The sequence below is a fragment of the Corynebacterium yonathiae genome (assembly GCF_027570195.1).
In the GTDB taxonomy this organism is placed as follows: Bacteria; Actinomycetota; Actinomycetes; order Mycobacteriales; family Mycobacteriaceae; genus Corynebacterium; species Corynebacterium yonathiae.
Genome location: NZ_JAKMUZ010000007.1, coordinates 56,373 through 112,449 on the forward strand (window position 1 = coordinate 56,373; position 56,077 = coordinate 112,449).

Sequence of the window (56,077 nt, forward strand, 5' to 3'; positions counted from 1 at the left end):
CAAAGGCTCTTCCACTGTAGAGGTCGCCTGCGGAGATATTGCTATTCTGGCAACACCAGAGCACGCGCCTGTTCGGCCCGAACAAAAAGTGGCGGTGACATTCGATCCGCATGCGGCGACAATCGGCACTGCGCCGGAAGCCTGCAACCAGTGGTCCGTGCGAGTCCTAGCCGTCGAGGCCACCAGCCTCTCAGCAGCACAGCTGCGCTTGGGCCTGGGCGGCCACGAGGTCACCGTACCGGTAGACCGCGAATCAGCTTTAGGTATTGCGGTAGGTAGCACCGTATCCTTAGCAGTATCTCAAGCAAACGTTTTTGTCCACCCCAAATAAAATCTCTGTTATGCAGACTCCAAGGCGGATTTCTACCATGCCTGATTCACTACCCCGGCCCACTACCGAACTCTTCCCGGAGGCCCTCAACCTCTCGCCTAAGCAGCGCGAGGTACTCGCTGCTTTGCAACGCCATTCCGCTGGCGCCAAGGCCAGCACCGTCGCCGAAGAGCTTGGCATGCACGTCAACACTGCCCGCGGGCACATCGATGAGTTGGTCAGCGCCGGAGCCGTGAACGTACTATCCGCGCCGACTAAAGGGCGGGGACGCCCCTCCCTGATTTTTCAAGCCCGCGTACCGGATAATAAAGCGGTGGCAGAGGAATACATCACCCTCGTCGAAGTACTGACCACCATGCTAGCGGGCAAGGAAGATCTAGATGACGCCGCGTCTGCCAAGGCCATCGAAATCGGGCGCCGCTGGGCACGCGCCGCAGGCGCGGAGGACTCCGATCGCGCGCTCGATACGCTCTTTTCCACCCTGCGTGATATGGGCTTTGACCCCGCCACGCGGCCGGACTCCACCGACATTGAGCTCCAGGCCTGCCCGTTTGTCTCTTCGGGGCTTAAGCCTTCACCGTTCCTTTGCGCGGTACACGCTGGCTTCCTGCAAGAATCCAGCGATGAAGACACCATCATTAACTTGGTTCCGCGCCAGCCTCACAATGTATGCAGGCTGGAAATTAAGCCTGCGTAAGCTCCACGCTGACGGGGCCGGCGACGGTGAGATCGAGGACGCGGAGGTTTTGCTCGCGGGCGTCGGCAAGAATACTCTCATCGATGTCCTCGGTGTGCAGCACCATCACGGTGGGGCCGGCGCCGGAAAGGTAGGCCGCATAACCGCGGTTGCGCAGGCGGTTAACCCACTCGGCGGTCACCGGAAGCACATCTGCCCGGTACGGCTGGTGCAGGCGATCGCGGGTGCCTTCCCATAAAAGGTCCGGATAGTTTTGCAATGCAGCCACTTGCACCGCGGTGCGCGAGACGTTAAATGCCGCATCCGAATGCGTCACGTGCGACGGCAATACGCGACGCACCGCTTGGGTCGAGGCATGAAAATCCGGCACGAGCGCGGTGGCGCGAATATCTTTGTGCACCTTGATGGAAGCGGCGCGGTAGTCCGGCAGGGAGTGGCCATCGACGGGGACATGGGTCCACGACACCACGGCATCCCCCAGCACGGAGGCGGCCGCATTATCGGGGTGGCCTTCAAAAGCGGAAGAAAGCTGCACCACCTGGTCTTGGGTCAGGGGGCTTCCCGCCAGCGCATTGCCAGCGGCGACGCCCGCGACAGCGGCGGAGGCGGAAGAGCCTAGGCCACGCGACTGCGGAATATTATTATGCGAAACCACCCGCAGGCCCGGCGCGGTAGCATCGGCTGCCGAGAGCGCGGAGCGAATCGCCTTAACCACTAGGTGGGAGCCATCGCGCGGCAGGTCTTCTGCGCCCTCACCAAAAATCTCTACCTCCAGCCCAGAGGGGGTGACCTCTACCTCGACGGTGTCATAAAGGCTTAGCGCCATGCCCAAGGTGTCGTAACCGGGGCCCAGATTCGCCGTAGAAGCGGGAACGGTCACGATTGCTTTGGTGCCGACTTCAACTTCGATACTCATAATTGTCCAGTCTATTGCGCCGGGCTAGCTGCCGAGGCGGATTACGGAATGGACGGCCTTGACCTCATCTAGCTCGCCCAAAGCCGCCACGATCTTGTCCAAGGTGGCTTCCTTGGCAGCATGGGTGACCACGATAAGGCGGGCGGTATCTTCGCCATCCTCCTGGCGCACCGTGCGCAGGGATACGCCATTATTGGCAAAGGCCGCAGAGATGGCCGCGAGCACACCGGTGCGGTCTTGGACCTCCATATCGATGTGATAGCGCGTTTCCACCTCACCAAAGTCGGCAATGGGAAGATTAGCGTAGGTATTTTCACCCGGTGCGCGGCCGCCGTGGACGATATTGCGGGCTGCACCGACGACGTCGCCAAGCACGGCAGAAGCCGTAGGATTGCCACCTGCGCCATTGCCGTAGAACATCAGGGAGCCTGCGGCCTCGGCCTCGACGAAGATGGCATTATAGGACTCGCTGACAGAGGCCAGCGGGTGCTCCTTGGGCACCAAAGTGGGGTGTACGCGGGCGTTGACAGCCTCGGAGCCGTCCTCTCGCTGGAGGCGCTCGCAGATGGCCAGCAGTTTGATGGAATAGCCGGCATCATTGGCCGCCGCGATATCCGCAGCCGTGACCTTGGTAATGCCCTCGCAGTGCACGTCTTCAAACTTCACGCGGGTGTGAAAACCCAAAGATGCCATAATGGCGGCCTTGGAGGCGGCGTCGTGGCCCTCAACATCCGCGGTGGGATCAGCCTCGGCGTAGCCCAGGCGGGTAGCCTCGGCCAGTGCCTCATCATAAGAGGCACCCGTGGACTCCATCGCATCCAAGATGAAGTTGGTCGTGCCGTTGACGATGCCGGAGATGCGCTCTACCTGATCGCCGGCCAAGGAGCGGCGCAGCATGCCCACTACCGGGATGGCGGCGGCCACTGCAGCCTCAAAATAAAGGTCTACTCCGGCGCGGTCAGCGGCCTCTGCCAACTCGTCTGCGTGCGCAGCTACCAGCGCCTTATTAGCGGTAACTACAGATTTTCCGGAATTTAGCGCGGCGAGGACCAACTCGCGTGGGAAATCAATACCGCCAATGACCTCCACGACGAGATCGATATCATCGCGGGCGACAAGTGCCTTGGCATCATCGGTCAAAAGCTCCTGGGGCACGCCCGGGCGAAGCTTATTCTTATTTTGGATAGCAATGCCGCGAATCTCGGCGGGGCCGCCAATGCGGTGAGCAAAGGCATCAGCATTCTCTCCCAGCAAGCGAAAGACCTCAGCACCAACGGTGCCAAAACCCAGTAGAGCGATGCCAACGGTCTCGCCCTCGCCCTTGCCGGAATGCTTTTGTGCCTGAAGCTCACTAGTCAATGCAGCCATAGTCCGTCTCCATATTGAAGTTGGGGTTAACGTGTTATTCCCGCTCGGTGCGGATACAGGACACTATACAGAACAAGCTGTCTACTTTCGCCCTAAATAGACCCACAGATAGAAAAGTCCCCGTCACAAGGCCTGAATTAAATTAGACCTTGTGGCGGGAGACAGCGGGCGCGGGCTAGTCTACTTCGAGAGAAAGAAGATCCTCGATGGTCTCGCGGCGCAACATCGGCTTGGTCTGGCCGACGCGCGTAGCGACAACCGCAGGCCGCACCGCACCGTTATAGCGCGAAGACATCATGTACTGGTAGCCACCAGTGGCAGCAAAGGCAATCAAGTCTCCCGACTGGATATCATTAGGAAGCTCGCCGTCCTCAAGGAGGATATCGCCGGACTCACAGTGGAAACCTACCACGCGGGAGGGCACCTCTTCCCCATCGCTGAAGCGGTTGACCACGCGTACGTCATACGCTGAACCGTAGAGCGCCGGGCGAATATTGTCTGACATTCCGCCGTCGACGGAGATATAGCGCCGCAGCGGCAGATCGGACTTGCCGGTTTCTACATCCTTGACGGTACCCACGCGGTAGACGGTCACCGCCGAGCCAGCGACCAGGGAGCGACCAGGCTCAACCAGGAGGAAGGGCGCCTCGATGTCCAACTCCTCCGCGGTGCGTTTGACCGCACCGAGCATATCGCTGGCCACGCGCTCGATATCCAGCGCCTCCTCATAGGGCATATAGGGAATACCGAAGCCGCCACCTAAGTCGAGCTCTGCCAAAGTCACGCCCAGCTCGGTATAAATCTGGCGGTACAGGCCCATTACGCGCTCGGCGGCAAGCTTGAAGCCCTCCGCATTAAAGACCTGGGAGCCAACGTGGCAGTGCAGGCCGCTCAAGTGCAGATTCTCTGCTTCCAAGCAGCGCTTAGCTGCGGCAAAAGCCGCACCAGTGGCAAGCGAAATTCCGAATTTCTGATCCTCATGCGCTGTGGCAATGAACTCATGCGTATGCGCATCAACGCCCGGCTTTACGCGAATCATCACCGGCTGAATCTTGCCCGCCTCACCTGCGATGCGATTAAGATCTTCGAGCTCGTGCTCATTATCGATGACGACGTGGCCTACACCGGCATCCACACACAGCCGCAGGTATTCTTCGTCCTTATTATTGCCATGCGTGGTGATGCGCTCGGCTGGGAATTCTGCCGCTAGTGCAATCTTGAGTTCGTTGAGGGAGGCTGCGTCCAAGCACAGGCCTTCCTCATTGACCCAATTCACGATCTTCTTAGAGATGAACGCCTTGGAAGCATAGTGCACATGCTCCGGGCCACCGAAGGCGCGGGCCATGTCTTGGCAGCGGGACCGGAAGTCATCTTCGTCGAAAACGTAGAGCGGGGTGTGGAATTCCTCCGCCAAGTCCGGCAGCGGAACGCCAGCGATGGTAACCACACCATCTTCCTCGCGCTGCGCATTGCGCGGCCAGACATGGGCGGGCAACTCATTAAAATCCGCCATTTACATCTTCTCCGGGGTGCTCACGCCCACCATGGTCAAGGCATTGGCCAAGACCACCCGAGATGCCTGCGCCAGCGCTAGGCGCGCGCCGTGGATAGGAGCTTCTTCCTCGCCGGCCTTGGGCAGTACCTGGCAAGAGTCATAGAAACGGTGGAATACCGCAGCGAGGTCCTCGGCGTAGCGGGCAATGCGGTGCGGCTCGCGCAGCTGAGCTGCTTCTTCCACCACTGCTGGGAATTCACCCAGCGTACGGATGAGGTCTCCCTCTCGTTCGTGCGTGAGCAGGGAAAGGTCCGCATCCTCGGCATCGACACCCAGCTCGGCTGCCTTGCGGCCGATGGAGCACAGGCGGGCGTGGCCGTACTGCACGTAGTAGACGGGGTTATCCGAGGACTGGGATTCCCACAGGCCGAGGTCGATATCGATGCTCTGGTCCACTGAGGAACGCACCAGGGAGTAACGGGAGGCGTCCACGCCGATGGCGGCCACGAGGTCTTCCATGGTGATGACCGTGCCTGCGCGCTTAGACATGCGCACCGGCTTGCCATCGCGCAAAAGGTTGACCAGCTGGCCAATCAGCACTTCAACAGCATCGGCATCGTAGCCCAAGGCAGCTGCTGCCGCCTTCAAGCGCGGCACATAGCCGTGGTGGTCCGCGCCCAACATGTAGATATTCAAATCATGGCCACGGTCGAATTTATCAGCTACGTAGGCAATATCGCCTGCAATATAGGCTGCATTGCCATCGGATTTAACCACCACGCGGTCCTTGGAATCGCCGTAGTCGGTGGATTTGAGCCACCACGCATTCTCAGCCTCATACATATGGCCTTCAGCCTTGAGCTTGTCCAGTGCAGCGTCGACCGCGCCGGATTCAAAGAGGGAGTTCTCGTGGAAGTAGACATCAAAGTCCACGCCAAATTCATGCAGGGACTGCTTAATCTGCGCAAACATCATCTCTACACCGTCTGCGCGGAAGGCTTCCTGCACTTCTTCCTCGCTGCCCTCGAGCGCGGATGGATTCTTCTTCACTACGGCCGAAGCGATGTCTTGGATATAGGCTCCGCCGTAGCCATCCTCCGGAGTTGGCTCGCCCTTCGCGGCCGCCACGAGAGAACGGGAGAAGCGGTCAATCTGGCCGCCATGGTCATTGAAGTAATACTCCCGGGTAACCTCCGCGCCAGATGCTTCCAGCACGCGGCCCAAGGAATCTCCCACGGCGGCCCAGCGGGTGCCACCGAGGTGGATTGGGCCGGTCGGGTTGGCGGAGACAAACTCTAGATTGACCTTCTTGCCTGCAAAGGAATCATTAGAGCCATACTCCTTGCCGGCACGGAGAATCTGCGCGACGATCTCACCTTGGGCATCGGCCGCGAGACGAATATTAATAAAACCAGGTCCGGCAATATCGGCTTCCGCAATAGCGTCATGATCCGCCAGGGCCTCTGCCAACCAGCCGCCCAGTTCGCGCGGATTAGCGCCAGCTTTCTTGGCCACCTGCAATGCCACATTGGTGGCATAATCGCCGTGCTCAGGATTGCGAGGGCGTTCTACGTTTACCGTTTCTGGCAAGACGGAGGAGTCAAGCTCATGGCTTTCCATGACCTTAGTGGCAGTTTCTTTAATCAGTGTGGCCAAATCAGCTGGTGTCATGTCGCACGATTCTAGTGGACTGAAAAGTCAAGTGTGAAAAGGGCCGTCCCCTAAAACTTCCCTTTGCTGCGCAAATGGCCGATAAACACTTTCTGCAACACTAATATTGCAAAATAATCGCTGGTCAACGCAGAGACGCATTACGCACGTACTGCTTAAAAGGAGTATGGTTGTGCCTACCCCCATGTCAAAAATCAACGAGGAGCACCGTATGCGCATTGCGCTATTTTCCACTTGCATTGGTGACGCCCTTTTCCCGGACGTACAAAAGGCAACGGCACTGGTTCTCTCCCGCTTGGGCCACGAGGTGGTCTTCCCGGAAGAGCAGACCTGCTGCGGCCAGATGCACATCAATACCGGCTACCAAAAGGAAACGTTGGGCATGATCCGCTCCTATGCGGATGCCTTCGCGGATCCCTCTATTGACTACGTAGTTGCAGCCTCCGGCTCCTGCGTGGGTGCCGTTCGTGAGCAGCACGAGCGCATCGCCGACCGCTTCGGCAACGCCGCCGACGTCGACGGCGCTCGCAAGACCACCCAGAAGACCCTGGATCTACCGGAATTCTTGGTAGACGTCGCCGGCGTGACTAATGTGGGCGCATTCTTCCCCCACCGCGTGACCTACCACCCCTCCTGCCATGGCTTGCGCTTCCTGAAGCTGGGCGACCGCCCCCTACAGCTGCTCCAGGAGGTTGAGGGCATCGACCTGGTCACCCTTCCTAATAAGGAAGAATGCTGCGGCTTCGGCGGTACCTTCGCAATTAAGAATGCGGAAGTATCCCGCGCAATGGTCACCGATAAGACCCGCCATGTAAAGGAGACCGAGGCTGAATACGTCACCGGCGGTGACTCCTCCTGCCTGATGAACATCGGTGGTGCCCTGAGCCGCCAGCGTTCCGGTATCCGCGCCGTTCACATGGCTGAAATCTTGGCTTCTACCAAGGAGCACCCATGGACTCCTACCTCCGCCGCCTACTCCAAGGAGACGATGCTCTAATGACCTCTTTCCTCGATACCACCCCACCGCGTGCACCGGAAGGCTACGGTAACCTGCGCGGCAGCAAGGCCTTTGTTCCCCTCGCACACGTTGGCCTAAATAACGCCACCCAGCGCCACAACCTGCAGCATGCCACTACCTCCATTCGTGAGAAGCGCTCTGGCGCTGTAGAAGAGCTTGATGATTGGCAGGAGCTGCGCGCTGCAGGCTCCGCCATCAAGGAAGATGTAGCCGCTCGTATGCCCGAACTGCTTGAGCAGTTCGAAGAGGCTGTTAAGGCGCGCGGTGGCACTGTCCACTGGGCACGCGATGCCAAGGAAGCTAATCAGATCATCGAAGGTCTGATTCGTGCCACTGGCGAGACCGATGTGGTCAAGGTTAAGTCCATGGCCACTCAGGAGATCGGCATGAACGAGCACCTGGAGGCAGCGGGCATCAACGCTCGCGAGACCGACTTGGCAGAGCTCATCGTGCAGCTAGGCGAGGATAAACCATCCCACATTCTGGTTCCGGCTATCCACCGCAACCGCGCGGAGATTCGCGATATCTTCGTCAATAAGATGCCGAATACCGATGACTCCCTGCAGGCAGAGCCTGCCGAGTTGGCAGAGGCATCCCGCCAGTTCCTGCGCGAGCAGTTCATGAAGGCAAAGGTGGCAATCTCTGGCGCCAACTTCGGCGTGGCAGAAACCGGCACCATCAACATCGTGGAGTCCGAGGGCAATGGCCGCATGTGCCTGACCCTGCCGGAGACCCTAATTACCGTGATGGGCATTGAAAAGCTGGTTCCTACCTTCCAGGACTTGGAGGTCTTCCTCCAGCTGCTGCCGCGTTCTTCCACTGCAGAGCGTATGAACCCATACACCTCCATGTGGTCCGGTGTTACTGAGGGCGATGGTCCACAGAACTTCCACCTAGTACTGCTGGATAACGGCCGTACCGCCGCCCTGTCCTCCCCAATCGGCCACCAGGCCCTCAAGTGCATCCGTTGCTCGGCTTGCTTGAATGTTTGCCCAGTCTACGAGCGCGCTGGCGGCCACGCCTACGGTTCGGTTTACCCTGGCCCGATTGGCATTTCCCTGACTCCGCAGCTCACCGGCATGAAGGACCATAACGATCCTTCCGCAAGCCTGCCTTATGCCTGCTCGCTGTGTGGCCGCTGCGACGAGGTTTGCCCGGTTAAGATTCCGCTTTCTGACGTCATTTTGGAAAACCGTCACCAGAAAGTCACCCACGCTACCCCGCCGATCGAGCCGAAGCTCTTCAAGACCATCCAGCTGCTGTGGAGCAATCCGAAGCTGTGGAACAAGGCAACCCATATGGTCGCCCTAGGCCGAATTTTGGGTGGCACCAACAAGACCATCGAATCCCTGCCACTGTTTATGTCCGGTTGGTCTGAAGGCCGCGATACCGCGGTTCCACCAAAGAAGTCCTTCCGCCAGTGGTTCGAGTCCGAAGAAGGCAAGGAACTTCTTGCCGAGGCCCGTGAGGAGTCCAAAAAGTGAACGCAAAGCAGGAAATTCTAAACCGCATCCGCTCCGCCCAAAAGCAGGCTGGTCTTCCCGACCACGTTGATGCCCCGCGCGACTACCAGCACGAAGGCACCCTGAACGCGGACGAACTGCGCGATATGCTCATTGACCGACTCGAGGACTACAAGGCCGAGGTGCACGTCACCGAGGAAGGCGAGCTGAAGCAAGCCATCGCCAAGATCCTTAAGGATCGCGAGTGCAACGACATCCGCTATGCCGAGGGCATGGATGCCAGCCTATTCGAAGGCTTCGACGCGAAGCCGGACGATAACAGTGTCGATCCGCGCACCCTCAATGAGACCGACGCAGTGGTCACTTATTCCCATGTCACCTCCGCCCAGACCGGCACCATCGTGCTCGAGTCTGATGAACGTTGCGGTCGTCGCGCGCTCACCCTAGTTCCGGATCGCCACCTGTGCATCGTCCACCAGGATGAGATCGTCTACGGCATCCCCGAGGTCATCTCCCGCATGGATCCAGAGAAGCCTGCAACCTGGATTTCCGGCCCTTCCGCCACCTCTGATATCGAGCTCACTCGTGTCGAGGGCGTACACGGCCCACGTGACCTCATCGTCCTCATCGTCAAGTAGGTTACATAGCCCTCGCCCCCGGCCGGTGAGGGCACCCACCTGCTGTGAAGATGATGCTAAAAGCATCAAAGAAGCATAGGCTAGGTCTACCAGTTGTTTTTATTCTGGAGACCTAATCTATGCTTTCTTTTTCTTCTAAGCTTGCGGCCACGCTCGGTGCTGCTGCGGTCACCATTGGTGTTACTGCACCGATTGCTACGGCCGCAACTGCATCCGCACCGCTGGAAACCAAGCCCGCTATTTCCTGGGAGGACTGCCCCGAGCAGGTAGATATCGACTCGGCCGAATGCGGACGCATCGAAGTCCCTACCTATTATGACAACCCGAAGGCCGGCACCATTAGCGTCGGCTTCGTGCGGGTGCCCGCCGCCAACCCTGGCGCCCGCCGTGGTGCGTTGTTTACCAACCCTGGTGGCCCAAGTGGCGATGCTTATGGATGGGCCGGCAATAGCGCTGTTCCGTGGCCACAGGCCGTGCGGGATGAGTGGGACACCATCGGTGTACAGCCACGCGGTCTTCCAGGCTCCACCCCAGTCAAGTGCGATGCCACGGCCACCAGCGACCCGCTCCAGGGAAGCCTCCAGGTGGGAAAGCTCACCCGCGATGCCTGCGAAAAGCACACCCCGGGCTACACCAACTCACTGACCACCGCGAATACCCTGCAGGATTGGGAGATGGTGCGCCGCGCCTTGGGCGAGGACAAGATTGATATCGCCGGTACTTCTTATGGCACCTACCTCGGTTCCGCTTACGCCACCAAATATCCAGAGCACACCGGCAAAGTCTTGTTGGATTCCGGAATGAGCCCCAAGCTGGCGTGGAATGGCATCTTTGCTTCGCAACAACGCGGCTATGAAAAGGGACTGCACGATCTCTTTGGGTTCATCGCCAAAAATGATGCCAAGTACCACCTCGGCACCACCCCGCTGCAGGTCTATGAAAAATGGTCTCAAAAGGTAGCTCGTGAGGCAGGTGTACGCCCTACCGTCTTGCCACCGAACGCCAAGATTGGTGACCTACCTCCAGGACTCGAATTTGCCGGCCAGCCCGGTGCGGACATCATGTCCGCCACCGGCCCACTTCGCGTGCAGGCGGAGTTCCTCAGCCAGAAGATTCAAAACCCCAATGCTGTGCAGGTTTCCTCCCCGTTGTTGGGCATGACGCGCCTCCTCGTTCCGGTTCCTTCGCAGTGGGATGCCTTTGCTAAGCACTTGAATGGCAGCGAGCCTATGGATGCCGCGCAGTCCGCCCCAGAGGCAACGCGCAAAGAGCAAGAGTCCCTAGCCCAGGCAATGAATATGCAAAACCTCATTGTCTGCAATGAAAACACTGTGCCTGGAAATCCGCTGCTGTACCCGAGCTACCTGTGGGCCAATTTCGTCAGCGTTGATCCCTTCACCCTCATCAACTCTCTCTACGGCTCCGGCGCGGGCTGCGGTGGACGTGCGCCGGTCACCGGCCAGGCGCCTCTCGACGGCTCCAAGCTCGCCACCAAGCCCCTCCAGATTCAAGCAACGGGCGACCCACAAACGCCGTACCAATACCACACGAGCCTCTCCAAGCCGATGCAGTCGCGTGTGGTCACCGTCCACGGCCCTGGCCATGGGCACTTTGCCTCCGAGAATAAGGTTGTCGATGACATTGGCGTGCACTATTTGCGCACCGGCGAAGTAACTACTGCCGACGCCCCTGGCCTGATTTAGTCCCCCACTACCCCATGCGCTAAAATCACATCGTTGGGAATTTTCCCAGCGATGTCTCCGTAGCTCAGCGGATTAGAGCATCGGTTTCCGGTACCGAAGGTCGCAGGTTCGATCCCTGTCGGGGACACGGTCACCGCTGGACACCAGGATTTCTTGGTGGCCAGCGGCTTATTTATTATCTATCGGCCCGTTCAGCCTCCCCTAGCGATTCCCGCTACCCCTATGCCCACTCCGGGTTTGCGGTATCCACCCCTTGCTCCTTTGCCGCATATTCAATCGCATCCGCCAACCACTGGGCAAGCCCCTCCTGCTGTGCCTCATAGTGGTCGCGGAAGCGCTCATCGGCAACATACCCGCGTGAAATCAGGAAATGCTTCGCCGGAGTAACCGGGAAGAAGGAACTGAGTGCTGCGCGGTGCTTCTCGACGAGCCCCTGCGCCACCTCCGAATCCACTGCTACGCCGTCGGCCACAGCTTGGGCTAATTCTTTTTCTACCTCAACTACACCTGCTTGGGCGTTACTCCAATTCTCCTTCGACCAGCCCGCGGTGCGCTGTTGATACATGGCCCAATCCTTACTCGATCCGTAGGCCTCTTCAGCCTCTTGCTGATGCGCGGCGAAGTTGGCATCGCCGACAATTTGTCCTATTTCTTCAGTGGTGAGCTTTCGGTTATTCATTGCGTCCTCCATCAAGGTGTCAATCGCTGCCAGCATTTTGGTGAGGTTGTCCCGCTGAGCAAGCAAGCTTTCCCTCTGCCTCTGCAAATGTTCTACGTCAGAGGCATCGCCATCTAGCAGCTGTTTAATATCGGTCAATTTCATACCGGTGGCGCGGTAGATCAGAATCTTTTGCACCCGTGCGCAGTCCGCCTCGGTGTAGAGCCGGTAGTTGGACCAGCTGCGCCACGTAGGAGACAGCAAACCTTGCGCCTCCCAGTGATGCAGAGTGCGCACCGTAATGCGGAAGAGCGCTGCTACCTCGCCAACGGTATAAAGAACTTCATCGATGTCGTCCATGACTTCATTGTCGCGCCTCACGCTGCGTCAGGGTCAACCCAGACAACATCTCCAGAAACACTTGCCAGAGTGTTGGGTTTATGCAACACTTGGGTGCATGACAGCAAACGAAGCCCCTGTTTCAACAACGATCCGCGCCGAGCGGTTCCGCCGCCCCGGCCCCACCCGTGGATTAATCGCGTCAATGTATGGCTGCGTAGCCGTATCCGCGATCTTCCTGCTCATCGCCCTGGCTCTTTCCTCCTACTGGGCCCTCTTCGCTATGTCTATAGCAATCGTGCTCTCGTGCGTCCCGTGGACCATTCTGCGAATTTCCATCGACTCCAAGGACACGAAGCCTCTGACCTCTCTCGATGAATATGAAGCGCAGACCCTCGATCAATGGCGCCGCAGGGCCTTCAAGCTGTCTACTTCCCTACTATTTGTCGGCGGGTTTGCCACGCTCCTCACGGGAAATTGGTTCCTCGGAGGAGGAATTACTGGAACTATTGCAACCAAATACCTCCTAGGAGCTGGCTACTTCCTGCTCTTTAGCTACTTCATCTCTGCCACCCTGCCCGCTGTCGGCTACGCACTGACCTTCAACCAGAACTCGGAGAATTAAACATGCCCACCTTGACCATTGACCACCTCAATAAGTCCTTCGGGGAGACGCAAGCCCTGCGGGATATGACCTTTAGCGTTGGCAAGGGCGAAATCTACGGGTTCGTCGGCTCCAACGGCGCCGGAAAGTCCACCACCATGCGCATTGCGCTTGGTGTGCTGGCGAAAGACTCCGGCGAAGTCTATTTCGATAATGCCCCAATTAATGACGATAATCGCCGCCGCATCGGTTATATGCCAGAAGAGCGCGGACTCTATGGCAAGGAACCGCTGCTTAGCCAGCTGGTCTTCCTTGGCACGCTGCACGGTATGGATATAGCCGCCGCCAAGCGGGCCGGCGCGGAGCTCCTTGAACAGCTGGGCCTGGGCGAGCGCATGGACGATAAGCTCGATGACCTCTCTTTGGGCAATCAGCAGCGAGTACAGCTCGCAGCCTCCCTTATCCACGACCCAGACATGCTGATTCTGGACGAGCCTTTTTCCGGGCTGGACCCAGTAGCAGTCAACGTCATGTCAGACATGCTGCGCGAGCGCGCCAACCGTGGCGTGCCCGTCATTTTCTCCTCGCACCAGTTGGACTTGGTGCAGCGCTTGTGTGACCGCGTGGGCATTGTGACGAAGGGGCACATGGTGGCCGAAGGGGGCGTCGATAAGCTGCGCAGCCAAGGCCCTCCTCGCTTCGAGGTCGCTACCCCAGCACGCGGCTGGTATCCGGAAGGAACCGAGTTGGTGGCAGAGACTGCCGACGCCGTGGTACTCCAAGCAGATCCCAGCGTCGATGACCAGACAATCCTACAAGCCGCATTGGCTGCAGGCCCGGTCCATTCCTTCGGCCGCAAGATCCCAGACCTGACCGAGCTATTCCAGGACGTTGTCACCAGCAACCAGAATGAGGAGGCCTAAGCCATGCAGTATTCCGCAATGAAGACCATCGGAGTTGTAGCCAAGCGTGAAATGGCAGTCGCGCTGAAGTCGAAGATGGTAGTGGGCACTATGCTGCTCCTCATCCTTGGCGCCATTATCGCCCCAATTGCTATCAGCTTCTTCAGCGGCGATGATGAACCTGATTCCGTAGCCGTCGTGGGGCTGGAAGCGACTGCCTTTGCTGATTCCGGCATCGATGCCACCGCGGCGAAAGACCGCGCGGAAGCCCAGCAATTGGTAGAAGATGACGAGGCCGATGCCGCGCTCGTTCCGGCAGAGAGCGAAGGCTGGGATCTTTTGAGCAAGGGTGATACGCCTGCCACGGTAACGACCACCGTCAACCAAATCGTTTCTTCTCAAGCACAAGCAACGGCGCTGGATAAGCTCAATATTGACCCGCAAGAGCTAGAGAAGGCTACCCCTTCGACCGCCGTAAATCAGGTGAACCTAGAAGAAGAGGATGGCACTGAACAGAAGATGGCCGGCGTTGCCACCGTCTTGATCGGAGCCATGGTGGTGGTCTTTTCCATCATGACTTTCGCTGGCCTGATTGGCGGCCGCGTCACGGAAGAAAAATCCTCCCGCGTGGTGGAAATCATCTTGTCTTCCGTGCGCCCAGTGGACTTCCTGGCCGGCAAGATTTTGGGCAATACCATCATCGGTTTCTTGGCCACCCTTCTCATTCTAGGCGGTGGCGCAATCTCGCTTGCAGCGTCAGGCCTGGCTAGTGACCTCGAGCTAGATTATGGCTTGGTAGCCGTCCTCCTTGTGGGCGAGATTCTAGGCCTGCTTTTCTTTGGCAGCCTCTACGCTGCAGCCGGCTCGATGGTGCAGCGCACCGAGGATCTCCAGTCCACGCAGGCACCGATTCTGTTTCTTGTCTTTGCCACCATGTATGTACCAATGTTCGGCTGGATGCACCTGGATGCCACATGGATGCAGGTTATGACTTGGTTGCCGCCGGTTTCCATGCTGGTCGCTCCGATGCAGGTGGCCGGGGGCAACCTCAGCTGGTTGGGCTTGCTGGCTAGCTACGTGCTCATGGCTGTAGTGACTGCACTGATTATCGTGCTAGTCGGTCGCATCTACCGCCGCGCGATTTTGAATAATGGACGCAAGATGACCTGGCGCCAAGCCCTGGGCAAATAAAAACAATCCGGCTCCCCGCCGTGTGCGGGGAGCCGGATTCTTCTATGTGCCGAAGCTACTGAGTAATGAACTCGTTGGTGATCGGCTGGGTGATGTCCAAGGTGCCGTGCTCGATGTAGTACATACCGAAGAACATGGCAGCCACCATCACCAGGGCCAGCAGCATGGAAGGAATCCACTGAAGGAATACGGGAACCCAGCCATTGCCCTTATCGCGGGCTGCTGCTTCGCGCTGTTCCTGAGCCTCACGCTCGTTCATAATGATAAAACCTTTCGATCCACCGAGGATTAACTACGGATATCTTAACAGTTAAGTCCGCCGAAGGCCGCATTCCTCGCACTTTTGATTGACGCCGAAACTTCGCCCTTAAATTCCAGGGTCTTCGTTATTGAGCAGCGCTTCTACGAAAGACTCGCGGTCCGCGAGCATGCGCTCAATGTCCTCTTCCGCGCCAACAATCCATAGCTCGGTGTCTTGGTCATAGGTCAGCGCAGAGTCTGGGTAGGCCTCTAATGCCTCTTCCATGGCGGTGACTTGTTCCTCGCTAGCCGTATCCTCCAAGTGCGCCTCGGGGTCACCGATGCGCGGGCTAAGCTCCTCCAGCGCAGTGATGCCATAGGTTTGATATTGCTTCTTTGGGTGCTCAAAGAGCTCTTGGCCCATCATGGAGCTCAATCCTTTCCGTGTAGTAGTGAATCCGGCACGTACCCTTCGTAGCCTGGCAGGTTAGTTACCTGCACAACTCCGGTGAAAAAGCGCTTAAGGGCCGGGATATCCTCGGGCTCAAGGTGATCAAAGACCATGCGTCGCACCGATTCCACGTGTTCGGGGGCGGCGCGCCGTAGGTGTTCTAGGCCGGCGTGGGTTACGCACACATTGATTCCGCGGGCGTCTTCCTCGTCGGGTTCTTTAAACAATAGCCCGCGCTTTTCCATGCGGGTTACCTGGTGCGAGGCCCTAGAGCGGTCCCACTCCAGCTGCGTACACAACTCACGCAGGCGCAGGCGCTCCTCGGGTGCCTCTGAAAGAGCGACTAGCACGGCGAACTCGGAGGCAGAAACTTCTCCGCCGGCTTTCAGCGTTTCATCCATTCCCCTATCAATTTTGCGCACAGCGGCAAGCAACAGACGCCATAGCTCCTGCTCTTCATCGTCTAACCAGCGAGTTTGATAAGGCATGGAAACTAGATTACCCCCTTGAGGGAAGCTATGCCGCGCTCATCGCGCCCCGGCACCCGCGAGTAGCGCTCTGGCATGCAGGTAAAGACCAATACCTGATTGTCCCGGCCGACATGGGAAAAAAGCGTGGCCATAAGTTGCAGACGATGCGCGTCGGTAGAGCCCAGCGCATCGTCGACGATGACGGGCACCGATTCCGTTCCCACCAGCTGCGCAATGGCAAAGCGGGTAAGAATGGCCAGTTGCTCGCGGGCGCCACCAGAAAGGCTAGCCAGACTTACCGTCTCATTGCCTTGGGTACGGGCGGTCACACGGAGGTCCTCGTCCAGCTCGAAGGTGATTTCGCCACCGTAAACGGTGCGCGCCAACTGTGAGAGTGCGGCCACAAAGGGCGCGGCGTAGCGCTGGCGGGCGGCATCGCGGTGCTTGAGCAATACTTCGCGCAGGTAACGTGCTGCTTGGGCGCGCTTGTCGACGCTCTCGTGAACTGCCCGGGCCATCTCTACCGCCGCGGTGGCCTGCTGTGCGCGTTCGGCGGCGCCGGAGTGGAAATTCACCTCGCTAGAGAGCCGACCGAGGTCTACCTCGCAGCGCTGGATGCGCTCGGTGAGGTAGTCCAGATGAGACTGCGCTCCTTCTAGCAGCGAATTGGCAGTCTCAAGATCTACTGCTTCCATGTGCTCCAGCTGCCCGCGCAGGTCCGCGACGGTGGCTTGCAAGCGGGTGACCTCGGCGTGGAGAGTCTCATCGGTGGCGCGCTCGCGCGCAGAGGCGAGCTCGCGGGTCACTCGCTGCGCATTTTCGCGTGCGGCGTCTAGTTCGGCATCTAAACGCACTACCTCGTGAGCAAGGCGGCTTTCGCGAAACGGCACGAGCTCGCGGTCAATGGCATCCACCTTCTCGCTAGCTGCTTCCTCCGCGGCTTCGACGGCAGGAAGGTCTACTTCGGCGGCGTCTTCCAGATCCGCGACCTTCTCGGCCAGTGCGGAATGTTGGGAACGCAAGTCGGCCAAATCATCTGGACCCAGCTCTGCGCTGAGTGCGCGGCTGGCGGCATCGAGGGCGTCGTTTTGTGCACGGTGCGCCTCATGGGCTTCCTCGGCCGCGGCCACTGATTCCACCCCGAGGGTATCGAGCAGATCCCGCAACCGCACGCGCGCCTGTTCCACATCGCGCTGGGTGTCCTCAGCCGAGTAGGATCCAACGGAAAAGCGGGCGGTGATATCACCGATGGTGATAACGCGAGAATCGACGAGCTCGATGGCTGTGTCCTCCCCCACCTCGACATCGTCGCCATCGACGCGAATGGTAGACCCCGCCGGCCCAGAGAAGTGCACCTTGGCGGCCGCAGCCTCGTGCAGGCGCTCTGCTACCGAAAGGGCCGAGTCGGCCTTATGCAGACCGGTGATATCCGCCGCGGTCACCTCGCGGCCGCGCTGCGCAACGATGGAACGGGCTTGGTCCACCTCGGTGGCAAGGGCGCCAAGCGATTCTAGCCGGGAACTGAGCTGCTCAAACTTCTGCTTATCCTGCAGCCGTCGCGCCTGCTTAAGAGTGCTGCGGGCTGCGGCATAGTCCTCTTTCGCCTCTGCTAGGCGCTTTTCCAATCTTTCCTTTTCCGCGGCCTCCTGCTTAGCCTTGTCTTGGGCGGCAGTGAGCTTTTGCTGGGCAGCCTCGGCAGCCTTGGCGGATTTATCGGCCGCGGTGACGAGCTCGGCGCGCTCGGCGACTGCGGTTTGCGCGCGAGCAAGGTCGTCCGTGGCATGCTCAAGCGTGGCTTTATGGGAGTCCAGCTTGGCCTGCGCGGTCGCTGCCTCTTTAGAATCGGCCTGTTTTTGTGCGAGATCCGCGCGCGCAGCGGGAAGTTCTGCTTGGGCAGCATCTTGCTCGCGCTCGAGTTGCTCATAGCGCTCCACCACGGAATCAAGCTCGCGCAGTACGCGGGTGGCCTCTGCGTATTCTTCTTCGGCGCGGGAGAGGGCTTCGGCGGATTCCTTGTACTCGCCTGCCGGATTCCCCTTCGCGGCGGTGAAGTAGCGCTGGTATTCCTTATCCACGCGGGCAAGGAGCGCGGAATCGTCGCCGGAGACCTCTTCCTCGGCCAGGCCGGATTCGCGCTCTAGCGCCCGGGTGAGGCTAGGAATACCGACGGCCGAGATGGCCTCGCCGGTGTCGTCTTGGCGCATAAAGAGGGCGTCGACAAGCGAGCGATCCAAGTGCTCAGAGAGGATCCGTTCCAGCTCATCATCGGCCTGGCTGCCGGTAAATTGCGCCGGCCGTGGAGAAGAAATATTCAGCTCGCAGGATTTCTTGGACAGCCAGCGCTTGGCAATGCGGAAGCGGTAGTCGCCTACGCTTAGCTCAGCCATAGCCTCTGGGGCGACGTCCTTTCCCACCGGTTGCAGGGCGCGAATGCGCTTGGAGCGGCCGCTGTGCTTTTCAGTGAGCACCACGTCGAGCGCCTCCACGATGGTGGACTTGCCGGCCTCGTTCTCGCCGTGAATGACCACGACGCCGGTTTCTGGCAACTCATCCAGGACCAGGTGCTCAATGCCGCGGACGTTGGTGAGTTCTAGGCGGTGGATGCGCATTAGGACTGTCCCTCCAGGCGGAATAGCAGGTTGGCAGCGTCGCGAGCGACGGGATCCTCGCGGTTATCCAGTAGTTCTTGCAAGGCCTCGGCCGCGTAGCCAGAAATATCGAGGCTGGCCAGTTCTTCCTCGTTGGGCTCAAGGTAGAGATCCATGGTGCGCTCGCGGGGGCGCAGGGAGGCAAATACGGCTTCATACTCCTCCAGGCCGCGTTGCAGGCGGGCGTGGGCCTCGACCCCGAGAGTGCCGCGCAGGCTATATTTCACGGCCGTGCGCACCTTATCCGGGTACTCGCCAAGACGCGCGAGGAAGCGGTCCACATCCGCAGCGGAATCCACGGCGGCATCAACGGCCTCAAAGGTCCAGCATCCGATGCGGCGCTTCTCGATGTCCACCTCATCTCCCACACGCACCACCAGCGCATTGCCGGAATCCGATTCGCCGCCACCGGTGCTCGTTTCCTTATAGTCCGTGGTCTCCGGACTGCCGGAGAACCACACTCGGCCGGTGGTGCCGAGGCTTGCGGTGGAGTGGGTATCACCGAGCGCTAGGTAGTCGATGACCCCGCGGTCCAGGCAGTCCTCGACGAAGGCAAGGTCGATGGTATCGGCGTCATCCTCGCCGGAGCGGGAATCCACCTGGCCGTGGCCGACGGCGATGCGGATGCCCGCGGCCGGCTCCAACGGTTCGAGCGCTTGGCGGACCAAGTCGTGGTTTGCGCGCTTGGACAGGTACGGCGCGCCAACCAGTTCCACGCCGGGGGCCGCCTCGATGGGCTCCGAGTCTGCTATGACGTGGATATTGTCCGCGCTGGTCTTATAAAAGACCGAATCCGCCACCAGAGGGTCGTGGTTGCCGGGCAGGACATAGACCGGCACCGGCAGGCGCTTGAACATCTCCGTGGCGCGGGCGAGGATTTCGCGCGAGAGGGCATTGTGTTCAAAAACGTCACCGGCGACGACGATGAACTCCGCGCCGGTGTCCTCAGCCAGCTCGCCCAGTCGCATGATGGCGGCCTCGCGGTCATCATTAAAACGGCCTTGGGCCTCTCCCTTAAGAAACCACCGGGTCATGCCCAGCTGAAAATCGGAGGTATGGATAAACGTGGTAGCAGTCATTAGTGCGTGAGGTGGTAGTAGAGGTCTTCAATATCGGATACCGCGCGGAGAAGATCCAGGTTGGTATGCGAGACCGAGCGCATGGCCTTGCGCAATAGGTCCGGATCGGAGTCATCGATAGCCGGGGCTACCTTGGGCTGCGGCAGCTTGGGCAGCTCACGGCCGTTCCAGAAGATGTCATTCTTTTCTTCCTCTGACAGATCGCTTGGGGTAAAGCTTTCGCGGCTAACGGTCTTAGCTTGCTCTAAGACCATGCGCTCCAGGCGGGCGAAGTCCAGACCGCGCATATTAAAAATGACGGCTGGGTCCGCATCTGCGCGGGTAGCGAGCTTATCTCCTACCGCCACGATGTGCTTGCACACGTACTCGCCGTCCGGGCAGTCGCAGGTCAAGCGCAGGTCTTCGGCCTCGGGGGCGAAGAGGGTGTCTAGGGCGGCGTCGGCAAGCAGGCCTTTGCGTGCATTAGCAACGGAGTTGGGGGTGCGGGCGAATTCGGTGGCCAGCTGGGCAATATCGTCATTATTGCGGTATGGCAGCTGGATGAGCACCGCGAAGGGTTCATTCTGGGAGCCGGCCACGCGGCCGTGGATGGCGCCGTTGCGCACCTCCAGTCCTACGACGTGGCCGCCCTCGGCATACTGGCGGCCGCGGGTAATCCGGCCCCGATCCGCACCGTGGGAGGTAAAGGCCGCGATACGCGAGGCCGTCGTGGACAGAATGCGTCCGCTGCGATCAACGTGATTGACCTCGTCCGGGGTACTTACCCGCTTGCGGGTACCAAAATTGGCATAGATGACGTTGTCATCGCCTTTGACAGCCATGGCTTACTCCCTCCCCCGGTAGCTCATGAGTGCGGCCAGCTGATCTGGGTCTAGCTCGGTGAGCCAGCCCTCGCCCTCGCCCACGACGGCGCCGGCCAGCTGCGTCTTACCGTCCAAAATGTCCTGGATAGATTCTTCCAGCGTACCCGCGGTGATCATCTTATATACCTGCACATTGCGGCGCTGGCCGATGCGGAAGGCGCGGTCCGTCGCCTGGTTTTCCACCGCCGGGTTCCACCAGCGGTCCATGTGGACGACGATGGAGGCGGCCGTCAGGTTCAGGCCAGTACCGCCGGCCTTGAGCGAAAGGATCATCGCCGGCGGACCGTCCTCGGACTGGAAGTCTTCCACCATCTGGTCGCGCTTATTTTTGCTCACCCCGCCGTGGAGGAAGGGGATCTCGCGGCCGAGCTGATCGCTTAGGTAAGGCTGCAGGATATCGCCAAAGGCCTTGTACTGGGTAAAGACCAAGAGACGCTCGCCGGATTCGGTAGCCTCGTCCACGATGCGCATGAGTTCTTTGACCTTGCCGGAGCGATGCTTGCCCTTGAGCGTCACCGGGGAGCTATCGCCCAAATAATGCGCAGGGTGATTGCAAATCTGCTTAATACGGGTGAGCGAGGACAGCACCAGCCCGCGCTTATTCATTCCCGTAGCTTCCTGCAGGTCTTTTTTCACCTGGTTGACCAGTGCCTTATACAGGGCAGCTTGCTCGGTGGTCATGGACACGGTAAGGATTTGCTCGGATTTTTCTGGCAGATCATCGATAATATTTGGATCCGTCTTCACGCGGCGAAGGATAAATGGCGCGGTGAGCTGACGCAGGCGTTCAGACATCTCTTCGTCATCATTGCGCTCGATGGCCTTGGCAAAGTGATTGCGGAAGAACGAAGCGGAGCCCAATACTCCAGGATTACAAAAGTCCAAGATGGAGCGCATCTCTGAGAGGCGATTTTCCACTGGGGTACCGGTCAGCGCCACGCGGTGTTCCGAAGGCAGCGAGCGCACGGCCTTAGACGAGCGCGTCGCGGAGTTCTTGATGGCCTGGGCCTCGTCCAGCACAACGCGCTGCCAGCCTACCTCGCCCATGTCCTTAAAATCGCGGCCCACGGTGCCATATGTGGTGATAACCAAGTCGCATCCGGCGGATGCTTGGGCAAACTGCTCGCCCCGCGGGCGGCTTGGACCATGCTGCACCATGACCTTGAAGTCCGGGACGAAGCGCTGCGCCTCGCGCGCCCAGTTCCCTACCACGGAGGTTGGCGCCACGACGAGCGTGGGGCCGGTCTGCTCACCGCGCTCCTTTTCTACCGCGAGAAGGGACAGTAGTTGGAGGGTTTTGCCGAGCCCCATGTCGTCGGCAAGCACGGCGCCTATGCCATTGCGGGACATCCAATACAGCCAGTCGACGCCGCGGCGCTGGTACTCGCGCAGCTCCGCATGGACAGTTTTGGGAATGTCCACGCGCTCTGGTGCGACCTTGTCCACCCCGCCGAGCAGGGCCGTATGCCAGGTGCTACCGGTAAACTCAATCGGCTCTTGGGTCATTGACTCGAGCGCGAGTTCGCGCAGTTCGGCCACGGTAACCTGCTCGTGTTCTTCGCCGCCCGCGTTGAACTCTTGGCGGCGCCGCTCCACGTCCGCCAGCAAGGCTTCCCACCCGGGCTCGCCAAGTTGCTTGGCCATCTCCGCGGTGGCGGCTAGCTGCTCTAGCTCCTTCTTTTTGCGCGCTAGCGACTTCTCCCGCAGCGCATCCATGTAGCCGGAGACCTGGGAGACAACCTGCTTATCGGCCATGACCCACTTGCCGCGCAATTGGATAAGACCGGACTTGGAATTGACCAAGTCCTCCATCTCTTCTTCGGTCAACTCCACATCGCCCACAGACATGCGCCAGTTATAGTCCACCAACTTATTCATGCCGATGTGCTTTTTAGTGGCGGCTTCGGCCGGATCGCGGGCCTCGCGGGTTTCTAGCTTGGCCTTGGTCTCCATCTGCGCCCAGGCCTTGGGCAGCATGACGGTCACGCCACTGGCCTTGAGCTTGTCCACCTCGTGCGTAACAAAATGGGTAAGTTGGTGGGTTTCTAGGTAGACATCCCAGTCGCCGTCGCCAGGCTGCGGCAGCTGTGCGGTTTCCCCCAGCGTGGGCGCGATGCGCACGGCCTTGCGGTGGGCTTCCCGCAGCTTTTCGACGCTCGCCCTATCCAGACTCTGCGCTGACACCGGCCGCGGAGCATCCGTGCCCGAGCGAACCCGCACGCGCACCGGCCACTTGGCCGCATCCGGGTCATCTTCTGCCGGTTCTTCCACGATGTAGACCAATTGGAGTTCCACCTCGTAGAGGGAATTCTTCCACTCATTAAGCCCGCGCAAAAGCTGCGCGCGTCCACGCCGGATCGGCCGCGTATCGAGCAGGGCGCGCGCAAACTCGTGCCAGGGCATCGGCCGCGGTGCTTCCGCCACGGGCCGCAGCTCACGAAACGCGATCCAGTGCGTGAGTTCATCGGCCATGTCATCCGACAGCGCCCGATTATTAACGTGCAAGATGCCGGGCGCGGCCGCCATCATCTCTGCAAGCCACCCGCGCTCTCCCAAGCCGGAGGCCAGCTGCCACATGGGGAACCACTCATTAGCTTGGTAGGCCAACCGGAACGTCACGCGCCCGGCGCGCACGAATTTACACAGGCCACTGTAGGCATGCAGTAGCCACTGGAGGTCAGGGGCGATGGTAGCCGGCGGCTTATGATTCAGGTGTTCCATCTGGGCGAGCGCCGCGACGGCCTCTTCTGGGCCGAACATCGCCATCGGCACCATCAAAGAGACGTCCTTGCCCTTCGGCGTACGCAGCGATACTCGCGCCCGGTTGCGGAAAGATTTCTTCCCCAGAATGGACTCGACTGCTGGCGGGAAGGTGCCTTCGGGAACGGCATTGGGCATGACAATCTTGTGCCCTTCTACCTGTTCAATCCATAGACCAAGCCCCGTAACGGGGAGCCACAGTCCATGCACGAGGTAAGAAGCCATAACCGCCAGCATAGCAGCCCTGCCAATTTTGTTACACGCTCGTTATGTTCGCCCCTTTTCCCAGTTGAACGATAGAAAATCCAAACAGAGATCTGCGCCACACCTGTAATTTCGCTTGGGTTAACCTTGTGACCCCGTTAACGTGGATATGTCCTACATATCACTACAAGGAGTAAAACGTGCAAGATTCAACTTGGTACGTCATTGCGATGATCGTGTATCTCCTCGCAATGGCAGCCATTGGCTACTGGAGCTACAAACAAACCGACCAATATGACGATTATGTTTTAGGCGGCCGTGGCCTGCACCCATTCGTAGCGGCTCTTTCCGCTGGCGCATCCGATATGTCCGGCTGGCTGCTCATGGGCCTGCCCGGCGCCCTATTCCTCTCCGGCATGTCCGAGCTGTGGATGGCCATCGGCCTGATCGTCGGCGCCTGGGCTAACTGGAAGTGGGTCGCACCGCGCCTGCGTTCTTACTCGGAAATCGCGGCCAATTCCATTACCGTGCCGTCCTTCTTTGAAAACCGCTTGCACGATAAGTCCCGCTTGCTGCGCATCATCTCCGCAGCCATCATCATCTTCTTCTTTACCTTCTACGTCTCCTCCGGCATGGTTTCCGGTGGCCGCTACTTCGAGTCCACCTTCGGTGGCGACTACCTCACCGGTATGCTCGTCATCGCTGCGGTGACCATTTTCTACACCTTCGTCGGCGGCTTTTTGGCGGTGTCTTATACGGACGTCGTCCAGGGCGTGCTCATGTTCGTCGCCCTCATGATCGTGCCAATCATGGCTATTGTTTCTCTCAGCGATCCATCTTCGATCTTCTCGTTTGCCGCCAATAATCCTTATGGAACCGATGGTGTAGTGGAAAATGACAGCTACTTCTCCATGTTCGCAGGCGTATCCGCCGGCGTTATCATCGGCAACCTGGCCTGGGGCTTGGGCTATTTTGGCCAGCCGCACATTGTGGTCCGCTTCATGGCGCTGCGTAAGCCTTCCGACGCCCGCCAAGGCCGCTTCTATGGCGTCACCTGGATGGGCCTATCCGTCATCGGCGCTATCTTCGTCGCACTCTCTGGCACCGTTTACTTCACCCAGACCGGCCACAGCATCACCGACCAAGAAAACTTCGAAACCATCTTCCTGGACATGGCTCAGGCCATGATGCATCCCCTGCCCGCTGGCTTCGTCCTGACCGCGGTTCTAGCCGCCATCATGTCCACCATGTCTTCCCAGATGCTCGTCGTCTCTACTTCCCTCATCGAGGACCTCTTCCTCATCTTTGCTAAGAAGAAGCCAAGCGAGCAGGTCCTCATCAACCTCTCGCGCACCGCAATCGTCGCCATCGCGGTCATTGCTGCCCTCTTGGCGATCAACCCATCTGACTCCATCCTTGGCCTTGTCGGCTTTGCGTGGGCAGGCTTCGGTTCCGCCTTCGGCCCCATCATCTTGCTGTCCCTGTACTGGAAGCGCTTCAACGCCACCGGCGCGATTGCCGGCATGCTCACCGGTGCCATCGTGGCCATCGGCTGGGGCATGTCTCCGCTTTCCGACACCCTCTACGAGATGGTTCCTGGCTTCTTCCTGGCCCTCATCGTGGCCGTCATCGTAACCAAACTCACCAAGCAGCCAGCACCAGAAGTTGTTTCCGAGTTTGAAGAGGCCACCAAGCTGGCCAAACTCGTAGAAAAGGGCTCCAGCCTCGACTTCGAGGAGGCCGCGGAAAAGGTCACCGATAAATAATCGGAACCATCACGGGCTCCGCGCAGTCCAATAGGACATGAAGTCCTATTACCTGGCCGCGCTATCATGCGTCACCGTCCTTATCGGTGCATGGTATGCGTGGCCTTTTCCGCGTTTTGACCTCGCCATGCTCCCCTCCCGGCCCGAAGCCGCCGGCTACAACCGCGATGATTTCGGCATTTGGCAACCTCATGGGGCCTGTACCACCCGCGAGGTCATTCTGGAAAGCCAGTCAAGCGATCCCCTTCAGGGGTGCCACCCCCACAGTGGGACAATCTATGACCCTTATAGTGGCACCACCATTCCTGCCACCTCACCCATTGAGATCGACCACATCTTTCCCCTCTCCGCGGCCTATGACATGGGGGCTTCCGAGTGGGACCGCGAAACTAAAGTGCGCTTTGGCAACGATCCCCTCAATCTTGTAGCCACCAGCCGCAAGCTCAATCAAGAAAAGTCGGATGCCCTTCCTGCCGAATGGCTTCCACCGGCCAATCGCTGCGAATATTCTCGCCGCCTCGCAGACATCGCCCGCAAGTACTCGCTTCCGCTCCCCTCCGCGGATGTGCGAGCCATGCAAAGGCAATGTCGGATAGCCCTACTCACCGGAAATTGATTAGGGTAATTGTGGCAACTTTCCGCGATTGAAGGGTTCTTTCAATGACTACTTTCCTTGTATTCCTCCACGTGGCCGCAGCTGTTCTCTTAATCGGTCCAGTCTGCGTATCTACCTCCAGCTTCCAGACTCAGATGGCAAAGGTAGCACAAGGTGAGCACGCAGCACTAGGCTCCGCCCGCGTTCTGCATAACATCACCAATACCTACGGCTACATCTCCGCTATCGTGCCTATCCTCGGACTCGGCGTATTTCTCTCCGATATCAGCGCCTACAAGTCCCAGGTAAACTTCCACATCGCCATCCTGGTTGCCATCATCGCGTGGTGCTTGCTCTTCTTCGTCATCATTCCTAAGCAGAAGAAGGCAATGGCCTCCCTTGAGTCCAACGAAACCTTCGACTACGCGGCGGCAAAGAAGCCGCTGTCCGCGTTCGGTGGCGTATTTAACCTCCTATGGATCATTTGCTTGATCCTGATGTACGTGAACTTCTAATTGGTCTTCCAGAAGGCCATCTACTCTTCCGGGACAGCTTCTTCGCTGTCCCGTTTCTCGTTTTCCAGCTCTTCTTTCAATCTCTGTGCACCTTCGTGCGCATTGTGCCGACGCCGCTGTGTCGCCTGCGCCACCGTCTGCGCCCACCTCCGATTTTTCGCTGCGAGTGGCCCGCTAGCTTCGTCATAGACCCACGTGGAATCTTCAAAGAGCCAAACTATGTCCCCACTAATCGGATCCTTTATATAAAACGCCCGCCCATCAGTCTTGATGTTGTGGTGATGTTGGCATAGGCACGAAAGATTTGCCGCCGCTGTAGGCCCTCCATCTGCAAAGTCGTGTCGATGATCCATCTGGGAAGCCATCGCCGGTCGTGTGCAGCCGGGCCATCGGCAGGTTCCATCGAGGCCCTCCACAAAGGCACGGATATGGGGCGGCGTTACGTAGTTTCCGCTTTCATCCTGTGCTGCCTTTTCCATATCGCGGACGGTTGTCGCCCGTGATTGCATGTCGTCGGCAACCTCTGGCGAGACCCAACCCAAACTTTGGACGAAGGCTGGCGCATCAGGAAGATCGCAGCGATACATATTGAGCACTACCTTCGCCTTGGCTTCAGCCTCGCCGGTAAGCAAGGCAACTGCCGCTTGGGCCAAGGAAATGTCCTTCTCCGTAGCCACGCTGCGGATATTTCGATCAATGATTTCGGCGGTTTCTAGGCCCACGTCGAGACATACTGCGGCCCACTCCCCGCCTGTGGGCTCGAGGTTATAGGACTCCTTACGGCGTGGATCGCGCGCGGCGATAGTGGGGTCGAGGCGGACAATAAGCTCCCGCAACTTGCGCCGCAGGTTGCGATGGGAAGGCAATTTCTGGTTGGGGCGTTTGGGGGTGAGGTAGGCGGTTAATTCGGCGTCGATAAGCTGTCGTTGTTCGGCGTCAATCTCCCCTAGCTTGGAGAGGGTCTGGTCGATAGTTATTAAGCGATCTAAATCTAAGTGGTAAAGCTCTTCTTGCCGCGCTTCAAGGTGTGGTAGCTCCTTTAAGCGCTCAAAGGCGAAGATAATATTTCGAATTCGAGACTGCCGCGTACCGGTAAGGTCCGACAGAGATTGGCTAATGAGTTCGATATCCTCATCCGGATCTGGATGCAGATGCCTCCATAACAAGTATTCGGACTTGCGTATGGTTGTAGCTGCTCGTGAGGTTGAATTTTGTGGATTGGTATTGGCAAAGTAGGGCGCATTCATAGACTTCCCCCGCAGAAGTTTCCCTAGAACATATTTGCGTTTTAGTATACAAAATCGCCCCGACACGCTACCCCCGTTTATAGTAAAACTGCTGGTCACGGGGCACGAAAAAATGGGCCTCCGAAGAGGCCCATTGAATCGAAAAGTTAGTCGCGCCAGCGTCCACCGCGCTTGCGTCCGCTGCCGTGGTCACGGCGTGGCGGGCGGCCGGTGTCCTTTTGAATGTTGATTAGCTGGCCGGAAATGCGGGTATCCTTCAGCCGGTCCAGAACTGCCGGATCAAGGTTCTTTGGCAGGTCAACCAAGGTATGCCCCACAGCGATGGTGATGCGACCAAAGTCCTTGGCGGACAAGCCACCCTCATTGGCAATGGCACCCACGATGGCTCCTGGGCGCACATTTTGCCGCTTGCCGACGTCCAGTCGGTACGTCTCAAAGTCACCATCCGGCCGCTTAGGTCCACGGCCCTTGCCGCCGCCCTTGAAGTCGCGGTCGCGCTTGCGATCGTCACGACGGTCTCGCTTCGGCTTCGGAAGTGGTTTGTCTTCCATTAGGAAGTTCTTGCCGCCTTGCAACATGACGGCGAGGGCAGCGGCGATGTCGTCCATGGCCGCGTTGTTGTCCTCGGAGTACTTGCGTACCAAGGAGCGGAAGAAGTCCGCCTGCTTATTGTCCATGGAGTTGCTAATGGACTGCGCAAACTTTTCCTTACGCTTCTCATTGACCTCGTCAACAGACGGCAGATCCATCTCTTCCAATCGGGCGTTGGTCACGCGCTCGATGGAACGCAGCATGCGCCGCTCGCGGGGAGTGACGAATAGGATGGCTTCGCCGGATCTGCCAGCACGGCCGGTACGGCCGATGCGGTGAACATAAGACTCGGTATCGTTCGGGATATCGAAGTTGACCACATGGGTAATGCGCTCGACATCCAGGCCGCGGGCGGCGACGTCGGTAGCCACGAGGATGTCTAGGCGGCCGTCCTTAAGCTGATCGACGGTACGCTCGCGCTGCGCCTGCGCGATATCACCATTGATGGCGGCGGCGCTGAAACCGCGGTCACGCAGGGTTTCGGCTACCTCCTCGGTCTCGTGCTTGGTGCGGCAAAAGACGATGATGGCGTCATAATTAATGACCTCAAGGATGCGGGTGAAGGCATCCATCTTCGCGCGATGCGGGATGAGGAGGAAGCGCTGCGTGATGTTGTCATTAGTGCGGCGCTCCGACTTCACCGTGACCTCGGCAGGGTTGTCGAGGTAGCGCTTAGAAAGGCGCCGAATAGCGTTCGGCATGGTGGCCGAGAAAAGCGCCACCTGCTTGCGATCCGGGGTATCCTCCAAGATCCGCTCAACGTCTTCCTGGAAGCCCATGTTCAGCATCTCATCGGCCTCATCAAGGACGAGGAACTGTAGCTGAGACAGGTCCAGCGAGCCCTTTTCCAAGTGGTCGATGACACGACCCGGGGTACCCACGATGACCTGTGCACCGCGGCGCAGACCGGATAGCTGAATGCCGTAGGCTTGGCCGCCATAGATAGGCAGCACCTCGACGCCCTTGAGGGTTTCAGCAAAAGACTGGAAGGAGTCCGCTACCTGCAGGGCCAGCTCACGGGTTGGCGCGAGCACAAGTGCCTGTGGGTGACGGGCCTTGGCGTCAATTTGCGACAATACAGGCAGCGCGAAGGCAGCGGTTTTGCCGGTACCGGTCTGGGCGAGGCCGACTACGTCGCGGCCTTCCATCAAGATCGGGATGGTTTCTTCTTGAATGGGGGACGGCTTGGTAAAGCCTACTTTCGCAACGGCTTCCAGAATCTTGTCTGGCAGGCCAAGATGCGCGAACCCCTGGGAGTTGTCGTTGGCCGAGTCCTGAGACTCAGCGCCGGTGTCCTCAGAAGTATTCGCAGCCCTGGTGTCCTTGGTGGCACCTTGCGAGTTGTCCTGAGATTCCGACTTATTAAAATCTTCCGGCTCGTTGACGCCGCCGGTGACGTTATCGGTAATGCTCATTGCTTTACCAACCCTACGCGATTGCAGCTCCAAACTCCATTGCGCAGCTCCTAGGCCTTTAAAACCCAGATTTCCTGCAATGCTCGAGGCAGTTCGAAAATACTGACACGTGGTGTCAGGTGGCTCTTTTAATGTGCGGTTCATGACTCATCTACGCCCACGATTCCTCGACGACCAAGCACGTATCCGCGCCAAGAGAAAGTTCCTATCCAGGGTTCAGCACGGAACTAGACCCTCCGGTAGACCTTTATTTGTCCTCTCTGTCTACGGGCCTGATCTATCCCACTAGGCGCAGTCGCAGGCCGCGGCATGGAGAGTTTGTACATATAACAGACCGGCGTTTTCACCTAAACCTCATCTTTCGCATAGCTGCGGTGGAGGATAACTTTGATTTTTATGTGGTGGAGTTAGAACCAGTGCGCTTCCACCGCACGGAATACGCGGCACGTCCTAAACTCCTTACCGTCGGCAGCGTGGTAGATAACGAAACAACCACCTATTTTCCGTGGAGTTTGATTTCGTACCTCGTGGCAAGTTTGTGACTTTTAGCGCCATAGATAAGCCCAAGATAGGCCAGCTTTACTCCTGTTTTACTTCACGGCCTCGCCACCCTCTATACCTGCGCATAGAGTCCACGGAGGACAAAACGGGCTGGTGCGTGCCCAAGTAAGCGAGGTCTACAGCGACTTTGAACACGGAGAGAGAAAAGGTCCGCGAAAGGGCTACGGACCCGACGACCTCCCCTACCGGCCCCCGGCTAGCACCCGCAATGACGTAGAGGTAGAGCTGGAGCGCTTCCGTCGCCTCTATGCCCCAGAGTCATGGACTGTTAACAGTCCTCAAGACGAAGAAACCCTCTTTATGGTGGAAGATCCGGATGGTTCACGCGCGGTATTTATTGGCAAGAAGGACGCGTTGCTGCATACGACAAAAGAAAAAGGCCGCCGGCTATATCAGATAGCGGCGACCTTTCTAGAGGAGCGCTAGGCTCCGGCGATAAAGGTGCGATAACTCAGCGGCATGCCTGGGCGGTAGGCCAGATGTACGGCGCTGGGGGCGTCGAGCACGTGCAGGTCGGCGGCAGCACCTTCCACGATGGTGCCCTTGGCGGGGCGACCTTGTGGATCGAGACCATTGCCCACGTTGTGGCGGCGCAGGGCGGTCGCACCGCCGGTGGTCGCAGCATGGATAGCCTCGTCGACGGAAAGGTACTGCTGAAGGACCGCGGTGGTCACGCAGTAGTTCATCGAGGAGGTATAGGACGTGCCGGGGTTGAGGTTGGAGGCGATGGCGAGGGTTGCGCCGGCGTCGAGAAGCTTGCGGCCTGGGGCGAGCGGCTCGCGGGTGGACAGATCGCAAGCCGGCAGCATCGTGGCCACGGTATCGGAATTGGCCAACAGCTCTACGTCCTCGTCGCTCAAATGATTGACGTGGTCTACTGAGGCGGCACCCAATTCCACGGCTAGAGCCACGCCCGGGCCCTCGCCCAGCTGGTTGCCATGCACGCGCAGACCAAGGCCCAGCTTCTTACCGGCTTCCAGTACGCGCCGGGATTGCTCCTCGTTGAAGGCGCCGCGCTCGCAAAAGACATCAATCCACTGCACGTAGGGAGCAACGCCCTCGAGCATGGGTCCAACCACTTCGTCGAGGTAGTCTTCCGCATCTGCCCCTGGCGGCACCAAGTGGGCGCCGAGGAACGTCACGTCATCTACGTGGCGGGAAGCGACCTTAGCGGCCTCTACCTCGGACTCGGTGTTGAGGCCGTAACCCGTCTTGGTCTCGAAGGTGGTGGTGCCTCCGCGGCGGCCGGCGGCCACGCGATCTGCCACCAACTTCTCCAGCCGGTCGGTGCCAGCCTGGCGGGTGGCGTCCATGGTGACGGCGATGCCGCCTGCTTCGTAGGAGCCGCCGGAGATGCGGGCCTCAAATTCGGCGGAGCGGTCGCCATCAAAGACCATGTGGGTGTGCGAATCTACCCAGCCGGGCAGGACCGCGCGGCCACCTAGATCCACCTTCTCATCGGCGGCCGGTGCCTCAGCGGCCGGGCCTATCCAGGAGATGGTGCCGGATTCGGCTACTAGGGCGGCGTCGTTAAGCGTGCCACGCTCGCTGACCGTACGGAGTTCTGAAATGCCGGTAAAAAGTGTGCTCATCTAGTCCCTTGCCTTGAATTCCATCGGAATACGGACGCCGCGCTCATCGGCGACCTCCTTTGCGCGAGTGTAGCCGGAATCGACGTGGCGGATAACGCCCATGCCCGGGTCGTTGGTAAGCACCGCACGCAACTTGGCTGCGGCGAGCTCGGTGCCATCCGCAACGGTAACCTGGCCTGCGTGAATGGAGCGGCCCATGCCCACGCCACCGCCGTGGTGCAGAGATACCCAAGTAGCACCGGAAGAAACTGCCGTCATGGCGTTGAGCAGCGGCCAGTCAGCTACAGCGTCAGTGCCATCGAGCATGGCCTCGGTCTCGCGGTATGGGGAGGCCACGGAGCCGGAGTCCAGGTGGTCGCGGCCGATGACGATGGGGGCCTTAATCTTGCCCTCGCGCACCAAGTCGTTGAAGAGCAGGCCGGCCTTGTGGCGCTCGTTATAGCCCAGCCAGCAAATGCGTGCCGGCAGGCCCTCGAATTCGACGTACTCTTCGGCGGCATCGAGCCAGTTGTGCAGGTGCTCGTTGTCTGGGAAAAGTTCCTTGAGCGCTTGGTCGGTAACCTTGATGTCCTCCGGGTCACCGGAAAGGGCGGCCCAGCGGAACGGGCCGAGGCCCTCGCAGAAGAGCGGGCGGATATAGGCCGGGACGAAGCCTGGGAACTCGAAAGCGCGCTGGTAGCCGGCCTTACGGGCCTCATCACGAATGGAGTTGCCATAGTCAAAGACCTCGGCGCCTTCATCCTGGAATTCGACCATAGCCTGGACCTGGGCAGCCATGGACTCGCGGGCTTTCTTGGTAAAGGTGGTCGGATCTGCCTTGGCCTCGTTATGCCAGTCCTCCATGGTGATTTCAGAAGGCAGGTAGGACAAAGGATCGTGGGCCGAGGTCTGGTCGGTGACGATGTCCACGGTAAATTCCCCGGCGCGCTGGCGGCGCAGAACCTCCGGGAATACCTCGGCGGCGTTGCCTACCAGGCCTACGGACAGCGGCTTCTTGTTTTCCTTAGCGTCGAGGACCAGCTTGAGCGCCTCATCGAGGTCGGTGACAACCTCGTCCAGGTAACGCTTGTGCTGGCGGCGCTTGAGGCGGGTCTCGTCCACATCCACGATGAGGCAGGCGCCGCCATTGAGGGTCACAGAAAGCGGCTGTGCGCCGCCCATACCGCCGCAACCGCCGGTCAGAGTGAAGGTGCCGGCCAGGCTGCCATTGAAGCGCTTTTTAGCCACTGCCGCGAAGGTCTCAAAGGTGCCCTGCAGGATGCCCTGGGTAGCGATGTAGATCCAGGAGCCGGCCGTCATCTGGCCGTACATCATGAGGCCCTCGTCCTCGAGCTTGCGGAAGTGTTCCCAGTTAGCCCAGTCTCCCACCAGGTTAGAGTTAGCGATGAGCACGCGCGGCGCCCACTCGTTGGTCTTCCAGATGCCCACCGGCTTGCCGGACTGCACCAGTAGAGTCTCATCAGATTCGAGGTCCTTGAGGGATTCTACGATGGCGTCAAAGGCCTCCCAGCTGCGCGCTGCACGGCCGGTGCCACCATAGACCACGAGGTCTTCGGGGCGCTCAGCAACCTCGGGGTCGAGGTTATTCATGAGCATGCGCAGGGGTGCTTCGGTCTGCCAGGACTTAGCGGACAGTTCGGTTCCGCGTGGTGCGCGTACTTCGCGTGGTTGAGACATGGCTTCCTTTCGTCGTGCTTTTCGACGCCCTCACAAGCCCCTAGGCCGGTGTCCCGGGGCTGTCCCCGAGGACTTGTTCAGCGTCACATGTCATAAAGTACTGTGACGCAGCTCTGTGTACCATGCCACATGCACCCTAACTGTCTCGTATATGAGACACAGGCAGGATGATCTACGATGGCCTGCATGCGCCGGTTTATCTCCCTCTTTTCCGTGGCCCTCCTCGCCGCTTGTTCCACCCCCGCCGAGGAGCCACAGCCACCCCACTATGTCGCGCTGGGAGATTCCTATGCGGCCATGGGCTCGACCACACTGCCACTGGATCCGCCCAATACCTGCGTGCGCGCACAGGATTCCTACCCCGAGCTGGCGGCCAAGGAAATGGGCGCGGAGCTTAGCAATGTAGCCTGCCAGGGCGCTAGTACCCTCGACGTACTCTCCTCTGCCGGCGAACACCCCGCCCAGGTTGACGCCTTGCGGGAGGACACCGACCTGGTGAGCCTGTCCATCGGCGGCAATGACGCCAGCTTCGTACGCCTTACCCAGTGCGCCACAGACGATATCTGCCAGGCAGAATCCGGTGCGCAAATAGACCTAGAAATTCGCGATCTACCCCGCCGACTAGACAAGGTCTACGAGGAGATCCACCGCCGCTCCCCTGACGCGAAAGTCCTAGCTACCGGTTATCTTCCGCTCATTAAGCCCGGCGAGACCTGCCCCTACATAGAAAAAATCCCGGCCAGTGACCGGGAATGGTTGGCAGGCTCCATCGAGCGCATCAATCAGGCGGTGCGCGAGGCCGCCGAGCGCAACGGGGCTAGCTACGTGCTTGCCGACGCCGCCCTAGACCACACCGCCTGCTCCCCCTCCCCGTGGGTGGATTTCACGGGCCAGGAAACCAATTCCTTTCCCATGCACCCCACCCACGCGGGCCAACAGGCCATGGCCGAGGCGCTACGCGCTGCCCTCTAGCCCGGCACGTGCGGCGTCATCGGAGCCCGGAACGCGCATCTCGAATTTTTCAGTGACCACGGTGTAGTCAAAGTAGCCCATGCGCGCGATGGGCTTAATTTTGAGGATGTCGAGTTTGCCCTGAGCATCAATAACGGATTCATCTATATGAATGGTTTTCACGTCCGCCACCACGAGATCGATACTGCCCACCTTGGAATTGCCGGGCACGCGCAGCGTGGTTTTGTACTGGCACTCGAACTTCACCGGGGATTCTTTCACCATGGGAATGCGGTGATTGTCCGCATACTCCTTAGTAACGGAAAGGCGATCCCATTCGCTTTCGCCGTAGGCGAGCACTTGGGCAGATTTATTGACTTCCTCGCGCAGATCATAGGTGGCCATATTCCACACAAACCAGCCGGTTTCCTCCGCATTTAGCACCGTGTCCTTGCGGCGACCATCCGGGTACTGATTGGCCGAAAACATCACCATGGGTGGGTCGAAAGTGAGGTTTTGCCACTGGCTATAGGGCGCGATGTTTTCGCGGCCCTCACCGTCCACGCTAGAGAGCCATCCAATGGGGCGCGGCACCGTGCTGGCTTTAAAAGGGGAAAACGGCAAGGGGTTGGGCTCAGATTGTGGGTGCCAAGAGATGGTCGACATATTAATCACGCAGCTTTCCAGTAGCATTCTCGACGGCTTCGACAAGCGAGCCCTCCTTGACCAGGCGCACCGTCTCTTCGATTTCCGGGGACAGATAGCGGTCCACACCTGGACCCTTGACGGTCTCGCGCAGCTTGGCGATCACCGCGCCGGTTCCCTTAGCCGGGGCGCCCTCGCGCATATCGATGGCGCGGGCGGCGGTGAGGATTTCTACGGCAAGCACGCGCTGCAAGCCGTCAACGGCCTTGCGCAGCTTGCGCGCGGCGGACCAGCCCATGGATACATGGTCTTCCTGCATAGCCGAAGAAGGGATGGAATCGGCCGAGGAAGGGCTGGCTAGGCGCTTCATTTCGCTCACGATGCCGGCCTGGGCATACTGGGCAATCATGTGGCCGGAGTCAACACCGGGGTCGTCGGCAAGAAAGGCATTGAGACCACGGTTGCGCGCCGGGTCCAGGAAGCGGTCGGTGCGGCGCTCCGAAATGGAGGCCAGGTCCGCAGTGACAATGGCCAGGAAATCAAGCGCATAGGCCACTGGCGCGCCATGGAAGTTGCCGTTGGAGACCACGCGACCATCCTTGGCCACCACCGGGTTATCCACCGCGGCAGCCAGCTCCCGCTCAGCCACCTGGGCGGTATGCGCCAGAGTATCGCGGAATCCCCCGGCAACCTGCGGGGCGCAGCGCACGGAGTAGGCATCCTGCACTTGGTTCTTCTTGAACTCCTCGAGCGCGGCCTCCAGGATCTCAGAGCCCTCGGCCACCTGGAGGATATTGGCCGCAGCATCGGCCTGTCCCGGATGTGGGCGCAGCTGCTGCAGGTCATCTGCAAAGACCACGAGGGTACCCAGCAGGCCTTCCACGGTCATGGCGGTGGCAATATCGGCGGTCTTTGCGGCCGCGCGCAGGTCAGTAATGGCCAAGCAAAGCTGGCCAAGCATGCCATCGGTGCCGTTGATAAGAGCTAGGCCTTCCTTTTCCCGTAGCTGCAGCGGCTCGATACCGGCTGCGGCCAAGGCTTCGCCTGCCTCCTGCAGCTCGCCGTTCACGCGTACCTCGCCCTCACCCAACAGCGCCAGTGCGCAGTGCGCTAGCGGCGCCAAATCACCGGAGCAGCCCAACGAACCGTACTCGCGCACCACCGGCACAATCCCGGCGTTCAAGGCCTTGGCGTAGGTTTCTACCACTACGGGACGCACGCCGGTGCGGCCGGTACACAGGGTAGACAGGCGCAGCAACATAAGCGCACGGATGACTTCTTCTTCCACCTCTGGACCAGTACCCGCAGCGTGCGAGCGCACAAGGGAAAGCTGCAACTGGGCACGCATCTCCTCCGGAATATGGCGTCGCGCCAGCGCGCCAAAGCCGGTGGAAATGCCATAGACCGGGGTGGGGTCCTGAGCCAATTCTTCTACGCGCTCGCGGGTGGCGGCCACCTCTTCGAACGCCTCAGGCGCAATCTCGACCTTCGCCCCATAGCGGGCAACGGCAACAACGTCCTCAATGCTAAGGGCGCCAACGTTCACGGTCACGGTGGACGGGTAGGCGTTAGGCATGGCAAATCTCCTTGAATAGGATCAATAGTTGAAAATGTGTCGCGCGACAGCCCAACGCGATAGATGTATGCTACATCACTTTTTTCGGTTACGGTATATTTTCCCCGCCACCTTGTCCGATACCTCTTGCAAAGCCCGAATGGCAGTATCTACTTTGTCATCCGGAGTACCCACCGGATACGTCACCGCAGCCGCAGCTGCTGGTCGGTCCAAGTGATCCAGGATGGGCACCGCCACAGAGGCCTGACCGCGGGTAATTTCTTCAACCTCCTGGTCCCACCCGCGTGTAGCCACTAAGCGCAAGCGCTCTTTCAATGCAGCAAAGCCGGAACCTCCCGCGGTATCAAAGGCAGCGCGCACCTCCGCATCAGGCAGATGCGCCAGCATCACGCGGCCGGACGCCGTCTTTTGCGCCTGCAGTCGCACGCCCACCTCGGTCACCAAGGAGGTAGCCCCCGCCGCACGCACTTCTTGCAGATACAAAATTTCCGATCCAGCCATACGTGACAGGTGCCCCGATCCACCCACCAGCGCCGCACACTGCTCCAAGTCCCGAGTGGCCATGCGCACCAAGGGCTGCTGCGTTACGTAGGCCGAAGCCATGGAATAAGCGGCCAGACCCAGGCCATACGTCTTATGCTCCGGCAAATGGGCTACAAAACCAGCATCAACCATCTCCGCCAGCAGGTGGTATGTAGACGAGCGCGGCAGGTTGAGCTCACCTTGTATGCGGGCGGCAGATATAGGGACGTCGATAGTAGACAAAAGCTTGAGGATCTCCATCGCGTGACGCGCCGCTGGGACTCTGTTGGTACTCACGCTTAGTGATTGTAGGCAGAGTTTCCTGCCACCTGCCGCGGTTTTACCTAACATCGAAAACCATGAACACTGAAAAAGCTGAACTTTTCACCCCCGCCCCCGAATGGTCCGGCCGCTCCGATGGACCAGGACCAGAGCACGCGCGCTGGCATAGCGTTATCAATCAATCCACCGACTCCCCCGCTCCGGTAACCCTCCTGGGCTTTGCCTCCGATGAGGGCGTGCTGCGCAATGGCGGACGCCAGGGGGCAGCCGCAGGCCCTGCCGCGCTGCGTTCCGCGCTTGGCTCCTTGGCGGTGCACCATGAGCATGCGCTTGCCGACGCCGGCACGATCACCACCCAGGCCGACGACCTCGACGGCGCCCACGATGCTCTTTCCGATAAGGTGCAGGAACTTGTCGAGGCCGGCACCCTCCCCATCATCCTCGGCGGCGGGCACGAGACTGCCTTTGGCTCCCACCGTGGCCTCTACCGCGCGGTAGGCGCCACCAAGATCATCAATCTGGACGCCCACTTCGATTTGCGCCGCGCGGACCAAGCCACCTCCGGCACCCCGTTCAAGCAGATTTCGGAGCTCACCGATGACTTCGATTACACAGTGTTGGGAATCTCTCGGCCCAATAACACCGCGGTGCTTTTCGACGAGGCAAAGGGCCTAAACGTCGCCATCACCCTGGACGATGAGCTAGTGAACCTCACCCCAGCCGAGTGCGCTGAGCTAGCCGCAAAGGCTACCGAGGGCAAGGACAAGGTCCACCTGTCCATCGACCTCGATGTCCTGCCGGCATCGACCGCGCCGGGCGTATCTGCCCCAGCTTCCCTGGGCGTGAGCTACGAGCGCATCCGCGCCATGGCTGTAGCCATCGCGCAGACCGGCAAGCTGGCCTTGGTGGACGTCGTCGAGCTTAACCCCACCTTTGACATTGATAACCGCACTGCCAAGGCAGCGGCGCGGCTTATCGATGACATCGTCACGGCACACCTCACCAGCTAGACGCCAACGGCGTTGGGGTTTAGCTGGACCGTGCGGTTTAGCGGGTAGCTTTCTTACTCATCCAACGTTGGACTCCCCACCACATAGCGGGAGTAAAGGCCACGGCGATGAGCCAATATACAAGCCAAAAGCTACCCGCTAAGCCAGTCACCGCAATGCCTATGAGCAGCAAAATCGCTGCGCCAACACTTGCGAGGACACATTGTGTGAAACTGCGCTGGTCAGCTTTAGGCCCTTTGCGAGTGCTGGCGCCAGAAACTTTCTGGTCTACGAATCCAGACAACCGAGAAAGCAATATAAAAGGCCGCAAAGCCGTGCATAAACTCGGCCGTACCGCCTTGACTCAGGCTCACATAGAAAAATACTAAAAGCAGCAGGTCGATAATTGGGGTCGCGGCCATAAGTATCAAACCGAGTTTGCGCAGGTTAAACACGTAGCGCAAAAGGCTGCCAGCCACTAAGCAAAGCCAAAAAGCTACCTCAGCTGCGATAGTGGCTATAAGCATCATTGCCCTCCAGCGATATCGGTCCTCTTACCCGTCTTGGATTCAACTTATCAAAACAGCAGGTGGGCAATCGGGGTGGCGATGAGAATGGTCAGCGCTACACGCTCAAACCAAATGATGACCAAGTGGGTCAGCTTCACCGGGATCTTGGTGGCTAGGATGCACGGCACCAGCGCCGAGAAGAAAATAATGGCAGAGACTGCCACCACGCCGATGACGAACTTGAGCACCATGCTGTCGCTGCCTGCCACTGCCGTGGCGGGCAGGAACATCTCCGCGATGCCCATGGCCGCGCCCTTGCCCGCTTGGACCGGCTCCGGCAGCTGCACTACCCAGGCGAACGGGTAGAACAGGTAGCCGAGCCACTCGAAGATGGGTGTAAAGCGCGCAAGCAGCAGGCCTATGAGACCCACCGACATAATTGACGGCACGATGGCCGCCGCCATGCGCACACCATCGCGCAGGTTCTCCCAAATGGATTCCCACAACGACGGTGCTCGCTGCAGCGCCAGCATGGCCTCGCGCCACGCGTTTTTGATGCGCGAGCCTTCCACCGGCTTTTCCGGATCTGGGTGCGCGTCCGCAAAATACTCGTCCGGAATGGTGCGCAGCGGTGGAATCCGCACGGTAATGGCAGTAACCACAAAGGTCACGATGAGCGTGACAATGAAGTAGGTGCCCCATACCTTCATCAGATCGAGCTGCTTAGCGACGATGACCATGAAGGCCGCAGAGACCGTCGAAAACCCGGTGGCAATAATCGCTGCCTCACGCCCGGTATAGCCGCCCTTTTGGTAGACGCGGTCCGTGACCAAAATTCCCAGTGAATACGAGCCCACGAACGAGGCCACTGCATCAATGGCAGAGCGCCCCGGCGTCTTCCACAGCGGCCGCATGATGGGCTGCATAAGCACGCCGACAAATTCCAGCAGGCCAAAGCCAATGAGAAATGCTAGGAACGCACCACCAATAGGCACAATGAGGCCTACCGGAATGGCAATCGAGTTCCACAAGAACGGCACCAGGTCCTCATCACCGAGCACCCACGGCAGCGCGTCGATGACCATGAGGAACGAGATCACCGCACCGACAATATTGAGCACCGCAAAGACTGCCTGAAGCGCGCTTTCTTTAAATGCGCCGGTAGTAAAACTGCGCACGGTTCCGTACACGGCCAAGGCAAAGATAATCCACGGCACCGCCGCCGGAATTCCGTCACGCACCATCGTGACCATGTGATCCAAAGGAATAGAGCGCTTATCCTGATACGTCACCGGCAGGAAGAATACGAACGCGCCAATCGCGCTATATAGAAAGAGTTTCCACCGTCCCCCAGGCTGCGGGATTTCCCCGTCATGACTCTGGTGGGAGGAATAGACCGATTCGGTAGAAGTCACAGTAGAACCGTCCCCTCAAGCTTGCATACAAAATTCAAGCCCGCGTGACAGCCTTACGCGAACATTGGGGATATGTTATCTAAGTAACACCTCACTGTCTAGACGTTTTCGAGATCCAAGGCACAATAGAGTCATGTCTAAACCCATTCGCGTCGTCGGCGCTGTCTTCCATGACGGCCAGCGCTTCCTCGCCTGCCGCAAGAAACCGGGCAAGCCACTCGAAGGCCACTGGGAATTCCCAGGTGGAAAAATCGAGCCTGGTGAAACACCTCAGCAGGCTTTAGCTCGGGAAATACACGAAGAGCTTAACCTCAAGGCCGAGGTGGGCTCCAAGGTTGCGACAACAACTTACGAGTACGATTTCGCAACCATTGAGCTAACGACTTTCTATTGCACGCTCATTGATAGCGACCTCCACCTGACCGACCATGACCTTGCACAATGGGTTACCTCCGCAGAAGCTGCAAAATTAAACTGGGCTCCCGCAGATATTCCAGCGGTCGAAGCATTAGCTTCTAATCACAACTAAGGGACGAAAGATCCTTTCTTTCGTAGTGACCTTTTGCCAGCATTCGGCGGATATCCTCCGCTAAACGCAACACCGGCGGGAGAATATTTACTTACCAATCCTCTTTTATGCCAATTTGGAATGCCCAGCCTTTAGAATTTGGTCAGTATGAGCATCAATCCCGATTCTTCCCTACCTTTCGGTGCATACGAGACCCCCATTACGACCCGAATTCGCGAGCGAATGGAGGAAACGCTAACCCAACACCCTGCTGCAGGATTCGGTATTGGGAGAAGCTCCGATCAGGAAGCTCATGGCCGCTATACCTCGGCGGTTGCTCAGCACATCGGTTCACTCTTAGAGAACCGTCTCCGCGGTTTAAAGTCACCCGAAGATCGAGTTGCCCTGATTAACAACATTGCGCATCTACTGGGCGATGATGAGGGAATCGATTCCGAGGAGCTCCTCTACGCTGTGTACAACTCGGGGTTAGCGGATCCGCCCCTCCTACCGGACGTTTCACTCACCAAGAGCGCTCTTTTTACAAACACTCTGGGAGAGTCTAGCTTGACCAGCGAGATCGAGAGAGAAATTAAGACCGCTGATTCGGTAGACCTGCTGTGCGCCTTCATCAAGAATTCCGGCATTAGCGTCCTCGATAGGCAGCTAGAGTATCTTCGCGACAATAAGATCCCCTTCCGCCTTCTTACTTCTACTTACTGCGGCGCGTCTGACGCTGCTGCTCTCGAGCGATTGGTTGAAAAGTACCAGGCAGATGTGAAAATTTGCTATGAACACAAATCCACCCGCCTTCACGCCAAAGCTTGGCTGTTCCGCCGAAAATCCGGTTTCGACACTGCATTTATTGGTAGTTCCAACCTGTCAAGATCCGCTCTCGTCGATGGTTGGGAGTGGAATGTCCGCGGCTCTAACACCGCAACACCAGAAGTAATCGATAAGTTCATCAAGACTTTCGATAGTTACTGGCACGACAGCCATTTTAAGACTTTCGACCCTAGTAGTGATATGGAGCGTCTTGAGCAGTCTCTGCGCATTGCGAAAGGGGGTGAATCGTCCGGAGCACTCCGCCAACTGGAGCTTTCTGGTCTAGAGGTAACGCCTTACCCCTACCAAGAAGAGATGCTTGAGGCGTTGCGGTCAGAGCGTGAGATAAAGGATCGACATAGAAACCTCCTGGTAGCTGCGACAGGAACTGGAAAGACTGTGGTTGCTGCACTGGATTATCGAAATCTTTGCGAGCAATGGAAGCGACGTCCTCGATTGCTCTTCGTGGCTCACCGGAAGGAAATTCTTCATCAGGCCCGACGGACATTCCGTGAAGTTCTCAAGGAGGCAGACTTTGGAGAGCTGCTTGTCGACGGCGCCGAGCCGCACCGTTGGGATTTTGTCTTTGCCAGCGTGCAATCCCTAAGTACTACCCGGCTACAAAAGCTAGATCCTGAACGCTTTGATGTCGTAATAATCGACGAGTTCCATCACGCGCAAGCTCCCACCTATAACGCGCTTTTAGACCACTTCCAGCCACGAGAGCTCTTAGGCTTAACAGCTACGCCGGAGCGTGGTGATGGCGAAAACGTTCAGAAGTACTTTGACTATCGCGTAGCCCATGAACTGCGTTTGTGGGATGCTTTGCGCTTGCAGCTCTTGGTTCCTATGCATTACTACGGCATTGCTGATGGAACGAACCTTTCTTCATTGACCTGGAATCGCGGCAAAAAAGACTATAGCTCCAGAGAGCTCTCGGAGTTCTACATCAAAGCAGGAGAAAAGCGAACGCGTTTCATTATTAACGAGCTGAGCCGCCGCATTTTCGATCTCTCAGAGATGAAAGCCATCGGGTTTTGCGTCACTATTGCTCACGCAAAATATATGGCAACGCAATTCCAACAATTTGGAATCCCAGCACGCGCTGTAACGAACGAACTCTCCGCCGCAGAGCGAGCCCAAGCCATTAGAGATCTGGAGACTGGCGAGGTCAAAGTCTTGTTCTCTGTGGATATATTTAACGAGGGTGTAGACATTCCTGCTGTTAATACCCTACTTTTGCTTCGGCCGACGCAAAGCCCTGTGGTTTTTCTGCAACAACTGGGTCGCGGTCTCCGTCTATCTCCAGGCAAAGACTCCTGCGTCATTTTCGATTTCATCGGCCAGCAACATGCGGAGTTTGATTTCGAGCGAAAGTTCCATTCCTTAACCCGGAAACGGGGCAAGCGCCTGACTGAGGAAATCGAACAGGGTTTTCCCACCACTCCGCCGGGGTCACATATTCAGCTCGACCAAACGACTACCGAACAGGTTCTCCGTAATGTCAAGAAGATCTCACGAAATTCACTACGCAAGGTACGTGCTTTGCTTTCTGAAATTCGAACTACAGATCTTAAAAAGTTCCTTGAGGAGGCAAATCTCCAATTAGAAGATATCTATCGCCCCTCAAAATATTCGTGGACGCGCCTGCTTCGAGAGGAAGGCCTAATTCAGCAGACTGCCAGTGAGAACGAAACATTTCTGCTTAATCGGATTCGGGTTTTCCTCCATGTCAACGATCCACACCGAATCGATGCCTACTTGCGCATCCTTTCCACCCCAGATCTTTGCTACGCCGATATGGTGCCATCCGATCAAGCCTTCACCCGGATGCTTGTTCTCGGGTTCTGGGCGAACTCAAATTCTCCGCATCCTGGCTCTTATGACAAGGCACTGACAATATTGCGCCAGCACCCGCAGATCACTTGGGAATTGCAACAGGTTATGCAATTGTGCAGTGACTCCTCTCGCATCATTCCGCAGCATAGCGAGACGTCCGTGTTGGAAACCCACGCAGATTATTCATTGGCCGAATTAATTGGCGCTTTGGAAACTGGAAGCCTTGCACAACTTGTGAATCTTCCCCGCGAGGGCGTGAAATACTTCCCCGATATCAATACAGATCTGTTCTTGGTGACGTTTCAAAAAGACGAACAAGTAAGTGCTTCTACGAATTATCGAGACTACCCAATTTCACCTGATCTGTTGCACTGGGAATCTCAATCAACGACGACGTTGAAGTCGAAGGCGGCTGAACGCTATATCGGCCATCAGAATCGTGAGGGCAAGATTCTCATAGCCTCGCGCTTTAACAAGAAGAACGAAGTCGGTACAGCGAGCGCTTATACCTTTTTAGGCGCTGTCGATTACGTGTCCCACCATGGGGAAAAGCCGATCCAATTCGAATGGAAACTCCAACGGGCAATGCCCAAGGCCCTCTACGCTGCGGGAAGAACGGTGGCCTAGAGGGTCGAGCAAAAATCAAACTCTCGTTTTCCTGATAGAAAAGCACCACTCTCCCTATAGTGATTAGAAACACAATTAGTCGAGAGGGTGCTATGAGCCAGACCAGTGAATCAAGTTCTGCAAGGCACGACACCGAAACAACCGACCAGGCCAGAGTGAAATGGACCTTAGTCGGTCCGGGATTAGTGGCCGCAGCAACAGGTGTCGGCGCAGCTGACCTAGTTGCCACCATGATTGCCGGCCAACGTTTTGGCTATGCGCTCCTGTGGGCGGTCATTATCGGTACGGTTATGAAGATCGTGCTGGTCGAAGGCGTCGGACGGTATAGCCTTGCCACCGGAAACACAATGTTCCACGGCTGGCGTGAGTTAGGCCGGTGGACTTCTTGGCATTTCGTCCCCTATATCGTTATTTGGGGTCTCGTCTACGGTGCTGCGTCGATGTCCGGAGCGGGTCTCGCGCTCAGCGCTCTCTTCCCGGGAACCAGCCTTGAGATGTGGGCAATTGTTTCCGGAATAGCTTGTTTTGCCCTGACCTGGCTTGGCCAGTACCAGCTTTTTGAGAAACTATCGGCCATCTTGGTCGGGATTATGTTTGTCACTGTAGTGGGCATCGCCGCCATTACTGCCCCTAACCTTCCCGAAGTAATTGCAGGTTTAGTACCACGGATTCCGGATGGATCCTTCGTCTATGTACTATCCATCGCCGGCGGAGTCGGCGGAACAATTACGCTTGCCGCCTACGGCTACTGGCTGCGTGAAAAGGAATGGTACACGCCAAAATGGATGAAGGTTATGCGCATGGATAATGCAGTAGCCTACGCCGTTACCGGTATTTTTGTTCTAGCTACACTGGCCCTCGGCGCCGAGCTTCTCTACAGCGCAAACGTCGCCGTATCCGATAACGACCAGGGACTCGTTGATATGTCAGATGTCCTCGCGGAACGCTACGGAACTTTCATATCCAAATTGTTCATAGTCGGGTTCTTTTCTGCCGCGTTCTCTTCCTGCCTTGGAGTGTGGAACGGTGTGTCTCTTATGTTCGCTGACTACATTGGCCACCTCAAAAAGATTCCGCAAGACGATCCCCGAACGAGTACGGGTGGAAAATACTACCGAGCGTATCTCATCTGGCTGACCTTTCCGCCAATGTTGCTACTTCTCCTTGGTAAGCCGACTGGGCTCATCATCGCCTACGGAGTCCTTGGTGCCCTTTTCATGCCTTTCTTAGGCCTTACTCTGTTGGTCCTGTTAAATACCAAGCACACTCCAAAGCAATGGAGAAATGGCTGGTTCGTCAACACCTTGATGGCGATTATCTCCGCCGCCTTCGTTTATCTATGTGTCTCCCAGGTGGCTGAAGTTTTCTAGCCGAAACACAAATTCCTACTTCCCCTGCGGCACCCGCTCCGGCTTATTCCCTACCTCAGCATGCGGGTCGCGGCCGAATGACCAGGCAATGATGCCGATGAAGGCAATGGCACCGCAAACGGTGAAGGCGAGGGGGAAGCCGGAGGCGTCGGCAAGCAGGCCGATGAGCATGGGGCCTAGGATTTGGCCGAAGTCTCCTGCCATCTGGAAGGTGGAAAGGACCTTGCCACCGGAGCGGTCATTGCCCACAATATCGGCCACGGCTGCCTGTTGGGAGGGGTTGATAAGTCCAGAAGACGCGCCGGCAAAGGCGGAAATCAGCAGCAAGAACCACACGCTAGTAGCCATGCCCATGAGCACCATGAAGATGGCCGAGCCGACAAGGCCGATGAGGATGAGCGGCTTGCGTCCGTGAATATCGGACCACTTGCCGGAAAATTGCAGGACGATGGCGTTACCGGCGGCAAAGACCGCAAGTGCGAGGCCGGATGCGGCCGCGCCATTATGGAAGATGGAAGCGGCAAAAAGGGGCAGCACAGATACCCGCACACCCATGTTGATCCAGCTGTGCGCAAAGTTGGAGGTCAAAACCGCACGGTAGGCGGTATCGTTCCAAGCTTCATGCAGACGCATTGGCGGCAGCTTCTGCTGGCTTGCCTGCGTGTGATTAACGCGGGGCATTTGCCACCACACAACCAACGCGGCAAGTGCTACACCCACGCCATAGATAAAAAATGGCCACCGAAAGCCCAAAAAGGACAAACCAGCACCGAGCACCGGGCCCGCAACATTGCCAAGAAGGAAGGCTGTGGCATAGGTGGCAGAGCATTTGCCGCGAATCGTCGGTGGCGACATGCGCACGATAAGCCCCATGGCAGAGACTGTAAACATGGTTGAGCCGATACCGGCTACAGCGCGCAGAGCCACGATATGCCAGTAGCTTTGGGCGATAGAGACGAGGCCCGTGGTGACCGCGACGGTCATGAGCCCAATGAGATAGACGCGGCGCGAGCCGACGCGATCCACCAACGAGCCGGACATTGGCGCGAAGATAAGGCGCGAGGCAGCAAAGATGGAAACCACTAGGCCGGCAGCGGCCATGGAGACATCGAAGCTCACCACGAATTGCGGCAAGAGCGGGGCGATGAGGCCATAGCCCAAAGCGATAATGAAGGCGGCGGTGACCATGACCCAGATTTCGCGCGGGATTTTGGGCGCTTCCTCGCGTTCTGCTTCCCCACTGTGTGTATTCATCATATCGGCTGCAACTCTAATCCTTGCGGTGGTGGAAAGCCATTTCCGAAAGCATTTCGAATATTTGTTCTATTGTCGTGGGGTCGTGTCCAGACTGAGTTCTAGTGTGATGGCCATGCACAACGTACAAAAGAAGTTTCCCCGTTCCACTGCCATGAACCTGCCACAGTCCGCAACCGAGATTGCTGCGGACTTGCTCTACCACGAATATGACACCATCAATTCGATCGCAGCCATCATGCACCACCCGCGCTCCCTGGCGCGCCCGACTCCCACTTGGCGCCCACCGATAAAGCAACTGCCGACCCCCGCTGGTGGGCCAAGCGGAGAGTACTGCATGAGCATTACCCGCCACCGCGTAGGAAAACGCGTAAAGGCTCGGGTACGCGGTTTTGGTCAAGACCGAATTCCCGCGTACCTCATCACCATCCGTATTACCGAGAATTTTGGCCAGCCGGTGGAACCTGCCGTGGCCGAAGGCTGGGTGCGCACGCTCGTGCCCGCAGATTTGGTCAGCGCAGTCCACGAGGTCTCCCGTGGCCCGAACGCCACCTACGTGTGGCTCGTCGATAGTTCTTATCAGCCAGTCCATTCCCCCGAGTCACTCTTCGCTGGCTTTAGCCAAGCCGCCTAGGCGGTCGCGCGCTGTTTCGTTGACTGCGCAGCGTGTCTGGCCCTGCATGCGGGTCAGGCGCGTGGAGCACCTTCCTCATCACCTCGTGGTTGAAGGTCACCGTGTAGTGCCGGGCGATTGCCTTTGGCATAAAGCGCAGGACCAGGCAGGCGATGAGGACGGTAAAGACCTTATCTAGAATGTCCGAGGTAAGGCCCTGCAAGATGATGGCCAAGCGCTCGTCTTGGAAAATCATCTCGTAGAACTTAGTGAGGTTTTGTAGCCCTTTGCGCGGTCGTCCGTTGAAGGAAAAGATGAGCACGTACACGCTCATGACGCCGGATCCGATGCCCATTCCGAGGCCGGAGAAAATGATCCATGACAGCTTGTTGAATACTCCGCGGCGCGCCAGAATGCCTACGGCAGCGCCGATAAAGATCCCCACGGGCGCAAAGGCGAGATCATAGGCAAAGTACACTCCGCCCCATACGGTGGTGGTAAGCCCCGTGGCCATGCCCAGCACGGGACCGGCGATGATGGCGACGATGGCGGTGCCCACGGTGTCGAAGAACATCGGCACCTGCGAGCGCACCGTCAACGAGCCCAACAGCAGGTTGATGGAGGCACCGAAGATGGGATACAGGAGGATGCAGTTAGGCACCAACCCATACTGCGAGGTATATAGCAGCACCGCGGCCACCAGAAGGAGGACCCAGACGCTGGCGGTCAGGTAGGACTCGAAAGTCACATTTACCGTGGAGTACACCCCAAGGACGGTACAAAACCACGCGGCGAGCGAGAGTGCCACGGCTACTACAACAAGGACGTAGCGCCACGTGGTGTCGCGGGTCATCGCCAAGGTCTCCTCCTCACGAGGTCTGGTTTAGGGCGGATTCCCAGCTGCAAGCTGGGATTGTCCTAAAGCCTAATTGGCGGCGCGCGAAAGTAGCAACACAAAAGGGCCCCTAAAACGGGAAAGGCCCAGCCCGCCGTTGGGAGCGGCGGGCTGGGTTATGGGGAAGGCCGGGACTATTTTTCGTCAGCTTCGGGGGCGTCGGATTCGTCGTTCAGGTCGGCATCGTCACCGTCCAGGTAATCCTCGTCCTCGTCATCATCATCCTCGCCGAAGATATCGTAAACATCGGGTTCTTCGTAATCTTCGTCATCAAAGGAGACGAGCTGTGCTTCCCAGTCCAGGGCTTGCTCGGAAACAAGGCCTAGAACATCAAAGAGGCGATCGAAGTCGGTATAGGTGCCAAGCTCGAGGGCCTCGGCGGGAACCTCCACGATGGGAACATCATCAAACTCGGCGTTATCAAAGAGGGCAAGGCGGTCAGCCTCATCGAGGTCCTCATCCTCTTCATCTACTTCCCAAGCGAGGGAGACTGCTTCGTCTTCCATGTCATCCAGATCATCTTCGTCGAAGTCGAAGGCGAGGAAGCGGACGATGGCAGACGGGACGCCGTCGATGGTTTCCACGAGTACACGCAGCTCTGAATCGTTAGCCACCTCAGCCACGACGAGGTGCGGGTTGAGCTCATCTTGGGCAAATTCTAGTTCCGCGATGCGCTCATCAGTACCCTCCAGCAGGTCGCGCAGAACGGTGACCACCTGGTCGGTAGCGATGTGGCGAGACACCGCCTCCACGGCGTCATCAACCGAGAAAGCGACGGAGACAAGAACTGCCTCAAATTCTTCGTCATCTTCATCAACGTCCGCCGCGGCAATGTAGACGTTTGCTGCGGGAAGAAGCGGATCGATTTCAATAAATTGGATTTCCAGATCAGAGGTGATTGGAACGAACATGACGTCATCATTGACGCGGGACTCGATGCCCTCGGCATCCAATGCAGAAGCAATATCTTCGAAAAAGCTCATGGTGGTTTAAAATCCATCCTTCGGAAGCAGAGGTTCCCACGGTAGGCAAGGCGCCGCCCGCGGTCACTGTGGAGTCTACCGTTAATCCCACCCGGATGGTTGAAAGCCCAAAGATCTCACCAGCTCTGGGCGCCCACTTCCCCACTCCAACATGTGATATCCCTCCCAGGCTTGGCGCTTGAGCTCGTGCGGGGCGTTTTCAATATAGGCCTCCGCATCGAAGATCATGGTGGCGCGCTGCTTGGGCCCATAGCGCGGCCAGCTCTTTTCTGGGCGGCCGCCATGAATGAAGGCGGACCAGTGGTGCTGCATGGTGGCGGTGAGTTCTTCCATCTCCGCACGCGAGCCCCAATTGGTAAGGAAGGACGCGCGCGAGGAATAGGGATCGCCGAAGACGTTGCCCAGCTCCATCGAGTGCATTGCGCCAAGGCCCAGCCACTTGAGCACGGCAGAAGCGAAGTCAAAGCGATACATCCACGTTGGTGCCACCTGAGCGTGGGCGGTGGCGGTACGGGTGGAGGGTGCCCAAAAGAGGGCGTCGGCAAGCAGGTGCGCAAAGTCCTCGCGGGCCACGGCACCATCATATGCGGCAACCACCTCAGGAGCGTGCTGCGGATCAAAGGACGCCAACAGGCGCAAGGCGGCGCGCTCGCGGGAGCTTTGGCGCTGGAAAAGGAATTTGCCAAAGCTAGCCTCGTCCGAGTTCGTGCCGATTAACAGCGGAATCTGGTGCTGGTGGCCGTTTTCAAAGGCGGCGATGGGGTGTTCCGGAATGAGCTCATCATCCACCGTGGGCGCGTAGCAGGAATTAAGGTGAATGAGCTCACCAGCACGCCACATCATGGACTGGCCGGAGCGCACCAGATCGGCAAAATTCTCCTGGCGCAGGTCCTCCACCGAGGTGCGCCGCGGCAAGGCCATGCGGTGAACCAACTCGCGCGCCCACAGGGTGGATTGAGCCCGAGAATGAATCATGGCAATCGGCGGGGACTGCGCGATAGCGCGGTGGAATAAGCCTTCCGCAGCCGGGCTCGTCATTAGAGTCAGGACCGCCGCACCCCCGGCCGATTCGCCCATGAGGGTAACAGCCTCCGGGTCGCCGCCGAAAGCCGCGATATTATCCCGCACCCACTGCAACGCCAAGATCTGATCGGCGACCGCTGGATTGGCGCTACAGTCCCCACCTAGGCTGCGTAGATCCAAATAGCCCAGGGAATTCAGGCGGAAGTTAATAGATACGTAGACCACGTCCATGCGGGTAGCAAGCTCGAAGCCGCGAAGCATAAGCATGTGGGACGAGCCCATGATGAAGCTGCCGCCGTGCAGGTAGATCACTACCGGAAGCTTTTCCTCGGTGCGCGGGCGCACGATATCTAAGTGCAAGCAATCCTCGGAGCCGATAATGCGGTCGGTCCAGGAATACGTGGGCTGCGGGGCCGGCGGACCAAATTGGCTGCAATCACGCACACCCTCCCAGGCCGGGGCAGGTTGCGGGGCGCGGAAGCGGTTGTCCCCCGCGGTGGTATCTCCAAACGGGATTCCACGCCACGTCAGCACCGGGCCGGCGCTAATGGGACGATCGGTGCGCAAATCCTCTTCGATAACACCGCGCACCCAACCAGAGGTGGTACGCACGGTCAGCTCATCTGCCAGGGCATTTTGAGCTTCCTCAAAGGCGCGGCGGGCGCGTTCGTGCGCCTGCTCCGCTTTCAGGCGCGCCGCCGCGGAAGACTCCTCCGGGAAGACATCTCCGGAATCGCGGTAATTCTCGTGCGGCCTAACCATACTCACTAGCTTAGGTGGCCTGCACGCCCCCGGCGATCTGACTGCGACGCGACGGCACATTAATAGAGCCTTTACTATGCTGGGCTCCGATAAGTTTTAGCGAAGGAGAAGGACACATGGGTTTATTCACTAAAGACAAGAAAAACAACTCGACCAAGGTCGAAACCCTCGATACCTATGACATTGATCCGGAAGATACCAACCGCTTTACCTCTGCACTGCTCAACTCCCTGGATCGTGCGGTAGCCGTGCAATCTGGGGTCATCAGCAAGTATGTCGAGGGCCTGAAAAAGCGCAATAAGAACGCTCCCCCGCAGCAGCTGCAGCAGCTCATTGACAAGCACTTCCTCAATATCACCTCCGGCACTGGCGCGGCTGCCGGTGCTTCCGCCGCCATCCCAGGCGTTGGGTTGGTTACCGGAGCGGCCACCATCGCCGGCGAATCCGTAGTCTTCTTGGAAGCCGCGGCCTGGTATATCTTGGCGTCGTCCTACCTGCGTGGCGATGATATTAAGTCCCCCGAGCGCCGCCGTGCCCTTGTACTTCTCGTCCTGACCGGCTCCAAGGGCTCTGCATTGGTCGATACCTTTGTGGGCGATCTCAATAGCGTATCCGGCATGCGCTCGGCAGCTACCCTGTCGCGTTTCTCCGGACCGACACTTTCTGGCATCAACGGGCGATTGACCAAGCTTTTTACCAAGCAAGTCACCAAACGCTTGAAGTGGGCGTGGGTAAGCAAGCTCATGCCCATGGGCATCGGTGCGATGCTAGGCACCACCGCCAACCGCAAGCTGGCCAAGCAGGTTATCGAGCACGCCAGCGAGCAGCTTTCGCCGCTCACCCAAGCCTAGGGGTAGCCAGGAACCTTCAAGTGGGGCCTTTGATACCCCTGACATAGTGAGTTTCGGGGTATGGCCCGTATCATGTAGGAAGACTCTTTGGCGGGTGACGTATGCGCTCGTACAAAGGCCGCACTAAAGTCGAATAAACGACCATTTTAAAGCAGAGAAATGAGGCGAATACCTGCCGTGAGCACATCGAATATCTTCGGCCCCAATGCGTGGCTGATAGACGAGCAGTTCCAGCAGTACTCCAAGGACCCTAGCTCCGTAGATAAGGAGTGGCGCGACTACTTCGAAGCAAACGGCGCGCCTAAGTCTGAAGCTCCAGCAAAGGAGACCGCGAAAAAGCCGTCTAAGGCGGCCGCGAAGAAGACTGAGGGTACTACTACCGCCCGCAAGCAGGAGGCCCGCGAGACCAACGTCGATAAGTCCGTGGCTAAGGCACAGGAAAAGTCCGCTAAGGCAAAACAGTCCGTGAAGAAATCCGATTCCCCGCTCGACCGCATCGCGGACTATAAGGGCGGCGAGGAGCGCCAGCTCAAGGGCATGTTCAAGGCCATTGCTAAGAACATGGAAGAGTCCCTCGAGATTCCTACCGCTACCACCGTGCGCGATATGCCGGTCAAGCTTATGTGGGAAAACCGCTCCATGATCAATGACCACCTCAAGCGCACCCGCGGTGGCAAGATCTCCTTTACCCACATCATTGGCTACGCCATGGTCAAGGCCGTGCAGCTGCACCCAGACATGAACGTGCGCTACGAGCTCAAGGATGGCAAGCCTTTTGTCATTCAGCCCGAGCACATCAATTTGGGCCTGGCCATTGACTTGCCGCAGAAGGATGGCTCCCGCGCGTTGGTCGTTGCCGCTATCAAGGAGTGCGAGACCAAGTCTTTCTCCGAGTTTGTTGCGGCTTATGAGGACATCGTTACCCGTTCTCGCAAGAACAAGCTCACCATGGATGACTTCTCTGGTGTGACCATTAACCTCACCAACCCAGGTGGCATCGGCACCCGCCACTCCATCGCTCGCCTCACCAAGGGCGCGGGCTCCATCATCGGCGTAGGTTCCATGGATTACCCGGCCGAGTTCGCCGGTGCTTCCGCGGATCGCTTGGCTGACCTCGGCGTGGGCCGCCTGGTTACCTTGACCTCCACCTACGACCACCGCGTTATCCAAGGTGCAGAGTCCGGCGAATTCTTGCGCACCATTGGCCAACTGCTTGTCGACGGCGCATTTTGGGACGACCTCTTCTCCTCCATGGGCGTGCCTTATGAGCCATTCCGCTGGGCACAGGACGTACCGAACTCCGGCGTGGACAAGAACACCCGCGTCATGCAGCTCATCGAGTCCTACCGCTCTCGCGGCCACCTGCTGGCCGATACCAACCCGCTGGGTTGGGTACAGCCGGGCCTGCCTAACCCGGATCACCGCGACCTCGACATCGCGACCCACGGCCTGACCATCTGGGATCTGGACCGCACCTTCAACGTCGGTGGCTTTGGCGGCAAGGAGCAGATGACTCTGCGCGAAGTCCTATCTCGCCTCCGCGCCGCCTACACCTTGAAGGTTGGCTCCGAGTACACCCACATCCTGGACCGCGATGAGCGCGGTTGGCTGCAGGACCGCCTGGAGGCGGGCATGCCGAAGCCGACCAACGCGGAGCAGAAGTACATCCTGCAGAAGGTTAATGCCGCCGAGGCATTCGAGAACTTCCTGCAGACTAAGTACGTGGGCCAGAAGCGCTTCTCCCTCGAGGGCGCTGAGACCCTCATCCCGCTGCTGGATTCCATCATCGATACCGCCGCTGGCCAGGACTTGGACGAGGTCGTTATCGGCATGCCGCACCGCGGCCGCCTGAACGTTCTGTTCAATATCGTGGGCAAGCCGCTGGCCGATATCTTCGGCGAGTTCGACGGCAACTACAAGGGCGGCCAGCTCGGCGGCTCCGGTGACGTGAAGTACCACTTGGGTTCCGAGGGCCACCACCTACAGATGTTCGGCGATGGCGAAATCAAGGTCACCCTTGCCGCCAACCCGTCCCACCTCGAGGCCGTGGACCCGGTAATGGAAGGTATCGCCCGCGCTAAGCAGGACACCTTAGACAAGGGCCCAGAGGGCCACACCGTGGTTCCAGTCATGCTGCACGGCGATGCTTCCTTCACCGGCCTGGGCATTGTCCAGGAGACCATCAACCTATCCCAACTGCGCGGATACACCAACGGCGGCACCGTCCACATCGTGGTCAACAACCAGGTGGGCTTTACCACCACCCCGGACTCCGGCCGTTCTACCCACTACGCCACCGACTTGGCCAAGGGCTTCGACTGCCCGGTCTTCCACGTCAACGGCGACGACCCAGAGGCAGTTGTCTGGGTGGGCCAGATGGCCGCCGAGTACCGCCGCCAATTTGGCAAGGATGTCTTCATTGACCTCATGGTCTACCGCCTGCGCGGTCACAACGAGGCCGATGACCCATCAATGACCCAGCCGGAGCTCTACTCCGTCATTGACGAGCACAAGGCAGTGCGCGAGCACTACACCAACGACCTCATCGGCCGTGGTGATCTCTCCGCCGAAGATGCCGAGGCAGCCGCACGCGACTTCCACGACCAGATGGAATCTGTCTTTGCCGAGCACAAGGAAGCCGGCAAGGCTCGCCCGAAGGAGCAGACTGGCATCACCTCCTCCCAGGAGCTCACCCGCGGTCTGGATACCTCCATCACCGCTGAGGAGCTCGCCGAGCTGGGTGCCGCCTATGGCAACCCACCGGAGGACTTCGAGTACCACAAGCGCGTGGGCAAGGTAGCCAAGGACCGCGAGAAGTCTTCCCGCGAAGGCGGCATCGACTGGGGTTGGGGCGAGCTCATCGCCTTCGGTTCCCTGGCCGGCGAGGGCAAGGTCGTTCGCCTGGCCGGCGAGGATTCCCGCCGCGGTACCTTCACCCAGCGCCACGCCGTCGCTTTCGACCCACGCAACGGCAATGAATACAACCCGATGCATGCCATTGCCACCTCTAAGGGCAACGGCGGCAAGTTCATGGTCTATAACTCGGCGCTGACCGAGTACGCTGGCATGGGCTTCGAGTACGGCTACACCGTGGGTAACCCAGACGCTCTCGTGGCCTGGGAGGCACAGTTCGGTGACTTCGCCAATGGCGCCCAGACCATCATCGATGAGTACATCTCCTCCGGTGAGGCCAAGTGGGGCCAGCTGTCCAGCCTGGTACTCCTCCTGCCACACGGCTACGAAGGCCAAGGCCCAGACCACTCCTCCGCCCGCATCGAGCGTTACCTGCAGCTGTGTGCTGAGGGTTCTATGACCGTGGCTCAGCCTTCCACCCCGGCTAACCACTTCCACCTGCTGCGCCGCCAGGCGCTTGGTGAGATGAGGCGTCCGCTGGTCGTCTTCACCCCGAAGTCCATGCTGCGCAATAAGGCGGCTACTTCTTCCGTGGAGGACTTCACCGAGGTCAAGCGCTTCCAGTCTGTTATCAACGACCCGAACTTCGTTGACGTTAACGGCAAGAAGGTTGGCGATACCGACAAGGTCAAGACCATCATGCTGGTCTCTGGCAAGCTGTACTGGGATCTAGAGAAGAAGCGCGAGGCCGACGGCCGCGATGACATCGCCATTGTCCGCGTGGAAATGCTCCACCCGATTCCGTTCAACCGCCTGCGCGAAGCTTTCGAGGCTTACCCGAATGCCACCCAGGTCCGCTTCGTTCAGGACGAGCCGGCTAACCAAGGCCCATGGCCGTTCTACAACGAGCACCTGCGCACCCTGATTCCGGATATGCCGGAACTGGTTCGCGTTTCCCGCCGTGCACAGTCCTCGACTGCCACCGGTAACGCCAAGGTGCACCAGATTGAGCAGAAGAATCTGCTTGAAGAGGCCTTCGACATCTAGTCACCTCTGCACCGTATAAACCCCAGTGAGGATCTCCTCACTGGGGTTTACTCATGCCCACGCCAATTTT

46 protein-coding genes and 1 tRNA gene (1 of these 47 running past the window's edge) are annotated in these 56,077 nt (G+C 58.6%); 22 read left to right on the top strand and 25 right to left on the bottom strand.

The genetic code is table 11. The annotated features are described in order from the left end of the window. Both L8V22_RS04965 and L8V22_RS04970 read left to right on the top strand, forming a co-directional pair. Nucleotides 1-331: the 3' portion of an ATP-binding cassette domain-containing protein gene (locus tag L8V22_RS04965; protein WP_238801042.1), read on the top strand. The gene continues 1,502 nt to the left of window position 1, outside the view; 331 of the gene's 1,833 nt are visible here — the last part of the coding sequence; its start codon lies beyond the left edge, outside the window; the stop codon is at nucleotides 329-331. A 37-nt stretch (nucleotides 332-368) separates the two neighbouring features. Then, complete coding sequence (locus tag L8V22_RS04970; protein ID WP_238801087.1) at nucleotides 369-1,028, top strand: helix-turn-helix transcriptional regulator; 660 nt, start codon at nucleotides 369-371, stop codon at nucleotides 1,026-1,028. On the opposite strand, the gene thrB is transcribed toward L8V22_RS04970, so the two are convergent. From thrB to argS, 4 genes are all read right to left on the bottom strand, one after another. Then, nucleotides 1,015-1,944, bottom strand: coding sequence for a homoserine kinase (gene thrB, locus L8V22_RS04975; protein WP_238801043.1), 930 nt, complete (start codon nucleotides 1,942-1,944; stop codon nucleotides 1,015-1,017). The two genes, L8V22_RS04970 and thrB, sit on opposite strands and share 14 nt — an antisense overlap. A gap of 24 nt (nucleotides 1,945-1,968) precedes the next feature. Then, the gene (locus L8V22_RS04980; protein WP_238801044.1) at nucleotides 1,969-3,312 is read right to left on the bottom strand and encodes a homoserine dehydrogenase; all 1,344 of its coding nucleotides are present in this window, start codon (nucleotides 3,310-3,312) and stop codon (nucleotides 1,969-1,971) included. A 175-nt stretch (nucleotides 3,313-3,487) separates the two neighbouring features. Then, nucleotides 3,488-4,825, bottom strand: coding sequence for a diaminopimelate decarboxylase (lysA, locus tag L8V22_RS04985; RefSeq protein ID WP_238801045.1), 1,338 nt, complete (start codon nucleotides 4,823-4,825; stop codon nucleotides 3,488-3,490). Beyond that, a complete protein-coding gene (gene argS / locus L8V22_RS04990) occupies nucleotides 4,826-6,478 on the bottom strand; it encodes an arginine--tRNA ligase (RefSeq protein ID WP_238801046.1) in 1,653 nt (550 codons plus the stop codon). It lies immediately after the preceding gene. Nucleotides 6,479-6,689: 211 nt separating this feature from the next. Between argS and L8V22_RS04995 the strand changes: the two genes are divergently transcribed. The 5 genes from L8V22_RS04995 to L8V22_RS05015 all read left to right on the top strand — a co-directional run bounded on the left by L8V22_RS04995 (nucleotide 6,690) and on the right by L8V22_RS05015 (nucleotide 11,427). Further along, the gene (locus L8V22_RS04995) at nucleotides 6,690-7,475 is read left to right on the top strand and encodes a (Fe-S)-binding protein (RefSeq protein ID WP_238801088.1); all 786 of its coding nucleotides are present in this window, start codon (nucleotides 6,690-6,692) and stop codon (nucleotides 7,473-7,475) included. Further along, nucleotides 7,475-8,980, top strand: a complete 1,506-nt coding sequence (locus L8V22_RS05000) for a lactate utilization protein B (protein WP_049361405.1) — start codon at nucleotides 7,475-7,477, stop codon at nucleotides 8,978-8,980. The genes L8V22_RS04995 and L8V22_RS05000 overlap by 1 nt, the downstream gene beginning before the upstream one ends. Beyond that, on the top strand, nucleotides 8,977-9,597 hold the full coding sequence (locus L8V22_RS05005) for a LutC/YkgG family protein (RefSeq protein WP_238801047.1): 621 nt from the start codon (nucleotides 8,977-8,979) through the stop codon (nucleotides 9,595-9,597). Before L8V22_RS05000 ends, L8V22_RS05005 begins: the two co-directional genes overlap by 4 nt. A gap of 119 nt (nucleotides 9,598-9,716) precedes the next feature. Then, complete coding sequence (locus tag L8V22_RS05010; RefSeq protein WP_238801048.1) at nucleotides 9,717-11,300, top strand: alpha/beta fold hydrolase; 1,584 nt, start codon at nucleotides 9,717-9,719, stop codon at nucleotides 11,298-11,300. 53 nt (nucleotides 11,301-11,353) lie between these two features. Continuing rightward, nucleotides 11,354-11,427, top strand: a tRNA-Arg gene (locus tag L8V22_RS05015). 93 nt (nucleotides 11,428-11,520) lie between these two features. Here L8V22_RS05015 and L8V22_RS05020 read toward each other — a convergent pair. Continuing rightward, nucleotides 11,521-12,318 carry a MerR family transcriptional regulator gene (locus tag L8V22_RS05020; protein ID WP_255711771.1) on the bottom strand — a complete coding sequence of 266 codons (798 nt, stop codon included), beginning with the start codon at nucleotides 12,316-12,318 and terminating at the stop codon, nucleotides 11,521-11,523. 97 nt (nucleotides 12,319-12,415) lie between these two features. On the opposite strand from L8V22_RS05020, the gene L8V22_RS05025 reads away from it, so the two are divergent. From L8V22_RS05025 to L8V22_RS05035, 3 genes are read left to right on the top strand one after another with little or no spacing between them, the layout of a single operon-like run. After that, a complete protein-coding gene (locus tag L8V22_RS05025) occupies nucleotides 12,416-12,922 on the top strand; it encodes a hypothetical protein (RefSeq protein WP_238801050.1) in 507 nt (168 codons plus the stop codon). A gap of 2 nt (nucleotides 12,923-12,924) precedes the next feature. Continuing rightward, complete coding sequence (locus tag L8V22_RS05030) at nucleotides 12,925-13,824, top strand: ABC transporter ATP-binding protein (RefSeq protein WP_238801051.1); 900 nt, start codon at nucleotides 12,925-12,927, stop codon at nucleotides 13,822-13,824. A gap of 3 nt (nucleotides 13,825-13,827) precedes the next feature. Then, nucleotides 13,828-14,994: an ABC transporter permease gene (locus L8V22_RS05035; RefSeq protein ID WP_238801052.1), complete on the top strand. Its 1,167-nt coding sequence runs from the start codon at nucleotides 13,828-13,830 to the stop codon at nucleotides 14,992-14,994. A 55-nt stretch (nucleotides 14,995-15,049) separates the two neighbouring features. On the opposite strand, the gene L8V22_RS05040 is transcribed toward L8V22_RS05035, so the two are convergent. The 7 genes from L8V22_RS05040 to L8V22_RS05070 form a co-directional block, all read right to left on the bottom strand. Further along, entirely contained in the window at nucleotides 15,050-15,253 is a 204-nt protein-coding gene (locus L8V22_RS05040) for a hypothetical protein (RefSeq protein WP_238801053.1), read from the bottom strand. A 108-nt stretch (nucleotides 15,254-15,361) separates the two neighbouring features. Then, complete coding sequence (locus L8V22_RS05045) at nucleotides 15,362-15,661, bottom strand: molecular chaperone GrpE (RefSeq protein ID WP_238801054.1); 300 nt, start codon at nucleotides 15,659-15,661, stop codon at nucleotides 15,362-15,364. A 5-nt stretch (nucleotides 15,662-15,666) separates the two neighbouring features. Further along, nucleotides 15,667-16,173 carry a MarR family winged helix-turn-helix transcriptional regulator gene (locus tag L8V22_RS05050; protein WP_238801055.1) on the bottom strand — a complete coding sequence of 169 codons (507 nt, stop codon included), beginning with the start codon at nucleotides 16,171-16,173 and terminating at the stop codon, nucleotides 15,667-15,669. A 5-nt stretch (nucleotides 16,174-16,178) separates the two neighbouring features. After that, nucleotides 16,179-18,764 carry an AAA family ATPase gene (locus L8V22_RS05055; protein ID WP_238801056.1) on the bottom strand — a complete coding sequence of 862 codons (2,586 nt, stop codon included), beginning with the start codon at nucleotides 18,762-18,764 and terminating at the stop codon, nucleotides 16,179-16,181. Further along, nucleotides 18,764-19,882 (bottom strand): metallophosphoesterase family protein, encoded by a 1,119-nt coding sequence (locus L8V22_RS05060; protein ID WP_238801057.1) that lies wholly within the window; start codon nucleotides 19,880-19,882, stop codon nucleotides 18,764-18,766. The genes L8V22_RS05055 and L8V22_RS05060 overlap by 1 nt, the downstream gene beginning before the upstream one ends. After that, nucleotides 19,882-20,703, bottom strand: coding sequence for an SWIM zinc finger family protein (locus L8V22_RS05065; RefSeq protein ID WP_269966412.1), 822 nt, complete (start codon nucleotides 20,701-20,703; stop codon nucleotides 19,882-19,884). The genes L8V22_RS05060 and L8V22_RS05065 overlap by 1 nt, the downstream gene beginning before the upstream one ends. 3 nt (nucleotides 20,704-20,706) lie before the next feature. After that, entirely contained in the window at nucleotides 20,707-23,742 is a 3,036-nt protein-coding gene (locus tag L8V22_RS05070; RefSeq protein WP_238801059.1) for a DEAD/DEAH box helicase, read from the bottom strand. A 167-nt stretch (nucleotides 23,743-23,909) separates the two neighbouring features. On the opposite strand from L8V22_RS05070, the gene putP reads away from it, so the two are divergent. From putP to L8V22_RS05085, 3 genes are read left to right on the top strand one after another with little or no spacing between them, the layout of a single operon-like run. Then, entirely contained in the window at nucleotides 23,910-25,475 is a 1,566-nt protein-coding gene (gene putP, locus L8V22_RS05075) for a sodium/proline symporter PutP (protein ID WP_238801060.1), read from the top strand. 37 nt (nucleotides 25,476-25,512) lie between these two features. Next, nucleotides 25,513-26,091, top strand: a complete 579-nt coding sequence (locus tag L8V22_RS05080) for an HNH endonuclease family protein (RefSeq protein ID WP_238801061.1) — start codon at nucleotides 25,513-25,515, stop codon at nucleotides 26,089-26,091. 44 nt (nucleotides 26,092-26,135) lie between these two features. Beyond that, complete coding sequence (locus tag L8V22_RS05085; protein ID WP_238801062.1) at nucleotides 26,136-26,585, top strand: DUF2269 domain-containing protein; 450 nt, start codon at nucleotides 26,136-26,138, stop codon at nucleotides 26,583-26,585. Nucleotides 26,586-26,605: 20 nt separating this feature from the next. Here L8V22_RS05085 and L8V22_RS05090 read toward each other — a convergent pair whose 3' ends face one another. Continuing rightward, the gene (locus L8V22_RS05090; RefSeq protein ID WP_238801063.1) at nucleotides 26,606-27,751 is read right to left on the bottom strand and encodes an HNH endonuclease signature motif containing protein; all 1,146 of its coding nucleotides are present in this window, start codon (nucleotides 27,749-27,751) and stop codon (nucleotides 26,606-26,608) included. A 227-nt stretch (nucleotides 27,752-27,978) separates the two neighbouring features. Beyond that, nucleotides 27,979-29,838 (bottom strand): DEAD/DEAH box helicase, encoded by a 1,860-nt coding sequence (locus L8V22_RS05095; protein ID WP_238801064.1) that lies wholly within the window; start codon nucleotides 29,836-29,838, stop codon nucleotides 27,979-27,981. Nucleotides 29,839-30,492: 654 nt separating this feature from the next. Between L8V22_RS05095 and L8V22_RS05100 the strand changes: the two genes are divergently transcribed. After that, nucleotides 30,493-30,825, top strand: coding sequence for a hypothetical protein (locus tag L8V22_RS05100; protein WP_238801065.1), 333 nt, complete (start codon nucleotides 30,493-30,495; stop codon nucleotides 30,823-30,825). Here L8V22_RS05100 and hutI read toward each other — a convergent pair. Further along, on the bottom strand, nucleotides 30,822-31,991 hold the full coding sequence (gene hutI / locus L8V22_RS05105) for an imidazolonepropionase (protein WP_238801066.1): 1,170 nt from the start codon (nucleotides 31,989-31,991) through the stop codon (nucleotides 30,822-30,824). The two genes, L8V22_RS05100 and hutI, sit on opposite strands and share 4 nt — an antisense overlap. After that, nucleotides 31,992-33,668: a urocanate hydratase gene (locus L8V22_RS05110; RefSeq protein WP_238801067.1), complete on the bottom strand. Its 1,677-nt coding sequence runs from the start codon at nucleotides 33,666-33,668 to the stop codon at nucleotides 31,992-31,994. 186 nt (nucleotides 33,669-33,854) lie between these two features. Between L8V22_RS05110 and L8V22_RS05115 the strand changes: the two genes are divergently transcribed. Further along, nucleotides 33,855-34,640 carry an SGNH/GDSL hydrolase family protein gene (locus L8V22_RS05115; protein ID WP_238801068.1) on the top strand — a complete coding sequence of 262 codons (786 nt, stop codon included), beginning with the start codon at nucleotides 33,855-33,857 and terminating at the stop codon, nucleotides 34,638-34,640. Here L8V22_RS05115 and L8V22_RS05120 read toward each other — a convergent pair. The 3 genes from L8V22_RS05120 to L8V22_RS05130 form a co-directional block, all read right to left on the bottom strand. Next, nucleotides 34,623-35,285 (bottom strand): flavin reductase family protein, encoded by a 663-nt coding sequence (locus tag L8V22_RS05120; protein WP_238801069.1) that lies wholly within the window; start codon nucleotides 35,283-35,285, stop codon nucleotides 34,623-34,625. The genes L8V22_RS05115 and L8V22_RS05120 overlap by 18 nt on opposite strands. Before the next feature lies 1 nt (nucleotide 35,286). Next, a complete protein-coding gene (gene hutH / locus L8V22_RS05125; protein WP_238801070.1) occupies nucleotides 35,287-36,840 on the bottom strand; it encodes a histidine ammonia-lyase in 1,554 nt (517 codons plus the stop codon). A gap of 75 nt (nucleotides 36,841-36,915) precedes the next feature. Then, nucleotides 36,916-37,623 carry an IclR family transcriptional regulator gene (locus tag L8V22_RS05130; RefSeq protein ID WP_238801089.1) on the bottom strand — a complete coding sequence of 236 codons (708 nt, stop codon included), beginning with the start codon at nucleotides 37,621-37,623 and terminating at the stop codon, nucleotides 36,916-36,918. A 98-nt stretch (nucleotides 37,624-37,721) separates the two neighbouring features. Here L8V22_RS05130 and hutG point away from each other — a divergent pair, with 98 nt between their 5' ends. Further along, nucleotides 37,722-38,654 (top strand): formimidoylglutamase, encoded by a 933-nt coding sequence (hutG, locus tag L8V22_RS05135; RefSeq protein ID WP_238801071.1) that lies wholly within the window; start codon nucleotides 37,722-37,724, stop codon nucleotides 38,652-38,654. A gap of 227 nt (nucleotides 38,655-38,881) precedes the next feature. On the opposite strand, the gene L8V22_RS05140 is transcribed toward hutG, so the two are convergent. Continuing rightward, the gene (locus tag L8V22_RS05140) at nucleotides 38,882-39,163 is read right to left on the bottom strand and encodes a hypothetical protein (protein WP_238801072.1); all 282 of its coding nucleotides are present in this window, start codon (nucleotides 39,161-39,163) and stop codon (nucleotides 38,882-38,884) included. Nucleotides 39,164-39,210: 47 nt separating this feature from the next. Next, a complete protein-coding gene (locus tag L8V22_RS05145; RefSeq protein WP_238801073.1) occupies nucleotides 39,211-40,557 on the bottom strand; it encodes a YjiH family protein in 1,347 nt (448 codons plus the stop codon). 133 nt (nucleotides 40,558-40,690) lie between these two features. Here L8V22_RS05145 and L8V22_RS05150 point away from each other — a divergent pair, with 133 nt between their 5' ends. The 3 genes from L8V22_RS05150 (at nucleotide 40,691) to L8V22_RS05160 (ending at nucleotide 45,726) form a co-directional block, all read left to right on the top strand. Continuing rightward, complete coding sequence (locus tag L8V22_RS05150) at nucleotides 40,691-41,086, top strand: (deoxy)nucleoside triphosphate pyrophosphohydrolase (RefSeq protein ID WP_269966413.1); 396 nt, start codon at nucleotides 40,691-40,693, stop codon at nucleotides 41,084-41,086. Nucleotides 41,087-41,233: 147 nt separating this feature from the next. Next, complete coding sequence (locus L8V22_RS05155; protein WP_269966414.1) at nucleotides 41,234-44,356, top strand: DEAD/DEAH box helicase; 3,123 nt, start codon at nucleotides 41,234-41,236, stop codon at nucleotides 44,354-44,356. A 92-nt stretch (nucleotides 44,357-44,448) separates the two neighbouring features. Next, nucleotides 44,449-45,726: an Nramp family divalent metal transporter gene (locus L8V22_RS05160; protein WP_238801076.1), complete on the top strand. Its 1,278-nt coding sequence runs from the start codon at nucleotides 44,449-44,451 to the stop codon at nucleotides 45,724-45,726. A gap of 15 nt (nucleotides 45,727-45,741) precedes the next feature. On the opposite strand, the gene L8V22_RS05165 is transcribed toward L8V22_RS05160, so the two are convergent. Beyond that, a complete protein-coding gene (locus tag L8V22_RS05165; RefSeq protein WP_238801077.1) occupies nucleotides 45,742-46,983 on the bottom strand; it encodes an MFS transporter in 1,242 nt (413 codons plus the stop codon). A 112-nt stretch (nucleotides 46,984-47,095) separates the two neighbouring features. Between L8V22_RS05165 and L8V22_RS05170 the strand changes: the two genes are divergently transcribed. Further along, on the top strand, nucleotides 47,096-47,614 hold the full coding sequence (locus tag L8V22_RS05170; RefSeq protein WP_238801078.1) for a hypothetical protein: 519 nt from the start codon (nucleotides 47,096-47,098) through the stop codon (nucleotides 47,612-47,614). Here the strand turns inward: L8V22_RS05170 and L8V22_RS05175 are convergent. The 3 genes from L8V22_RS05175 to L8V22_RS05185 all read right to left on the bottom strand — a co-directional run bounded on the left by L8V22_RS05175 (nucleotide 47,598) and on the right by L8V22_RS05185 (nucleotide 51,256). Continuing rightward, a complete protein-coding gene (locus L8V22_RS05175; RefSeq protein ID WP_238801079.1) occupies nucleotides 47,598-48,446 on the bottom strand; it encodes a hypothetical protein in 849 nt (282 codons plus the stop codon). The genes L8V22_RS05170 and L8V22_RS05175 overlap by 17 nt on opposite strands. 176 nt (nucleotides 48,447-48,622) lie before the next feature. Beyond that, nucleotides 48,623-49,471, bottom strand: coding sequence for a DNA primase (locus L8V22_RS05180; RefSeq protein ID WP_238801080.1), 849 nt, complete (start codon nucleotides 49,469-49,471; stop codon nucleotides 48,623-48,625). An 81-nt stretch (nucleotides 49,472-49,552) separates the two neighbouring features. Beyond that, a complete protein-coding gene (locus L8V22_RS05185; protein ID WP_238801081.1) occupies nucleotides 49,553-51,256 on the bottom strand; it encodes a carboxylesterase/lipase family protein in 1,704 nt (567 codons plus the stop codon). A 116-nt stretch (nucleotides 51,257-51,372) separates the two neighbouring features. Here L8V22_RS05185 and L8V22_RS05190 point away from each other — a divergent pair, with 116 nt between their 5' ends. Next, complete coding sequence (locus tag L8V22_RS05190; protein ID WP_238801082.1) at nucleotides 51,373-52,107, top strand: hypothetical protein; 735 nt, start codon at nucleotides 51,373-51,375, stop codon at nucleotides 52,105-52,107. A gap of 177 nt (nucleotides 52,108-52,284) precedes the next feature. After that, a complete protein-coding gene (locus L8V22_RS05195) occupies nucleotides 52,285-56,007 on the top strand; it encodes a multifunctional oxoglutarate decarboxylase/oxoglutarate dehydrogenase thiamine pyrophosphate-binding subunit/dihydrolipoyllysine-residue succinyltransferase subunit (protein ID WP_420839961.1) in 3,723 nt (1,240 codons plus the stop codon). Nucleotides 56,008-56,077 lie beyond the last annotated feature (70 nt).

Bases quoted from the DNA above. Each gene is read 5' to 3' on its own strand.
- L8V22_RS04970 (WP_238801087.1), top strand. From the start codon at position 369: ATGCCTGATTCACTACCCCGGCCCACTACCGAACTCTTCCCGGAGGCC.
- thrB (WP_238801043.1), bottom strand. From the start codon at position 1,944: ATGAGTATCGAAGTTGAAGTCGGCACCAAAGCAATCGTGACCGTTCCC.
- L8V22_RS04980 (WP_238801044.1), bottom strand. From the start codon at position 3,312: ATGGCTGCATTGACTAGTGAGCTTCAGGCACAAAAGCATTCCGGCAAG.
- lysA (WP_238801045.1), bottom strand. From the start codon at position 4,825: ATGGCGGATTTTAATGAGTTGCCCGCCCATGTCTGGCCGCGCAATGCG.
- argS (WP_238801046.1), bottom strand. From the start codon at position 6,478: ATGACACCAGCTGATTTGGCCACACTGATTAAAGAAACTGCCACTAAG.
- L8V22_RS04995 (WP_238801088.1), top strand. From the start codon at position 6,690: ATGCGCATTGCGCTATTTTCCACTTGCATTGGTGACGCCCTTTTCCCG.
- L8V22_RS05000 (WP_049361405.1), top strand. From the start codon at position 7,475: ATGACCTCTTTCCTCGATACCACCCCACCGCGTGCACCGGAAGGCTAC.
- L8V22_RS05010 (WP_238801048.1), top strand. From the start codon at position 9,717: ATGCTTTCTTTTTCTTCTAAGCTTGCGGCCACGCTCGGTGCTGCTGCG.
- L8V22_RS05020 (WP_255711771.1), bottom strand. From the start codon at position 12,318: ATGGACGACATCGATGAAGTTCTTTATACCGTTGGCGAGGTAGCAGCG.
- L8V22_RS05025 (WP_238801050.1), top strand. From the start codon at position 12,416: ATGACAGCAAACGAAGCCCCTGTTTCAACAACGATCCGCGCCGAGCGG.
- L8V22_RS05030 (WP_238801051.1), top strand. From the start codon at position 12,925: ATGCCCACCTTGACCATTGACCACCTCAATAAGTCCTTCGGGGAGACG.
- L8V22_RS05035 (WP_238801052.1), top strand. From the start codon at position 13,828: ATGCAGTATTCCGCAATGAAGACCATCGGAGTTGTAGCCAAGCGTGAA.
- L8V22_RS05040 (WP_238801053.1), bottom strand. From the start codon at position 15,253: ATGAACGAGCGTGAGGCTCAGGAACAGCGCGAAGCAGCAGCCCGCGAT.
- L8V22_RS05045 (WP_238801054.1), bottom strand. From the start codon at position 15,661: ATGATGGGCCAAGAGCTCTTTGAGCACCCAAAGAAGCAATATCAAACC.
- L8V22_RS05050 (WP_238801055.1), bottom strand. From the start codon at position 16,173: ATGCCTTATCAAACTCGCTGGTTAGACGATGAAGAGCAGGAGCTATGG.
- L8V22_RS05055 (WP_238801056.1), bottom strand. From the start codon at position 18,764: ATGCGCATCCACCGCCTAGAACTCACCAACGTCCGCGGCATTGAGCAC.
- L8V22_RS05060 (WP_238801057.1), bottom strand. From the start codon at position 19,882: ATGACTGCTACCACGTTTATCCATACCTCCGATTTTCAGCTGGGCATG.
- L8V22_RS05065 (WP_269966412.1), bottom strand. From the start codon at position 20,703: ATGGCTGTCAAAGGCGATGACAACGTCATCTATGCCAATTTTGGTACC.
- L8V22_RS05070 (WP_238801059.1), bottom strand. From the start codon at position 23,742: ATGCTGGCGGTTATGGCTTCTTACCTCGTGCATGGACTGTGGCTCCCC.
- L8V22_RS05080 (WP_238801061.1), top strand. From the start codon at position 25,513: ATGAAGTCCTATTACCTGGCCGCGCTATCATGCGTCACCGTCCTTATC.
- L8V22_RS05085 (WP_238801062.1), top strand. From the start codon at position 26,136: ATGACTACTTTCCTTGTATTCCTCCACGTGGCCGCAGCTGTTCTCTTA.
- L8V22_RS05095 (WP_238801064.1), bottom strand. From the start codon at position 29,838: ATGAGCATTACCGATAACGTCACCGGCGGCGTCAACGAGCCGGAAGAT.
- hutI (WP_238801066.1), bottom strand. From the start codon at position 31,991: ATGAGCACACTTTTTACCGGCATTTCAGAACTCCGTACGGTCAGCGAG.
- L8V22_RS05110 (WP_238801067.1), bottom strand. From the start codon at position 33,668: ATGTCTCAACCACGCGAAGTACGCGCACCACGCGGAACCGAACTGTCC.
- L8V22_RS05115 (WP_238801068.1), top strand. From the start codon at position 33,855: ATGCGCCGGTTTATCTCCCTCTTTTCCGTGGCCCTCCTCGCCGCTTGT.
- L8V22_RS05120 (WP_238801069.1), bottom strand. From the start codon at position 35,285: ATGTCGACCATCTCTTGGCACCCACAATCTGAGCCCAACCCCTTGCCG.
- hutH (WP_238801070.1), bottom strand. From the start codon at position 36,840: ATGCCTAACGCCTACCCGTCCACCGTGACCGTGAACGTTGGCGCCCTT.
- L8V22_RS05130 (WP_238801089.1), bottom strand. From the start codon at position 37,623: ATGGAGATCCTCAAGCTTTTGTCTACTATCGACGTCCCTATATCTGCC.
- hutG (WP_238801071.1), top strand. From the start codon at position 37,722: ATGAACACTGAAAAAGCTGAACTTTTCACCCCCGCCCCCGAATGGTCC.
- L8V22_RS05140 (WP_238801072.1), bottom strand. From the start codon at position 39,163: ATGATGCTTATAGCCACTATCGCAGCTGAGGTAGCTTTTTGGCTTTGC.
- L8V22_RS05150 (WP_269966413.1), top strand. From the start codon at position 40,691: ATGTCTAAACCCATTCGCGTCGTCGGCGCTGTCTTCCATGACGGCCAG.
- L8V22_RS05155 (WP_269966414.1), top strand. From the start codon at position 41,234: ATGAGCATCAATCCCGATTCTTCCCTACCTTTCGGTGCATACGAGACC.
- L8V22_RS05160 (WP_238801076.1), top strand. From the start codon at position 44,449: ATGAGCCAGACCAGTGAATCAAGTTCTGCAAGGCACGACACCGAAACA.
- L8V22_RS05165 (WP_238801077.1), bottom strand. From the start codon at position 46,983: ATGATGAATACACACAGTGGGGAAGCAGAACGCGAGGAAGCGCCCAAA.
- L8V22_RS05170 (WP_238801078.1), top strand. From the start codon at position 47,096: ATGCACAACGTACAAAAGAAGTTTCCCCGTTCCACTGCCATGAACCTG.
- L8V22_RS05175 (WP_238801079.1), bottom strand. From the start codon at position 48,446: ATGACCCGCGACACCACGTGGCGCTACGTCCTTGTTGTAGTAGCCGTG.
- L8V22_RS05180 (WP_238801080.1), bottom strand. From the start codon at position 49,471: ATGAGCTTTTTCGAAGATATTGCTTCTGCATTGGATGCCGAGGGCATC.
- L8V22_RS05185 (WP_238801081.1), bottom strand. From the start codon at position 51,256: ATGGTTAGGCCGCACGAGAATTACCGCGATTCCGGAGATGTCTTCCCG.
- L8V22_RS05190 (WP_238801082.1), top strand. From the start codon at position 51,373: ATGGGTTTATTCACTAAAGACAAGAAAAACAACTCGACCAAGGTCGAA.